This is a genomic window from Streptomyces sp. UW30 (genome assembly GCF_008042075.1).
In the GTDB taxonomy this organism is placed as follows: Bacteria; Actinomycetota; Actinomycetes; order Streptomycetales; family Streptomycetaceae; genus Streptomyces.
The window spans coordinates 896,926-950,398 of sequence record NZ_RDBN01000037.1; the positions used below are offsets into that span (position 1 = coordinate 896,926).

The 53,473-nt window shown below is 71.4% G+C and carries 45 protein-coding genes and 1 pseudogene; 22 read left to right on the forward strand and 24 right to left on the reverse strand.

Annotated features, from left to right (window positions below; translation table 11 throughout):
- Nucleotides 1-212 precede the first annotated feature (212 nt).
- The gene (locus tag EAO75_RS22745) at nucleotides 213-899 is read left to right on the forward strand and encodes a transglycosylase family protein (protein WP_147996896.1); all 687 of its coding nucleotides are present in this window, start codon (nucleotides 213-215) and stop codon (nucleotides 897-899) included.
- A gap of 104 nt (nucleotides 900-1,003) precedes the next feature.
- Nucleotides 1,004-1,540: a transglycosylase family protein gene (locus EAO75_RS22750; protein WP_147996897.1), complete on the forward strand. Its 537-nt coding sequence runs from the start codon at nucleotides 1,004-1,006 to the stop codon at nucleotides 1,538-1,540.
- Here EAO75_RS22750 and EAO75_RS22755 read toward each other — a convergent pair.
- The 3 genes from EAO75_RS22755 to EAO75_RS22765 are packed head-to-tail and all read right to left on the reverse strand — an operon-like array spanning nucleotide 1,470 to nucleotide 5,409.
- On the reverse strand, nucleotides 1,470-2,150 hold the full coding sequence (locus tag EAO75_RS22755; protein ID WP_147996898.1) for an ABC transporter ATP-binding protein: 681 nt from the start codon (nucleotides 2,148-2,150) through the stop codon (nucleotides 1,470-1,472). The two genes, EAO75_RS22750 and EAO75_RS22755, sit on opposite strands and share 71 nt — an antisense overlap.
- Nucleotides 2,147-4,921: an ABC transporter permease subunit gene (locus EAO75_RS22760; RefSeq protein ID WP_147996899.1), complete on the reverse strand. Its 2,775-nt coding sequence runs from the start codon at nucleotides 4,919-4,921 to the stop codon at nucleotides 2,147-2,149. The genes EAO75_RS22755 and EAO75_RS22760 overlap by 4 nt, the downstream gene beginning before the upstream one ends.
- An 11-nt stretch (nucleotides 4,922-4,932) precedes the next feature.
- Nucleotides 4,933-5,409: a hypothetical protein gene (locus tag EAO75_RS22765; RefSeq protein WP_147996900.1), complete on the reverse strand. Its 477-nt coding sequence runs from the start codon at nucleotides 5,407-5,409 to the stop codon at nucleotides 4,933-4,935.
- 177 nt (nucleotides 5,410-5,586) lie between these two features.
- On the opposite strand from EAO75_RS22765, the gene EAO75_RS22770 reads away from it, so the two are divergent.
- The 4 genes from EAO75_RS22770 to EAO75_RS22785 all read left to right on the forward strand — a co-directional run bounded on the left by EAO75_RS22770 (nucleotide 5,587) and on the right by EAO75_RS22785 (nucleotide 8,979).
- Nucleotides 5,587-6,138: a hypothetical protein gene (locus EAO75_RS22770; RefSeq protein ID WP_147996901.1), complete on the forward strand. Its 552-nt coding sequence runs from the start codon at nucleotides 5,587-5,589 to the stop codon at nucleotides 6,136-6,138.
- Nucleotides 6,113-7,408: an ABC transporter substrate-binding protein gene (locus EAO75_RS22775; RefSeq protein ID WP_147996902.1), complete on the forward strand. Its 1,296-nt coding sequence runs from the start codon at nucleotides 6,113-6,115 to the stop codon at nucleotides 7,406-7,408. The genes EAO75_RS22770 and EAO75_RS22775 overlap by 26 nt, the downstream gene beginning before the upstream one ends.
- Before the next feature lie 76 nt (nucleotides 7,409-7,484).
- A complete protein-coding gene (locus EAO75_RS22780; protein ID WP_147996903.1) occupies nucleotides 7,485-7,931 on the forward strand; it encodes a hypothetical protein in 447 nt (148 codons plus the stop codon).
- A gap of 7 nt (nucleotides 7,932-7,938) precedes the next feature.
- Complete coding sequence (locus EAO75_RS22785) at nucleotides 7,939-8,979, forward strand: helix-turn-helix transcriptional regulator (protein ID WP_147996904.1); 1,041 nt, start codon at nucleotides 7,939-7,941, stop codon at nucleotides 8,977-8,979.
- On the opposite strand, the pseudogene ctaD reads toward EAO75_RS22785, so the two are convergent.
- Nucleotides 8,867-10,552, reverse strand: a pseudogene (gene ctaD, locus EAO75_RS22790) (cytochrome c oxidase subunit I); the annotation flags it as partial. The gene EAO75_RS22785 and the pseudogene ctaD sit on opposite strands and share 113 nt — an antisense overlap.
- A gap of 460 nt (nucleotides 10,553-11,012) precedes the next feature.
- On the opposite strand from ctaD, the gene EAO75_RS22795 reads away from it, so the two are divergent.
- Nucleotides 11,013-11,228, forward strand: coding sequence for an I78 family peptidase inhibitor (locus tag EAO75_RS22795; protein ID WP_147996905.1), 216 nt, complete (start codon nucleotides 11,013-11,015; stop codon nucleotides 11,226-11,228).
- Between the two features lie 89 nt (nucleotides 11,229-11,317).
- On the opposite strand, the gene EAO75_RS22800 is transcribed toward EAO75_RS22795, so the two are convergent.
- Nucleotides 11,318-12,349: a phosphatase PAP2 family protein gene (locus tag EAO75_RS22800; RefSeq protein ID WP_147996906.1), complete on the reverse strand. Its 1,032-nt coding sequence runs from the start codon at nucleotides 12,347-12,349 to the stop codon at nucleotides 11,318-11,320.
- 434 nt (nucleotides 12,350-12,783) lie between these two features.
- Between EAO75_RS22800 and EAO75_RS22805 the strand changes: the two genes are divergently transcribed.
- Together EAO75_RS22805 and EAO75_RS22810 are read left to right on the forward strand one after the other, a co-directional pair.
- Nucleotides 12,784-14,385 carry an MFS transporter gene (locus EAO75_RS22805; RefSeq protein WP_147996907.1) on the forward strand — a complete coding sequence of 534 codons (1,602 nt, stop codon included), beginning with the start codon at nucleotides 12,784-12,786 and terminating at the stop codon, nucleotides 14,383-14,385.
- Nucleotides 14,386-14,508: 123 nt separating this feature from the next.
- The gene (locus EAO75_RS22810; protein WP_147996908.1) at nucleotides 14,509-15,699 is read left to right on the forward strand and encodes an acyl-CoA dehydrogenase family protein; all 1,191 of its coding nucleotides are present in this window, start codon (nucleotides 14,509-14,511) and stop codon (nucleotides 15,697-15,699) included.
- 38 nt (nucleotides 15,700-15,737) lie between these two features.
- On the opposite strand, the gene EAO75_RS22815 is transcribed toward EAO75_RS22810, so the two are convergent.
- Nucleotides 15,738-16,175: a cell division protein SepF gene (locus EAO75_RS22815; protein ID WP_147996909.1), complete on the reverse strand. Its 438-nt coding sequence runs from the start codon at nucleotides 16,173-16,175 to the stop codon at nucleotides 15,738-15,740.
- Between the two features lie 321 nt (nucleotides 16,176-16,496).
- Between EAO75_RS22815 and EAO75_RS22820 the strand changes: the two genes are divergently transcribed.
- The 4 genes from EAO75_RS22820 (at nucleotide 16,497) to EAO75_RS22835 (ending at nucleotide 21,662) form a co-directional block, all read left to right on the forward strand.
- Nucleotides 16,497-17,756, forward strand: a complete 1,260-nt coding sequence (locus EAO75_RS22820) for a DUF5685 family protein (protein ID WP_187284547.1) — start codon at nucleotides 16,497-16,499, stop codon at nucleotides 17,754-17,756.
- A gap of 571 nt (nucleotides 17,757-18,327) precedes the next feature.
- Entirely contained in the window at nucleotides 18,328-19,233 is a 906-nt protein-coding gene (locus EAO75_RS22825) for a S1 family peptidase (RefSeq protein ID WP_147996910.1), read from the forward strand.
- A gap of 170 nt (nucleotides 19,234-19,403) precedes the next feature.
- Entirely contained in the window at nucleotides 19,404-20,279 is an 876-nt protein-coding gene (locus tag EAO75_RS22830; RefSeq protein ID WP_147996911.1) for a slipin family protein, read from the forward strand.
- Nucleotides 20,280-20,579: 300 nt separating this feature from the next.
- Nucleotides 20,580-21,662 (forward strand): S1 family peptidase, encoded by a 1,083-nt coding sequence (locus EAO75_RS22835; RefSeq protein ID WP_147996912.1) that lies wholly within the window; start codon nucleotides 20,580-20,582, stop codon nucleotides 21,660-21,662.
- Between the two features lie 139 nt (nucleotides 21,663-21,801).
- On the opposite strand, the gene EAO75_RS22840 is transcribed toward EAO75_RS22835, so the two are convergent.
- The gene (locus EAO75_RS22840) at nucleotides 21,802-22,866 is read right to left on the reverse strand and encodes a DUF3533 domain-containing protein (RefSeq protein WP_147996913.1); all 1,065 of its coding nucleotides are present in this window, start codon (nucleotides 22,864-22,866) and stop codon (nucleotides 21,802-21,804) included.
- 180 nt (nucleotides 22,867-23,046) lie between these two features.
- Here EAO75_RS22840 and EAO75_RS22845 point away from each other — a divergent pair, with 180 nt between their 5' ends.
- Both EAO75_RS22845 and EAO75_RS22850 read left to right on the forward strand, forming a co-directional pair.
- A complete protein-coding gene (locus EAO75_RS22845; protein WP_261989385.1) occupies nucleotides 23,047-26,703 on the forward strand; it encodes a DNA polymerase III subunit alpha in 3,657 nt (1,218 codons plus the stop codon).
- On the forward strand, nucleotides 26,700-27,674 hold the full coding sequence (locus EAO75_RS22850) for a DNA polymerase thumb domain-containing protein (RefSeq protein WP_147996915.1): 975 nt from the start codon (nucleotides 26,700-26,702) through the stop codon (nucleotides 27,672-27,674). Before EAO75_RS22845 ends, EAO75_RS22850 begins: the two co-directional genes overlap by 4 nt.
- 17 nt (nucleotides 27,675-27,691) lie before the next feature.
- Here the strand turns inward: EAO75_RS22850 and EAO75_RS22855 are convergent, their stop codons facing one another.
- Nucleotides 27,692-28,066, reverse strand: a complete 375-nt coding sequence (locus EAO75_RS22855; protein ID WP_147996916.1) for a cupin domain-containing protein — start codon at nucleotides 28,064-28,066, stop codon at nucleotides 27,692-27,694.
- A gap of 95 nt (nucleotides 28,067-28,161) precedes the next feature.
- Here EAO75_RS22855 and EAO75_RS22860 point away from each other — a divergent pair, with 95 nt between their 5' ends.
- Nucleotides 28,162-28,608 carry a MarR family winged helix-turn-helix transcriptional regulator gene (locus EAO75_RS22860; protein ID WP_147996917.1) on the forward strand — a complete coding sequence of 149 codons (447 nt, stop codon included), beginning with the start codon at nucleotides 28,162-28,164 and terminating at the stop codon, nucleotides 28,606-28,608.
- A 173-nt stretch (nucleotides 28,609-28,781) separates the two neighbouring features.
- Nucleotides 28,782-29,651: an esterase/lipase family protein gene (locus tag EAO75_RS22865; protein ID WP_147996918.1), complete on the forward strand. Its 870-nt coding sequence runs from the start codon at nucleotides 28,782-28,784 to the stop codon at nucleotides 29,649-29,651.
- Between the two features lie 71 nt (nucleotides 29,652-29,722).
- Here the strand turns inward: EAO75_RS22865 and EAO75_RS22870 are convergent, their stop codons facing one another.
- A complete protein-coding gene (locus EAO75_RS22870) occupies nucleotides 29,723-30,754 on the reverse strand; it encodes a lytic polysaccharide monooxygenase (RefSeq protein WP_147996919.1) in 1,032 nt (343 codons plus the stop codon).
- 166 nt (nucleotides 30,755-30,920) lie between these two features.
- On the opposite strand from EAO75_RS22870, the gene EAO75_RS22875 reads away from it, so the two are divergent.
- Nucleotides 30,921-31,370, forward strand: a complete 450-nt coding sequence (locus EAO75_RS22875; RefSeq protein WP_147996920.1) for a GNAT family N-acetyltransferase — start codon at nucleotides 30,921-30,923, stop codon at nucleotides 31,368-31,370.
- A gap of 33 nt (nucleotides 31,371-31,403) precedes the next feature.
- Here the strand turns inward: EAO75_RS22875 and EAO75_RS22880 are convergent, their stop codons facing one another.
- The gene (locus EAO75_RS22880; RefSeq protein WP_147996921.1) at nucleotides 31,404-31,541 is read right to left on the reverse strand and encodes a hypothetical protein; all 138 of its coding nucleotides are present in this window, start codon (nucleotides 31,539-31,541) and stop codon (nucleotides 31,404-31,406) included.
- A gap of 142 nt (nucleotides 31,542-31,683) precedes the next feature.
- Here EAO75_RS22880 and EAO75_RS22885 point away from each other — a divergent pair, with 142 nt between their 5' ends.
- Nucleotides 31,684-32,322, forward strand: a complete 639-nt coding sequence (locus tag EAO75_RS22885; protein WP_410092468.1) for a class I SAM-dependent methyltransferase — start codon at nucleotides 31,684-31,686, stop codon at nucleotides 32,320-32,322.
- A gap of 55 nt (nucleotides 32,323-32,377) precedes the next feature.
- Here the strand turns inward: EAO75_RS22885 and EAO75_RS22890 are convergent, their stop codons facing one another.
- The gene (locus tag EAO75_RS22890; protein ID WP_147996922.1) at nucleotides 32,378-32,881 is read right to left on the reverse strand and encodes a DUF402 domain-containing protein; all 504 of its coding nucleotides are present in this window, start codon (nucleotides 32,879-32,881) and stop codon (nucleotides 32,378-32,380) included.
- The gene (locus tag EAO75_RS22895; protein ID WP_147996923.1) at nucleotides 32,862-33,791 is read right to left on the reverse strand and encodes a GNAT family N-acetyltransferase; all 930 of its coding nucleotides are present in this window, start codon (nucleotides 33,789-33,791) and stop codon (nucleotides 32,862-32,864) included. Before EAO75_RS22895 ends, EAO75_RS22890 begins: the two co-directional genes overlap by 20 nt.
- Nucleotides 33,792-33,861: 70 nt before the next feature.
- Here EAO75_RS22895 and EAO75_RS22900 point away from each other — a divergent pair, with 70 nt between their 5' ends.
- Complete coding sequence (locus tag EAO75_RS22900; RefSeq protein ID WP_187284548.1) at nucleotides 33,862-34,230, forward strand: GntR family transcriptional regulator; 369 nt, start codon at nucleotides 33,862-33,864, stop codon at nucleotides 34,228-34,230.
- Here EAO75_RS22900 and EAO75_RS22905 read toward each other — a convergent pair whose 3' ends face one another.
- Both EAO75_RS22905 and EAO75_RS22910 read right to left on the reverse strand, forming a co-directional pair.
- The gene (locus tag EAO75_RS22905; RefSeq protein WP_147996925.1) at nucleotides 34,231-35,001 is read right to left on the reverse strand and encodes a DUF72 domain-containing protein; all 771 of its coding nucleotides are present in this window, start codon (nucleotides 34,999-35,001) and stop codon (nucleotides 34,231-34,233) included.
- 23 nt (nucleotides 35,002-35,024) lie between these two features.
- A complete protein-coding gene (locus EAO75_RS22910) occupies nucleotides 35,025-36,119 on the reverse strand; it encodes a DUF5925 domain-containing protein (RefSeq protein ID WP_147996926.1) in 1,095 nt (364 codons plus the stop codon).
- Nucleotides 36,120-36,295: 176 nt separating this feature from the next.
- Between EAO75_RS22910 and EAO75_RS22915 the strand changes: the two genes are divergently transcribed.
- On the forward strand, nucleotides 36,296-37,708 hold the full coding sequence (locus tag EAO75_RS22915; protein WP_147996927.1) for a GH39 family glycosyl hydrolase: 1,413 nt from the start codon (nucleotides 36,296-36,298) through the stop codon (nucleotides 37,706-37,708).
- 18 nt (nucleotides 37,709-37,726) lie between these two features.
- Here EAO75_RS22915 and EAO75_RS22920 read toward each other — a convergent pair whose 3' ends face one another.
- The 7 genes from EAO75_RS22920 to EAO75_RS22950 all read right to left on the reverse strand — a co-directional run bounded on the left by EAO75_RS22920 (nucleotide 37,727) and on the right by EAO75_RS22950 (nucleotide 47,527).
- Nucleotides 37,727-41,569 carry a lipopolysaccharide biosynthesis protein gene (locus EAO75_RS22920; RefSeq protein WP_147996928.1) on the reverse strand — a complete coding sequence of 1,281 codons (3,843 nt, stop codon included), beginning with the start codon at nucleotides 41,567-41,569 and terminating at the stop codon, nucleotides 37,727-37,729.
- Nucleotides 41,562-42,362, reverse strand: a complete 801-nt coding sequence (locus EAO75_RS22925; protein WP_147996929.1) for a polysaccharide deacetylase family protein — start codon at nucleotides 42,360-42,362, stop codon at nucleotides 41,562-41,564. Before EAO75_RS22925 ends, EAO75_RS22920 begins: the two co-directional genes overlap by 8 nt.
- Entirely contained in the window at nucleotides 42,359-43,375 is a 1,017-nt protein-coding gene (locus tag EAO75_RS22930) for a glycosyltransferase family 2 protein (RefSeq protein ID WP_147996930.1), read from the reverse strand. Before EAO75_RS22930 ends, EAO75_RS22925 begins: the two co-directional genes overlap by 4 nt.
- Nucleotides 43,372-44,235, reverse strand: coding sequence for a glycosyltransferase family 2 protein (locus EAO75_RS22935; protein ID WP_147996931.1), 864 nt, complete (start codon nucleotides 44,233-44,235; stop codon nucleotides 43,372-43,374). Before EAO75_RS22935 ends, EAO75_RS22930 begins: the two co-directional genes overlap by 4 nt.
- A gap of 371 nt (nucleotides 44,236-44,606) precedes the next feature.
- Nucleotides 44,607-45,704 carry a GNAT family N-acetyltransferase gene (locus EAO75_RS22940; protein ID WP_147996932.1) on the reverse strand — a complete coding sequence of 366 codons (1,098 nt, stop codon included), beginning with the start codon at nucleotides 45,702-45,704 and terminating at the stop codon, nucleotides 44,607-44,609.
- A 1-nt stretch (nucleotide 45,705) separates the two neighbouring features.
- The gene (locus tag EAO75_RS22945; protein ID WP_261989386.1) at nucleotides 45,706-46,143 is read right to left on the reverse strand and encodes a hypothetical protein; all 438 of its coding nucleotides are present in this window, start codon (nucleotides 46,141-46,143) and stop codon (nucleotides 45,706-45,708) included.
- 175 nt (nucleotides 46,144-46,318) lie between these two features.
- Nucleotides 46,319-47,527: a S8 family peptidase gene (locus EAO75_RS22950; protein WP_147996933.1), complete on the reverse strand. Its 1,209-nt coding sequence runs from the start codon at nucleotides 47,525-47,527 to the stop codon at nucleotides 46,319-46,321.
- A gap of 318 nt (nucleotides 47,528-47,845) precedes the next feature.
- Here EAO75_RS22950 and EAO75_RS22955 point away from each other — a divergent pair, with 318 nt between their 5' ends.
- Complete coding sequence (locus EAO75_RS22955) at nucleotides 47,846-48,655, forward strand: SGNH/GDSL hydrolase family protein (protein WP_147996934.1); 810 nt, start codon at nucleotides 47,846-47,848, stop codon at nucleotides 48,653-48,655.
- A gap of 21 nt (nucleotides 48,656-48,676) precedes the next feature.
- On the opposite strand, the gene EAO75_RS22960 is transcribed toward EAO75_RS22955, so the two are convergent.
- The 3 genes from EAO75_RS22960 to EAO75_RS22970 all read right to left on the reverse strand — a co-directional run.
- Nucleotides 48,677-50,296, reverse strand: a complete 1,620-nt coding sequence (locus EAO75_RS22960; protein ID WP_147996935.1) for a serine/threonine-protein kinase — start codon at nucleotides 50,294-50,296, stop codon at nucleotides 48,677-48,679.
- 63 nt (nucleotides 50,297-50,359) lie between these two features.
- Nucleotides 50,360-52,090 carry a nickel transporter gene (locus EAO75_RS22965; protein WP_147996936.1) on the reverse strand — a complete coding sequence of 577 codons (1,731 nt, stop codon included), beginning with the start codon at nucleotides 52,088-52,090 and terminating at the stop codon, nucleotides 50,360-50,362.
- Nucleotides 52,087-53,473 (reverse strand): tetratricopeptide repeat protein (locus EAO75_RS22970; protein WP_147998031.1); only part of this gene is annotated, 1,387 nt, incomplete at its 5' end. The genes EAO75_RS22965 and EAO75_RS22970, both read right to left, overlap by 4 nt.

Genomic DNA, 53,473 nt, shown 5'->3' on the forward strand with positions numbered 1-53,473 from the left:
ACTGACAAGGAGTTGGTTGATGTCGACCGGTCGAAGTCCCTACATTGCTCCGCCGTGTGCAACGAGCACCGCTCGGGTACGTCCGCCGACCGCACCAGCCAGCTTCGCAGCACGACCTGTCGGCGGACGGGGCGAGCGCGGCTCACGCGCCTCATGGCGTGGTGAGCGGCGTTCCGCCTTGGGGGATCCCGAGTTCTTCGAGAGGGACCTACATGTCCGAATGTGCCGATAACACTCACGACAACGCTCGGAAGGCGCCGAAGGCTTCGAACGGAAGCCGGACTCGTACGACGGCGGTCCTCGCCGGGGCGGCACTGCTCGCCCCGCTCGGACTGCTGGCCGCTACAGGCAACGCCGCAGCGGCGGACAGCGGAGTGTGGGACCGCATCGCACAGTGCGAGAGCGGCGGCAACTGGCACATCAACACCGGCAACGGCTACTACGGCGGACTTCAGTTCTCCGCCTCCACCTGGCGCGCGTACGGCGGTACGGCCTACGCGCCGACGGCGGACCAGGCCACCAGGGCCCAGCAGATCGCCGTGGCCACCAAGGTCCAGAGCGCCCAGGGATGGGGCGCGTGGCCGACCTGTTCGGCCCGGGCCGGAGCGAACGGAAGCGCACCCGCGGCTTCCGCCACCGGCTCGGCGCCCTCCTCCGGCAAGGCGGCCCCGTCGACCGCCAAGTCGGCCCCGTCGACTCCGTCGCAGACGCCGGAGCGCTCCTCGGGGCACACGAACCGCGACGCGTCCCGCGGCGACTACACCGTCCGCGAGGGCGACACGCTGAGCGGTATCGCCGCCCGGCACGGCACCACCTGGCGGCAGCTCCACGCCGCCAACAAGTCCGTCATCGGCGCCGATCCCAACCTGATCATGCCCGGGCAGCGCCTCGAACTCTGAGCGCCGCCCTCGGGGCCCCGCCCGGTCCGCCGACCGGGTGGGGCGCCTGCGGCCGTCGGACGTGCCGCACCGGTCGGCGGCAATGAGCTGCCTAGCGTGCTCATATGAAATACGCACCGCTCACGATCGCCCTCACCGCCGCCCTGTTGACCGCCGTCACCCCGGGCGCGTCGCACGCCACGTACGCACCTCAGGTGGCGGCTCCACATCCGGCCTCCGGCCCCCCACCCAAACCTGCGTCCCTGGCCTGTGCCAAGAGTCATTGGCCATGGGGCTGTGTCGCCAAGTGCGAGAGCGGCGGCGATTGGAAAATCAACACCGGCAACGGCCACTACGGCGGACTCCAGTTCTCGCAGCCGACCTGGGAGGGCTTCGGCGGGCGGAAGTACGCCCCGCGCGCGGATCTCGCCACCCGCAAGGAGCAGATCGCCATCGCCCGGAAGGTGGTGGCCGTGCAGGGCTGGGGGGCCTGGCCGCACTGCTCCAGGCGGTACGGGCTCAAGGGCCGTATGAAACTGGAGAAGCCCCGCTCCGACGTCGCCAAGAACCGCCTGACCCCCGGCCTGCTGCTCATGCCGAGGGGCGCGAGCCGGTTGGGCGTGCCGCTTTCCGGCGCTCGTATTCGCCCGCCTCTCCGCTGAACACGACAGCGCCCCGCCACAGTTCGTGAACGACTGCCGCCCTGCCCCGCAGGACGGGCGGCAGTCGTTGCTCGGCGACGATCACGCACGCGTCGAGTCCGGCCAGCAACTCGTACGTACGGGCGGCGACCGTCGGCGACATGCCCTGCGCCGGTTCGTCGACGAGCACGACACGCGCGCGTGCCAGCAGGGCGCGGGAGAGCGCCAGCATGCGCTGTTCGCCGCCGGACAGCGTGCCGGCGCGGCGCGCGAGGAGGGACTCCAGCCGCGGGTAGGCGTCCAGGGCGTCGTCGTACGACGGGGCCGCGAGTTCGAGGTTCTCGCGGACGGTGAGGGAGCCGAAGACCGCCTGCCGCTCGGGGACCAGGCACAGTCCGCGGCGGGCCCGCTCGTCGGCGGCCACCCGGGTCACGTCGACGCCGTCCCAGACCACCGTGCCGCCGGTCAGGCGCACCGTGCCCGCCAGCGCGCGCAGGGCTGTCGTACGGCCGGATCCGTTGCGTCCCAGGAGGACGGTGAGGCCGGGGCCCGCAGCGGCGACGGTGACGCCGTGGAGGGCCTCCAAGGGGCCGTAGCGCACGCGCGCGTGGCGCAGCGAGAGGGTCGTCATGCCGGGGTCTCCTGGGTGCCTGCCGCGTCGAGTACGCGGTCGGGTGGGCCGGAGGCGACGATGCGGCCCGCCGTCATGACGTGCACCGTGTCGGCGAGGTCGGCGACCAGGTCGAGGTCGTGCTCGACGACGAGCAGGGCCATGCCGTCCGCGGCGAGGGCCTTCAGGACCCTGGTGAGCGCTCCGACTTCCGCCGTGTCGAGACCGGCGGCGGGTTCGTCGAGCAGCAGGACGCGTGGGCCGCCCGCGAGAGCCCGGGCCAACTCGACACGCCGGAGTGTGCCGGTGGGGAGACCGGCGGCGGGCAGGGAACGTACGGGGCCGTCCAGGGTGAGGAGTCTCAGGGCGCGTTCCACGGCTGACGGGTCCTGGACTCGTCCTTGCTCGGCGCCTACGCGGACGTTCTCGGCGACGGTCAGTGACGGGAAGACGGCCAGTTGTTGGAAGGTTCGGGCGATGCCGAGGCGGGTGCGGGCGTGGGCGGGGAGGTGGGTGATGTCGCGGGGGCCGAGCCTGACTTGTCCCTGTGCGGGGCGGTGAGTGCCGGCGAGGCAGTGGAACAAGGTCGTCTTTCCCGCGCCGTTGGGGCCGACGATCGCGGTGATGTGGCCGGCGGGGACGGTGAGGGTGATGTCTTCCAGGGCGGTGAAATTGTCGTAGCGGGCCTGGAGGTGGTGCGTGGTGAGGGTGGGTGCGGGTGCGGGTGCGGGTGCGAGTGCTCGTGCGCGTGCGTGGGTGGGCACGCGGCCTTCGGCCGCGTTCGGGTTCCCACCCGCACCGCCCGTGCGGGATTCGTCGTCGGGTGCGGGTGGCCCTTGTGGGGGCCGAACGCCGTCGGCGACCTCGGCGGGGTGGGGCGCGTGGGGGCCCGATGCCGTCAGGCCCGTCAGGGTCGGCCGGGGTGCGGGTTCCCGCCCCAGCGGTCGCAGTCGGCTGCGCACCCCAAGGCCCACCGGCGTCAGACTCGCCCTGCGTCGCAGACCCAGCCTCACCGCCGCCGTCCGAACCGCCTCGTACGGCCCCCCGGGGAACCGTCCCACCAGCACCGCCAGCACCCCGATCAGCGCAGCCGCCACGCCGCCCCGGGCGCCCGCGTCCAGGCCGACCAGGAGGGCCGCCGCTGCCAGGGCGCCCAGGGTGCTGTCGGCGCCCAGGACCACCACCGCGGCGAACCAGAGCAGGCCGCGGACGGGGTCGTAGGCGGCCGGGTCGAAGGCGCGCAGGCCCATGCCGAGCATGCCGCCGCCCAGGGCCGCGAGGGCGGCGCCCGAGACGAAGGCCAGGAGCTTGAGGGAGGGCACCTGCACGCCCGCCGCGGACGCCCCGGACTCGTGGTCGCGCATCGCCGCCAGGGCCCGTCCGGTGCGGCCCCGGCGCAGCAGCCAGGTCGCCAGCAGGGCCGCCGCGAGGAGGACGAGTTCCAGGACGTAGTACGCGCGGTCGCCCTCGAAGCCCGCCGGGCGGCCGAGGGACAGGCCCGAGATCGCGTACGGCTGGGTGAAGACGAAGCGGCTCACACCGACGCCGACCGCGAAGGTGGCCAGGGCCAGCGCGAGGCCGCGGCGGCGAACCGCCGGCCAGCCCGTCAGGAGGCCCAGCGGGGCCACCAGGACGACCGCCAGCGCCAGTGCGGCGAGCTCCGGCAGGCGCGGCAGGCCAGGGAAGCGGCCCGCCGCCAGCAGGGCCGTGAACAGGGCGCCCAGGCCCGCGTAGGCCCCCTGCCCGAGCGAGATCTGGCCGCCGCGGCCCGTGACCACGACCAGGGACAGCAGCACCACGCCCAGCGCCGGCACCTGCACCGACGTATGCAGGTCCGAGCCCGCGAAGCCCAGCGGGAGCAGGAAGAGCACGACCGCGACGATCCAGGCGCCCGCGGGCGTCGGCACGCGCGCGGTGGCCGAGCGGGGGAGCGCGTCGCGCGTGCCGACGCTCGGCAGGGCCAGGGCTGCGATCAGCAGGGCCACCACGAAGAGGTTCGTGCTGACGGCCTGGAGCAGCGGGGCGCCCCAGCCCGAGGGGTGCAGGCGTGTCAGCTGGCTCTGGGCCACCCCGATGGCCAGCGCCGTCACCACTGCGACCGGCAGGCTGCGCATCCGCGCGACCACCGCGACCGCGACCACCTCCATGACCAGCAGCGGCATGCCGTACGGGTCCAGGCGCACGTACGGCGCCAGCAGTACGCCCGTCAGGCCCGCCGTGAACGAGCCGAACGCCCAGCCCGCCGCCGCGACCCGGTCGGCGTCGATGCCCCCGAGGACGGCCAGCTGCCGGTCGTCGACCACGGCACGCAGCTCCCGGCCGAAGCGCGTCCAGCGGATCACCGCGCCGACCCCGGCCGCCAGCAGCAGCGCCACCGTCAGCTGGCCCCAGGGGTCCGCCGACACCAGCTCCGGCGCGTCGTCGCGCGCTCCCTGGCCCCACAGCAGCGCCGCCCCGCCCACCAGCAGCACGAACACGCCGATGGACGCCACCAGGGTCTGCGCCGGATCGCTGCCCAGGACGGACAGCGGCCGGAAGACGAACCGTTCCAGCAGCATCCCGATGCCGGGCGCCAGGATCAGCAGCGTCACCGTCGCGCCCGCCCACAGCGGCCAGCCCCACTCCACCACGCACTGGCGCAGCGCATACGCGCACACCATCGCGATCGCCCCGTGCGCGAAGTTCAGCACGCCGGTCGCGCGGTACGTCACGACCAGGCCGATCCCGGTGAGCGCGGCGGCGCTGCCGACCGACAGGCCGGCCAGCGTGAGGTCGTACGTCAGGGAGGACATCGGGGCGGACCTCAGTCGTCCGCTTCGGCGGGCTCACAGATCGGGCACGGGCCCAGCTCGCCGCTGCGGACCAGCTTCGCGTCGACGGGGACGGCCTCCACCTTCCCGGCGACCAGCGGGCAGTCCGCGCGGTGCCAGAGGGTGCCGCCGGGCACCATCAGCAGGTCCCCGCTGACCGCCAGGGGAGCCGTGGCGTCCTGCCCGGACTCATCGGCGTCGGCGGGCTCCGCGGCCACCAGAAGGCCGTACAGCTCGTCCACGCGCGCGGCGGCGAGTGCGCCCCGGCCGTGGGTCAGCAGCACCGACCCGGCGATGATCAGCGCGGCGCCGGGCACCGTGCAGGACGCGAGATACGGCAGCTGACGCTCGGCGAACCGCTCGCCGGAGACGCCGTACCAGCCGATGACGCACAGCACGGCGCCGGCCGCGAGCGCGGCCCAGCCGGCCCACAGCACGGGGTGCACGGTCCGCAGTCGGGCTGTCCGCATCGCCGGCTCCCACACGTCGGGTTCTGGTCCATGCGCATCCGGTTTCGGTGCCCGTGCACCGGCTTTCCGCGCATGTGCCTGTCCATGTCAGCCAATGGCTTGCACTATGCCTCCTGCAAGCTGACCCTGAAAGCACCGGGCGCACACGGCCCGGATCGACACCCGGTGGTGAGCCAGATGGTTCTCGGGAGCGACCTCAGGCGGCGCGGCGCACGCAGGGGACGGGGGACGGTGCTGGCGGCCGCCCTGCTCCTCTTCCTCGCCCCGGCCCTCGTGGCGTGCAGCGACGACGAGGGAGGCGGCGGCAACGAGACACCGCCGACACCGACCGTCGAGCAGACCGAGCCGTCACCGGCCGCGACGGCGCCCGCCGACGCGGGGGCGGCCGAGACGGAGATCAAGCAGAACTGGCAGAAGTTCTTCGACCCGAAGACCACGACGGAGGACAAGCAGACCGTCCTGGAGAACGGCGAGCAGATGGCGCCGGTCCTCCAGGCCTTCAGCGGTGACGAGCGCGGCGGGCAGGTCCAGGCGCAGGTCTCCAAGATCGAGTTCACCTCGCCGACCGAGGCGAACGTGACGTACGACCTGACCCTCAAGGGCGCGACCGCCCTGCCGAACGCCTCCGGAACCGCGGTCGAACAGGACGGCACCTGGAAGGTGTCCGCCAAGACCCTGTGCGCGCTGGTCCAGTTGAGCGGCAATGGGTCACCGATCCCTGGGTGCTGAGGCGGCGATCGCCGTGCTGCTGCTGACTCTGAGTACGGCGTGCGGCAGCAGGCTGCCGGAGAGCGACTTCGAGCACCGCGACCGGGGCGCACCCTCGCAGCCGGCCGCGGCGGGCACCCCGATCCGCGTCGGCGTCATCACCAGCGCCACCAGCCCCGTCGGCGGCAACGCCTTCACCGGCCCGCGCGACGGCGCCAAGGCGTACTTCGACCGCCTCAACGCGCGCGGCGGCATCGACGGCCGCCGCGTCGAGGTGCGTGAGTGCGACGACGGCGGCAGCGGCGTCGGCAACAACGAGTGCGTGCACGAGCTGATCGACGAGGACAAGGTCGTCGCGCTGGTCGCCACCACCGCCCTGGACTACGCGGGCGCCTCACGCGTCTCACGCGCGCGCGTGCCCGATATCGGCGGCCAGCCGATCGGGGCCGCCTACGACACCTGGCCGCACCTGTACGGCATCTACGGCAGCCTCGCGCCCCGCGACGGCACCACCGGCTGGGACGGCAAGCAGTACGGCGGAACGGAGGTCTACCGCTACTTCAAACGCGAGCACGGCGCCCGTACGGCCGCCGTCGTCTCCTACAACCAGCCCGCATCCGCCGCCTACGCCCGGCTCGTCGAGCGGGGATTGAAGGCCGAGGGCTACAAGGTGGTCACCGAGCAGGTCGACTTCGCGCTGCCCAACTTCCGCGCGGTGGCGGCCGACCTGAAGGAACAGGGCGCCGACCTCGTCTTCGACGCCATCGACACGCACGGCAACGCCCGGCTGTGCGAGGCGATGGACGACGTCGGCGCCGAGGTCACCGCCAAGGTCACGAACGTACAGAACTGGACGTCCACCGTCGCCGAGGACTACAAGGACTCCCCGCGCTGCCGCAACGCCCTGTGGGCGACCGGCTCGTCCCGCAACTTCGAGGACACCGACCAGGACGCCGTACGGGAGTTCCGGGACGCCGCGTCGGGCCTTCGGACCCACTCCCAGTGGCAGCTGGAGGGCTGGGCCGCGGCGATGTGGTTCACGGACGCGGCGAAGGCGTGCGCCGGACAGGGCGTCACGCGCCGTTGCGTCGACGACCACATGAACCGCAGCCAGGGATACACCGCCGACGGCCTGCTGATCCCGGTCACATTCGAGAGGCTGCCCGAGCCGCCGAAGAGCCGCCGGACCTGTCTGTCGGTGGCGCGCTGGGAGGACGGCCGGGGCTGGGTGTCGCAGGGAGACATGAACGACACGTGCTTCGAGGTGCCGCAGCTGTCGTACCAGCCGTGAGGCGCAACCAAAAGGCCGTATCGCCGGTCCAACCTCCAACCGACACAGCACAGAGCCGAGGGAGGAACCGCAGCGCATGACGCCCGTGCCGCAGGCCGCACCACTGCGCGCCGACTGCATCGCTGATTCGGCCGGTGGACTGACCTTCGACGTCACCGCCGCCGGGTCCACCGAGGCGGCTCACCTCGTCCTGCGCCACCGCGAGGGCCGCGAGGAGGTCACCCTGCCCCTGGCTCCGGCCACGACGGGCCGCCTGCGCGCCGCCCTGCCCAGCAGCGTGTCCCTGCCGGAGGGCCACTGGGACGCGTACGCAAGCGTCACGGAGGAGGAATCGGACCATCGTCTGGCGCCGGGTGCCATGGACGTGCACCCCTCCGCCTCCCGGGTGCCGTACGAGACCCGGCAAGGAAACCTGAGCGTCGAATGCCGGGTACCGGTAACCCGCTTAGGGGCGCGGGCAGCTGCGCGATCAGCCACCATGGACCCGCACCCGCCCACGAAACCCGCGTTCCCGAGCCAATAGGCGCCCCATGCTGGACACCTCCGCAAGACTCCTGCGGCTGCTCTCCCTCCTCCAGGCCCACCGCGAATGGTCCGGCCCCGAACTCGCCGGCCGCCTCGGTGTCACCCCGCGCACGATCCGCCGCGACGTCGACCGCCTGCGCGAGCTGGGCTACCCGGTCAACGCCAGCCCCGGCACCGGAGGCGGCTACCAACTGGGCGCCGGCGCCGAACTGCCACCCCTGCTGCTGGACGACGACGAGGCCGTCGCCGTGGCCGTCGGCCTGCGCACCGCTGCCGGCCAGGGCATCGAGGGCATCGGCGAGACCTCGGTGCGGGCCCTCGCCAAGCTGGAGCAGGTCCTGCCGAACCGGCTGCGCCGCCGCGTCGGCGCCCTCAACGCCTACACGGTGCCGATGCTGCGCGGCCCCCAGCCCTCCACCGTGGACCCGGCCGTCCTCACCGAGCTCGCCAACCTCTGCCGGGACGCCGAGCGGCTGCGCTTCGAGTACCGCGACCACGAGGGCGCCCCCACCCGCCGCAGCGTCGAACCGCACCGCCTCGTGTGCAGCGAGCGCCGCTGGTACCTGGTCGCCTGGGACCTCGACCGCGAGGACTGGCGGACGTTCCGCGTCGACCGCATCACCCCCAGGCCGCCGCACGGCCCGCGCTTCGCCCCGCGCACCCCGCCCGCCGAGGACCTCGCCGCGTATGTCTCCCAGGGCGTCTCCACGCGCGCGTACGCCTCACACGCCGTCATCCGGCTGCTGGTTCCCCTGGCCGAGGCCGCCGAACGCGTCTCGCCCTCCGCGGGCACGCTGGAGGCCGACGGGGAGGGCGCCTGCATCCTGCGCACCGGGGCCGCCGGCCTCGACGTGATGGTGCTGCACGTGATGATGATGGGCTTCGAGTTCGAGGTGCTGGAACCGGACGGGCTGACCGAGACGATCAGTCAGGCCCGGGACCGGCTGTCCCGGGCGCTGGAGCGCGGGACTCCTCGAGCTCCGTCTGCTCGGGGTGATGCAGGTCGAACGCCGGGGACTCCGAGCGGACCCTCGGCAGCGTCGTGAAGTTGTGCCGCGGGGGCGGGCAGGAGGTCGCCCACTCCAGGGAGCGGCCGTAGCCCCAGGGGTCGTCGACCTCGACCTTCTTGCCGTACTTGGCGGTCTTCCAGACGTTGTAGAGGAACGGCAGCGTCGACAGGCCCAGCACGAACGCGCCGATCGTCGAGACCGTGTTGAGCGTGGTGAAGCCGTCGGCCGCCAGATAGTCGGCGTACCGGCGCGGCATGCCCTCCGCGCCCAGCCAGTGCTGCACCAGGAACGTGGTGTGGAAGCCGACGAACAGCGTCCAGAAGTGGATCTTGCCGAGCCTTTCGTCGAGCATCTTCCCGGTGAACTTGGGCCACCAGAAGTGGAAGCCGGCGAAGATCGCGAAGACGACCGTGCCGAAGACGACGTAGTGGAAGTGGGCGACCACGAAGTACGAGTCGGAGACATGGAAGTCCATCGGCGGCGACGCCAGGATCACCCCGGTCAGACCGCCGAACAGGAACGTCACGAGGAAGCCGGTCGCCCACAGCATCGGGGTCTCGAAGGACAGCGAGCCCCTGATCATGGTCCCGGTCCAGTTGAAGAACTTCACGCCCGTCGGGACGGCGATCAGGAAGCTCATGAAGGAGAAGAAGGGCAGCAGCACCGCGCCCGTGACGAACATGTGGTGCGCCCACACCACGACCGACAGACCGGTGATCGCCATCGTCGCCCCGATCAGCGTCAGATAGCCGAAGATCGGCTTGCGGCTGAAGACCGGGATGATCTCCGAGATGATGCCGAAGAACGGCAGCGCGATGATGTACACCTCGGGATGGCCGAAGAACCAGAACAGGTGCTGCCAGAGCAGCGCCCCGCCGTTGGCCGCCTCGAACACCACCGAGCCGAACCGCCGGTCCGCCTCCAGCACCAGCAGGGCCGCCGCCAGCACCGGGAACGCCATCAGGATCAGGATCGACGTGAACAGCGTGTTCCAGGTGAAGATCGGCATCCGGAACATCGTCATGCCGGGGGCGCGCATCCCGATGATCGTGGTGATGAAGTTGACCGCGCCGAGGATCGTGCCGAAGCCGGCCAGCGCCAGGCCCATGATCCACAGGTCGGGGCCGATGCCGGGCGAGCGCTCCAGGCTGTTGAGCGGGGCGTAGGCGAACCAGCCGAAGGCGGCCGGCCCGTCCGGCACGATCAGCGAGCCCATCACGATCAGACCGCCGAACAGGAACAGCCAGTACGAGAACATGTTCAGCCGCGGGAAGGCGACGTCCGGGGCGCCGATCTGCAGCGGCATCAGCTCGTTGGCGAAGCCCGCGAAGGACGGGGTCGCGAACAGCAGCAGCATGATCGTGCCGTGCATGGTGAACAGCTGGTTGAACTGCTCGTTGCTCACCAACTGCATCCCGGGCCGGGCCAGTTCGGCCCGCATCAGCATCGCCATCACACCGCCGGCCAGGAAGAACACGAACGACGTGATCAGGTAGAGATGGCCGATCTTCTTGTGGTCGGTGGTGGTCAGCCAGTCGACGACCACACGGCCGCCCGGCTGGAGGCTGCGCATGGGCCGTGCCGTCGCCTGTGCGGTCTGCGTCCCCATCGCTCGCTCGCCCCTTCGCTCGTCGCGTCCCGGGCCCGCTGAAGCCCGCGTCGCACGCGCCGACGCGAGCTCACGCCATGATGCTCGCGTCGGCGGCGCTCCGACAGAGGGCGTACGGAGGTCCTGTGGTGGAACCATGTACTTTCCGTGCGGCGCCGGCTCCCGTGACCCGCGCGGAATCGGGGAGAAAAAGAGTCCGCGGGCAGTTCCTCGGGAACTTTTCCGCCGCGCTGTCGGACAGGGCGGCGCGACACGCGGGAATTACGATCGAATGCCTGCGGAAGGCCCAGAGAATCCCTCGTCCGTGTGACGGTCCGTCGATGTTGAAGGGACCGAAACGCGTGTCGTGATTCTGTGACAAAAGCGTGACCCGAGAGGGACGTGTGCCCCCGGATGGCCGCTACAAAGGATCCCGGTCGGATCTGGCCCGATCCCTCGGCGAGGCCCTAGCGTTGGCCGCATGGCACCCATTCCGAAACCCCCCGCAGAACCCCAGGACAACCCGGACGCGTACGTCGGTCTCGCCGCCGACGGGGCTGAGCGACTCGCCCGTGACCGTGGGTGGTCGACGGTGCGTTCGCTGCCGCCGGGGGCGATCATCACCATGGAGTACCGCGTGGGCCGGCTGAACTTCGAGGTGAAGGACGGCCAGGTGACGCGGGCCTGGAAGGGCTGACACACGGCGACGGCCCGGCTCCTCCACAGGAGCCGGGGCCGTCGCCATGCGGGTGGTCGTGTGTACCGAACCCGCGCTGAGGGGGCGGGTCAGCCGCCGCCGGTGAGGGGGCGGGCCGCCTGGGTCCCGCCGCCTCGGGTGATGCGGTCCGTGTGCGGCGGGCGGCGGGTGCCGGCCGGGGTGACCGGCGTGCGCTCCGCACGGGCGGTGTGGGGGCCCGGCGCCAGGTAGACGGGTGCGCGCGGGGAGCGGGCCGGGGACGACGCCTCGCGTGCCGCGGCCTCGTCGTCGACGGCCGTGGGGCGCGGCTTGAGCTGCACCGGGGCCCCGACCGGGGCGGGCGCCAGCGGAAGGGAGCCGGCCCGGCGTGCCCGCCAGTGGTCGCGCAGGTCGAAGAGCCAGGTCTCGGCGCGGGCGATCAGCGGCTCGAACCACGGCAGCGCGAGCATGATCAGCAGACCGGCGGCCCAGCCGAGCAGCACGTCGCTCAGCCAGTGCGTACCGAGGTACACGGTGGACAGACCCACGCCCAGCGAGGTCACCGCGGACAGGGCCGACAGCCAGCGGCGCGCTCTCGGGGTCGAGGCCAGATAGGCCAGGATTCCCCAGGTCACCACGGCGTTGGCGGTGTGGCCGCTGGGAAATATATCGCCGCCCAGGCCCATCTCACTCGACCCGATGGTGGTCGCGTAGTGCGGGCCGAGGCGGCCCATGCCGAGCTTGGCGGCACCGACGGTGATGTTCAGCAGCAGCAGCGAGACGCCGAGCGCGAGCAGCGGACGCAGCGTGTGCTGGCGCCAGGAGCGCCAGCCCAGCCAGGCCGCGACCATCACGGCGGTCGGGCCGCGCTGGCCGAGCACCACGTAGTAGTCGACGAACGCGTGGATCTCCGCCCACTGCTGGTACGGGCGGAAGAACATGACCTGCCAGTCGAGCCGGACCAGCCACGAGGTGATGACGACGGCCCACACGATGGCCCCGTAGAAGGCCAGGGTCGCGGAGAAGAGCACGATCCTGTGCCGGGTCATCCGCGGCACATCGATGTGGGCCGGGCGTTCCGGTTCCCGGTCCAGCCTGGCGAAGACCCGGTCCAGACGGGTCAGCTTTCGTTCGGTACACACCCAATCGACGTTACAGCGAGTGAGCGCAGTTCAAGGGCGAATCCACGGCTTTGTGATGACGATGTGATGTGGGATTCCTCTCAGGAGGGGGTTTATTTCCAAGGAATCCGTAATCATCGCGGGCTGCGCCCTTCAATTCCTTTGATCATTCTGTTCGTTCGTTTTTCACTGCTTATGAATTCGTTCACCGAATCCTTGGGTGGAATTCTCCTGGAGATCACCGGTCCGGGTCGGTGGGTGTGGCGTACGCCACACGCGTTGGTGTGGAGTCTGAGAGGTCCGCCACTCGGCGCCGACGGGGACTCGCGTACTCTGACGAGTCACTCGCCCTTAGTTGCGCGGGCCGGAGACCACCGCTCCTCTCCGGCCGAGTCGCGGGGAGTCCCCACCCCGTGTGCCCGCCGAGGGCGAGGAAACATCTGGGAGGTACGTACATGTCCGGGACGACCACGGCTGCCGCTGCGCTGCGCCGTCGGGCGGCCGGGGCCGGTGCCAACCGCTGGGTCGTCCTCGTCGTCCTCTGCGTCAGCCTGCTGCTCGTCGCCGTCGACGCGACCGTGCTCCATGTGGCGGTGCCCGCCGTCACCGAGGACCTCCGCCCCGGCGCGATAGAACTGCTCTGGATCGTCGACATCTACCCGCTCGTCTGCGCCTCGCTGCTGATCCTCTTCGGCACGCTCGGTGACCGGGTGGGCCGCAGACGCGTGCTGCTGCTCGGCTACGCCCTCTTCGGCGTCGCTTCCGGCCTTGCGGCCCTCGCGCACGATCCACAGGTGCTGATCCTGGCCCGCGCCCTGCTCGGCGTGGGCGGCGCGATGATCATGCCCGCGACTCTTTCGATCCTGCGCCAGGTCTTTCCCGACCGGCGCGAGCGGGCCCTCGCCATCGGCATCTGGAGCGCCGTGGCCGCGGTCGGCGCGGCGGTCGGACCGCTGCTCGGCGGTTTCCTCCTCGAGCACTTCTGGTGGGGCTCGGTCTTCCTCGTCAACATCCCGCTGATGCTGGTCAGCCTCCCGGTGGGCCGGCTGCTGCTGCCCGAGTCGAAGGGCGACGGCAAGGGGCCCTGGGACGTGGTCGGCGCGCTGCTCGCGGCGGGCGGGCTGTTCGGCGTCGTGCTGGGCGTGAAGCGGCTCGGCGGCGGAGAGCCGGCGGCGAGCCTGCTCACCCTGGTGCCGCTGGTGGTCGGCGCGGTGATGCTGGTCCTCTTCGTACGACGCCAGAAGCGGCGGACGTATCCGCTGGTGGACCTCAAGATGTTCGCGCGACCGGCGTTCAGTACGTCCGTCGGCTGCATCGTGCTGGCCATGCTCGCGCTGGTCGGCCTGGAGCTGATCGCGGCGCAGTACCTCCAGCTGGTGCTCGGGCTGTCGCCGCTGGAGACGGGCCTGAGGCTGCTGCCGCTGACCTTCGCGGCGATGGCGTCCGGGCTCGCGGGCGCGCGGATGCTGCGGCGGTTCGGCCCCCGGCGGATGGTGTGTGCCGGGTTCTGTCTGACGGCCCTCGCGGTGGTCGTGCTGACCGCCATGGGCGGCGAGGACAACCCCGGGCTGCTGCTGGTCGGGTTCGTGCTGCTGGGCTTCGGCCTTGAGACGACGCTCTTCGGGGCGTACGAGTCGATGCTGAGCGAGGCTCCGCAGGAGCAGGCCGGCGGGGCGGCGGCGATCGGGGAGACGTCGTACCAGCTGGGCGCCGGCATCGGCATCGCGCTGCTGGGCAGCGTGATGAACGCGGCGTACGCCCCCGGGCTGTCGGCCGTGCCGGGTGTGCCGGCGTCGGCCTCCACGGCGGCCTCGCACTCGCTGGGGGAGGCCTACGAGGTCTCCGCACAGCTGGGCGGGTCGGCGGGGGTGGCCCTGAGACACGCGGCGCGGAACTCCTTCGTGCACGGGCTGCATGTGACGTTGCTGGTGAGTGCGGGGTTGTTGCTGCTGGGCGCGGTGATGGCGTTGCGGCTGCCGCGGGTCATGCAGTGCGAGGCGCCCGCCGTGGAGTTGCCCAAGCCGAGGGAAGTCGCGGAGTCCCGCGTCTCGGCTTGACCGAGCCTTCTCCGACCCGCGGTTGCGCGGTCGCGTACTGGACGTGCGGGACGCCGAGTCGTAGCGTCGGCCGCACAGTCGTGACTAGCGGTGCTAGTTTTAGTCGTCGCCGGAGGGTCTCCCATGTCCGCGTCCTCGAAGTTGCCCCCTTTCGACCCCGCCGACCCCCTCGGTATCGACGACCTCCTGGAACCCGAGGATCTGGCCATCCGGGGCACCGTGCGGGAGTGGGCCGCGGATCGGGTCGTGCCGTATGTCGCCGACTGGTACGAGAAGGGCGAGCTGCCGGGGATTCGTGAGCTCGCCCGGGAGCTCGGGGAGATCGGCGCGCTCGGGATGTCCCTCGACGGGTACGGGTGCGCCGGGGCCTCCGCCGTGCAGTACGGGCTCGCCTGTCTGGAACTGGAGGCCGCCGACTCCGGCATCCGGTCCCTGGTCTCCGTGCAGGGATCCCTCGCCATGTACGCCATCCACCGGTTCGGCAGCGAGGAGCAGAAGCAGGCGTGGCTGCCCCGCATGGCCTCCGGCGAGGTCATCGGGTGCTTCGGGCTGACCGAGCCCGACCACGGGTCCGACCCCGGCTCCATGCGGACGTACGCCAAGCGGGACGGCTCCGACTGGGTGCTGAACGGGCGGAAGATGTGGATCACCAACGGGTCCGTCTCCGGCGTCGCCGTCGTGTGGGCGCAGACCGACGAGGGGATCCGAGGGTTCGTCGTGCTGGCCGACAGCGCCGGGTTCTCCGCACCGGAGATCAAGCACAAGCTGTCGCTGCGCGCCTCCGTCACCAGTGAGCTCGTGATGGACGACGTACGGCTGCCGGCCGATGCGGTGCTGCCGGACGTCGTCGGGCTCAAGGGGCCGCTGAGCTGTCTCTCGCACGCCCGGTACGGGATCGTGTGGGGGGCCATGGGCGCGGCGCGCTCCTGTTTCGAGGCCGCCGTCGACTACTCGAAGACCCGGGAGCAGTTCGGCCGGCCGATCGGGGGCTTCCAGCTCACCCAGGCCAAACTCGCCGACATGGCGCTCGAACTGCACAAGGGGATTCTGCTCGCCCACCATCTGGGGCGGCGCATGGACGCCGGTCGACTGCGTCCGGAACAGGTCAGCTTCGGAAAGCTGAACAACGTCCGCGAGGCCATCGACATCTGCCGTACGGCGCGGACGATTCTCGGTGCCAACGGGATCTCGCTCGAATACCCCGTGATGCGGCACGCGACCAATCTCGAATCGGTGCTCACCTACGAGGGCACCGTCGAGATGCACCAGCTCGTGCTGGGCAAGGCACTCACCGGGCTCGACGCCTTCCGCTGACCCCACCAGGTGGGGCAGGGCCGGTGAACGGCCCTGCCTCAGCTCTGGTTGTAGAAGCCGTCCTCGCGGTGAGCCGCCCGCTCGCCGCTGATGATCTCCGTGTCGGCCGGGGTCAGCAGGAACACCCGGTTGGACACCCGGTCGATCGAGCCACGCAGGCCGAAGATGAGCCCCGCCGCGAAGTCGACGACACGCTTGGCGTCGGCCGGCTCCATGGCCGTGAGGTTCATGATGACCGGGACCCCCTCCCGGAACAGCTCGCCGATGGCGCGGGCGTCCCGGAAGCTGTCCGGAGTGACCGTGCCGATCCGGCGGCCCTTCTCCTCTGCGACGTCCGTGGCCACCTTGACCCGCGGGTCGGTGACCCAGGCCTCCCCGGGCTCGGTCCCCTCGGAGTAGTCATCGTCGTAGTAACGCTCGTCATCGTTGTCGTCAACGAGGCCCAGCCAGGCACTCGCCTTGCGCACCGATCCCATGGACGCCTCCTCTCACAGCGGTCTTTTTGCTTTCCGCATCCCTATGGTCATCCATGATGCGGACGTCACGCCAAGTGGATAGACGCCGCGCGGGGGGTTTGTGACGGTACTGGTGCACAGCGAATACGTCGAGAGCCCGTGTCCCCCAAGGGGCATGCCACGTACGGCTGCTGACTGTGAGTGAAATATGATTCTTCACGGCGTTTGGGTGATGTGGGGTGCGTACGGGTGAACGAGAAGCCGTGGCGATCGAGACGCCGGCCGGTACGATGCGGCAGCTCAGCGTCGTAGTTGCGAACGTAAGAACCTCGGGGGAGCGTCATGTTCGGAATAGTCAGGCCCTGTCGTCATCGTCTCGGCGAGAGCCTTGCAGGCCAATGGATGGCGCATTTGTGCGGGCTGTGCCTCTCGTTGCGTGGGGACCATGGTCAGTTCGCGCGGATCGTGACGAACTACGACGGGCTCCTCATCTCCGTTCTGACGGAGGCTCAGGCCCAGAAGGACAGTGGACTGAGGCGTACGGCGGGACCGTGCCCGCTGCGCGGGATGCGCACCGCGTCCGTCGCGCAGGGTGAGGGCGCTCGGCTCGCCGCCGCCGTCTCGCTGGTGCTCGCCTCGGCCAAGGTGCGTGACCATGTCGCCGACGGAGACGGGCTGCTGGCCCGCAGGCCGGTGGCGCTCGCCGCGCGCCGGGTGGCCGCGGGGTGGGGTGCGGCGGGTGCCCGCAGCGGCTCGGCCGTCGGGTTCGACACCGCCCTGCTGGTCGACGCCGTGGACCGGCAGGTCGGCATCGAGGCGCTCGCCGGGATCGGGACGCCGATCCTCGCCGTGACCGAGCCGACCGAGACGGCGACCGCTGCCGCCTTCGCGCACACCGCGATCCTGGCCGGACGGCCGCACAACGCCGAACCGCTCGCCGACGCCGGGCGCCTGTTCGGACGGCTGGCGCACCTCCTGGACGCCGTGGAGGACCGGGCGGCCGACGCCGAGGCGGGTGCGTGGAACCCCCTCACCGCGACCGGGACCTCGCTCGCCGAGGCGCGACGGCTCGCCGACGACGCCGTGCACGGGGTGCGGCTGGCGCTGCGCGAGGTGGAGTTCACGGATGCCAAGCTCGCCCACCTCCTGCTCGTGCACGAGCTGCGGCGCTCGGTGGACCGGGCGTTCGGCACGGTGCCGACCTGTTCGTCGCACGCGTCGCACGCGTCCCATCAGCCCGGGCCCTATGGGCAGCAGCCGCAGCAGCCGCAGCCGGGGCCTTATGGGGCGCCGCAGAATCCGTATGCCGTTGGCGGGAATCCCTACGCCGGTGGTGGGGGAGTGCCCGGTGGTGGCGCCGGTTCAGGCGGCGGTGGCGGTGGTGACTTCGGCGGGTTCGGCGGTGGACCGGTCCCGCAGCCGCCGAAGGGGCGGCGTGGGTTCTGGGCCGGCTGCGGGATGTTCTGGCTGCTGTGCTGCACCTGCAAGCTGTGCTGCGCGAAGGAGTACGAGGGCCCGTGGTCCCGCAAGAAGCGCGAGGGCTGCTGCCGTGACTGCGACTGCGACGGGTGCGACTGCTGCTGCCCCTGCGACGGTTGCTGAGCGCTCGGCGCTGGCGCCGCGACGGGCAGTCGATCGTCCGCAGGTCCGTTGTGGCTGGTCGCTCCCCCAAGCTCTCGGCTTCGCTCTAGCGGGGGGACCCCCATCGCGGCGGAGCCGCATATCGACACGGTCCCGCGCCCCTCACGGGGCGCGGGCGCGATGCCGCGGAATTCGTCGGCGCCGGTTACTTCCGGACATCCCTGATGCGAGGACCGCGCCGTCCGTGCTCAACCGCGACATGTTGCCGCTCCGCGCCCTCGCCGGCCACCTCGTGCGTCCCTTTCCGCCACCTGGCAACATGCCGACCTCGCTGCCGTCGCGCGGGAGTGCAAGCTGCGCCGACCGGCTCTGACCGGCTCTGACCGGGGCAGGAGCGGTCAACTCGCTCAGATGGTTCAAAGATTGACGGCCGAAAGGCGCCCTTGCGCCGACCGGTCGTTCGACCGAATACTCCCCCTCAGCGCTTGTCAGGGGCACGGCATGTCCGAAATCCGGACTTTCGCCCGTCTGACTGCGCCTCACGGGCCCCGACCCCACGCGGGCCCCCAACTCCCCTTGGAGGGAACGAAAAGTGAGGATCAAGCGCACCACCCCCCGCAGTGGCATTACGAGACGGACCCGGCTGATCGCCGTATCCACCGGCCTCGTGGCCGCAGCCGCGATCGCGATCCCCAACGCGACCGCCGCGGAGACTCCCGCCACCTTCAGCGCCGCCCAGCTCAAGAGCGCCAGCGGCTCCGTGCTGAAGGCCGACATCCCCGGCACCGCCTGGGCCGTCGACAGCAAGACCAACCGTGTCACCGTGACCGTCGACTCCACGGTCTCCCAGGCGGAGATAGCGAAGATCAAGGAGCAGGCGGGCGGCAATGCCGACGCGCTCACGATCAAGCGGACCGCCGGCAAGTTCAGCAAGTTCATCCAGGGCGGCGACGCCATCTATGCGAGTAGCTGGCGCTGCTCGCTCGGCTTCAACGTCCAGGACAGCAGCGGCAACCAGTACTTCCTGACCGCCGGCCACTGCACCGACGGCGCCGGCACCTGGTGGTCCAACTCGGGCCACACCACGGTCATCGGCTCGACCGCCGGCTCCAGCTTCCCGGGCAACGACTACGGCATCGTGCGCTACTCCGGTTCCGTCAGCCGGCCCGGCACCGCGAACGGCGTGGACATCACCCGCGCGGCCACGCCCAGCGTGGGCACCACCGTCATCCGTGACGGCTCCACCACCGGCACGCACAGCGGCCGGGTCACCGCCCTGAACGCCACCGTCAACTACGGCGGCGGCGACGTCGTCGGTGGCCTGATCCAGACCACGGTCTGCGCCGAGCCCGGCGACTCCGGCGGTTCGCTCTACGGCAGCAACGGCACCGCGTACGGTCTGACCTCCGGCGGCAGCGGCAACTGCACCTCCGGTGGCACGACCTTCTTCCAGCCGGTCACCGAGGCCCTCAGCGCGTACGGCGTCAGCGTCTACTGACGTCCGGCGGACATCGGTAGCGTTACGGCCTGACCAGCAGCCAGCAGCATGTGAGCCCCCGCACGCAACTGTCGTGCGGGGGCTCGCCCTTGCTCGCTCCGCGGGGTTACCGTCGACGTACAGGCAGTACTCCCCTGTAATGCGCCCACGTCGGACCCTGGGGGTCGGTGATGGTCGAGGAGCTGGTGGCGGCGGGAGTGACGCTCGCGTCCGCCGCAGTCGTGTACGTGGCGGCGGCCGCGCGCGTCGTCAAGCAGTACGAACGGGGGGTGGTCTTCCGTCTCGGGAAGCTCCGGTCCCAAGTGCGCGGGCCCGGCTTCACGTTGATCGTTCCGGGCGTCGACAAGCTGCGCAAGGTGAACATGCAGATCGTGACGATGCCCGTGCCCGCGCAGGAGGGCATCACGCGGGACAACGTCACGGTCCGGGTCGACGCCGTCGTCTACTTCAAGGTCACCTCACCGGCCGAGGCGATCGTACGGGTGGAGGACTACCGCTTCGCGGTCTCGCAGATGGCGCAGACGTCGCTCAGGTCCATCATCGGCAAGAGCGAGCTGGACGATCTGCTGTCCAACCGCGAAAAGCTCAACCAGGGACTGGAGTTGATGATCGACAGCCCGGCGATCGAGTGGGGCGTGACGATCGACCGGGTCGACATCAAGGACGTGTCACTGCCCGAGACCATGAAGCGGTCGATGGCGCGGCAGGCGGAGGCCGATCGGGAGCGGCGGGCGCGGGTCATCAACGCCGACGCGGAGCTCCAGGCCTCGAAGAAGCTGGCGGAGGCGGCTCATCAGATGGCCGATGCGCCGGCCGCCCTTCAGTTGCGGTTGCTGCAGACGGTGATGGCGGTGGCGGCCGAGAAGAACTCCACCTTGGTGTTGCCGATTCCGGTTGAATTGCTGCGATTTCTGGAGAAAGGGGCGCAAGTTGCGCCCTCCGTGCGGGAACCGGCGAGGGGGGCACAGCGGCCGGAGTCTGTTGAATCGCGGACCGCACAGGATGAACTTCCCTCCGGCGAGGACAGCTTGGATGTGGACCTTTGAGGGTGATTTCAAGACAGGAGTAGACCTCACGCGCTGCTTATGGTTCGCTCGCTTGCGGTGTTTGCTGAGCGAAGAGAGCGGGTGTGACTGTGCACGGTCAAGGCCGTGGGGGCGTGCAACCGTGTTCTACGCGCGTCCTGAAGTCGGCCTTGTGTGCTCCCTTCGAACCTAGGAATAGTGAACCTTGTTCAACCGGCACGGGCGTGGCTTTTGTTGTGAGCCGCCTCCGTAGCCGTACGCCTTCCGGTCCGGCGAGGTCCCCACAACCTCTCGGGCCGACCCCCCACAGGAGGACGTAAGTTGAAGCACCGACGCATACCCAAGCGGCGTGCAGCCGTGGCAGGTGCGGGCATCGCCGCACTGGTTGCCGCGGGAGTTACCTTGCAGAGTGCGAACGCCAGTGAGACGCCTGAGGCGTCCGCGCCGAAGACCCTGTCGGTCGGCGCGGCCGGAAAGCTCGCCTCGACGCTGGCGAAGGACCTCGGCGGTGACGCCGCGGGCACGTACTACGACGCGCAGACCAAGAACCTTGTCGTGAACGTCCTCGACGAGGTCGCGGCCGACGCGGTCGAGGCCGCCGGCGCCAAGGCGCGGGTCGTCGAGAACTCGCTCGCCGAGCTCAAGAGCGCCCGTACGACGCTCAAGCAGGACGCGACCATTCCCGGCACCGCCTGGGTGACGGACCCTTCGACCAACAAGGTCGTCGTCACGGCTGACCGTACGGTCTCCAAGGCCGAGTGGGCCAAGCTCGGCAAGGTCGTCGACGGGCTGGGTGCCACGGTCGAACTCCAGCGGACGAAGGGGGAGTTCAAGCCCTTCGTCGCGGGTGGCGACGCCATCACCGGTGGCAGTGGCCGTTGCTCGCTCGGCTTCAACGTCGTCAAGGGCGGCGAGCCGTTCTTCCTGACCGCCGGGCACTGCACCGAGGGCATCACGGACTGGTCGGACGCGGACGGCAACGCGATCGGCACCAACGAGACGTCCAGCTTCCCGGACAACGACTTCGGGCTGGTCAAGTACACCGCCGAGGTCGGCCACCCGAGTGAGGTCAACCTCTACAACGGCTCCTCGCAGGCCATCAGCGGGGCCGCCGAGGCGACCGTCGGCATGGAGGTCACCCGCAGCGGGTCGACCACGCAGGTGCACGACGGCAAGGTCACCGGGCTCGACGCCACCGTGAACTACGGCAACGGTGACATCGTCAACGGGCTGATCCAGACCGACGTCTGCGCCGAGCCGGGTGACAGTGGTGGGTCGCTGTTCTCGGGTGACAAGGCGATCGGGCTCACCTCCGGCGGTAGCGGTGACTGCACCTCCGGTGGGGAGACGTTCTTCCAGCCGGTGACTGAGGCGCTGTCTGCCACGGGTACCGAGATCGGCTGACGCCTTCGTCGTCGCTTTGCGGAGTCCCGTCCCTCGTGTGGGGGGCGGGGCTTTCGCGTTCGCCTGCGGCGCATGTCTGCGTTGACGCCCGCCGCTGAGGGCGGACACTCCCCGGCACGTCCCCGGGAATCGGCGCTGTTCATGTGCCGGCAGGTGCGCCGGCCGGCGGCTTTGCGGGCTCCTTGCCGCGCAGGGTTCCCGCCAGGAGTGTGACCACGATCCCTGCGGCTGCCCATGCGGAGAGGACCAGTAGGGAGTCGGTCACGTCGTTGCCTCTGAAGTAGGCGATCGAGCGTGCCGCCCAGGTGCCCGCCCCCGGTGGCAGGGCGGGGCCGATGTCCCGCCAGAACGGTGGGAGCAGTGGGGGTGGCAGGGCGCCGCCCGCGCTCGGGTTGCCGAGGATCACCACGACCAGGATGGCCAGGCCGATGCCGGCCAGGCCGAAGATGGCCTGGAAGGCGAGCGTGGCCGCGCCCACCGCGAAGACGATCAGGGCGCCGAGGCCCCAGAGGGCGGCGATGCCGCCCGGCAGGCCGTTCAGGATCGGGCCGACGATCAGTGCGCCGCCCAGGCCGGTGACGATGGCGACGAGGGCCATGACGATGAGGCGGATCACCGAGCGTCTCGTGGTGGGGCGGCCGGAGCCCGAGCTGATCGTCATGATCGATGCGCAGAGATAGCCGCCCACGCACCAGCCCACGGCCAGGTAGAAGGACGTGAGGCCGTTGGCGTCCTGTGGGTCGGCCGGGGCCACGTCGATGGTGCGGAGCGTGCGGGCCTCGGATCTCTCCAGGGTGGCGACCAGGGACTCCAGGGTGGCGGCCAGCACCCTGCCGCCTCCGGTGGCGACCAGGAGGGTGTCGGTGGTGCCGGCCGGGTCGATCAGCAGGGCCCCGTCGATCTCGCGGTTCAGGATCTGGCTGCGGGCCGTCGCCGCGTCGGGCAGGGCGCGTGGGTTCAGGGGATCGTCGGGCAGGTTCTGCAGGCGGGTCACCGTCTGCTGGGCGGCGACCTGGGGGGCCACGACTCCCAGGGGCACGTTCTTGGGCTTCGGGTCGTGGAGCGCGCCCACGTAGGAGGCGATGAAGAGCAGGGCGAGGATCACCGTGCCGGTCACGAGCACCGTGGCTCGTGGAGTGACTGCGTCCTTCACCTCGGCGAGGAAGGGGCTGCGGGGGGTGTCGGCGCCGGTGGTCTGCGTCATGCCCCCACGGTCCGGGGAACGGGGTGTTTGCGCAGGTGGGAGGCGGCCGAACGGATGTCGCACGAGTGTTCGAGAAACGGTCCGGAAATGGTCTATGGTGGGGGTGGGAGAGTTGGGAACTGATGTTCGAGTGCCGGCGTTCGAGTGCCGGTCCCGGGCTCACTGATGCGGGAGGTGCGTGTGTCGGGCTTCGCGCATCTGCACACCGTCTCCGGGTTCTCCCTGCGGTACGGCGCCTCGCACCCGGAGCGGCTGGCCGAGCGTGCCTCCGAGCGGGGCATGGATGCCCTGGCTCTCACCGACCGTGACTCGCTCGGGGGCGCGGTCCGGTTCGCCAAGGCCTGTGCGAAGGCGGGCGTACGTCCGTTGTTCGGTGTGGGGCTGGCGGTGGGGGAGTTGCGTACCGGACGGCGTTGCTCAGCACGGGCCGTACCCGCTGCTCGGCGGCGAAGCCGACGGTACGGGCGGCCAGCCGCAGCGAGCCCGGACCGGTGCCCTTGCGCCCGTGCCAGACGGCCTCCAGCCGCAGGGCATCGCCGTAGACCTCCCGCCAGGGCACGAGCAGCCGGGCCGCCCGATCGGGACGGCCGGCGGCGAGCGCACGTCCGACGTCGGCGTCGGGCTCCGGTGCGCGGAGGCGCCTTTGTGGACGAGTCGACACCCCGGGTCACCTTTCTCGCCCGGGACGGGGCCCGCMGGTGGGGCGATCTGTGCCGAATCGTTTCGGCCGCGCATGCCGGGGAGGGGCCGCCGATGCTGCCCCGGGAGGACAACCGGGGGGACGGCCTGATCGTCCTGCTCGGGCCCGACTCCGACGTCGGACGTGCGCTCGCCGCCGGCCGTCCCGATCGGGCGGCCCGGCTGCTCGTGCCCTGGCGGGAGGTCTACGGCGATGCCCTGCGGCTGGAGGCCGTCTGGCACGGGCGCAAGGGCACCGGTCCGGGCTCGCTGCGGCTGGCCGCCCGTACCGTCGGCTTCGCCGCCGAGCAGCGGGTACGGCCCGTGCTGAGCAACGCCGTCCGGTACGCCGACCCCGGCCTCGGGCCGGTCGCCGATGTGCTGGACGCCGCGCGACGGCTCGTGCCCATCGACGCCACCAGGGAACTGGACTCCGGTGAGGCCTGGCTCAAGGGCGCGGGCGAGATGGCGCGGGTCGCCGAGCGGGTCGTCGAGGCCGCGGGTTTCCGGCGCGACACCGCGCACCGGCTGCTGGAGCAGACAGGGGCGGCCGCCGCCGAGTGCCTCGTCGACCCCGAGGACGATCTCGGCATCGGCACCGTCCACTTCCCCGAGCCGCATCTCGTCGGGGCCGGGGCGCGCACCGCTCAGCGGGCGCTCGCCTCGCGGGCGGTGGCGGGCATGGTGCTGCGCGGCTATGACGGGCGGCGGGCGTACTGGGAGCGGGTGCACCAGGAGCTGGACATCATCGCCCACCACGGGTTCGCCTCCTACTTCCTGACGGTCGCTCAAGTCGTCGACGACGTAAGGGAGATGGGGATCCGGGTGGCCGCGCGTGGCTCCGGCGCGGGGTCGCTCGTCAACCATCTGCTGGGCATCGCGCACGCCGACCCCGTGGAGCACGGGCTGCTGATGGAGCGCTTCCTGTCCAAGCGCCGGCCGGTGCTGCCCGACATCGACATCGACGTGGAGTCCGCCCGGCGGCTGGAGGTCTACCGCGCGATCATCGACCGGTTCGGGACGGAGCGGGTCGCCACCGTCTCCATGCCGGAGACCTATCGGGTGCGGCACGCGATCCGGGACGTGGGTGCGGCCCTGTCCATGGACCCCGCCGACATCGACCGGATCGCCAAGTCCTTCCCGCACATCCGCGCGCGGGACGCCCGGGCGGCGCTGGAGGAGCTGCCCGAGCTGCGGCAACTGGCCGGGGAGCGGGAGCGGTACGGCAAGATGTGGGAGCTGGTCGAGGCACTCGACGCCCTGCCGCGCGGCATCGCCATGCATCCGTGCGGGGTGCTTCTGTCCGACGCCTCCCTGCTCTCCCGTACGCCCGTCATGCCGACCAGCGGCGAGGGCTTCCCCATGTCGCAGTTCGACAAGGACGACGTCGAGGACCTCGGGCTGCTCAAGCTCGACGTGCTGGGCGTACGGATGCAGTCGGCGATGGCGCACGCGGTCGCGGAGGTGGAGCGGGTCACGGGGGAGCGGATCGACCTGGACGGGGTGCGGGAGGGGGATCCGGCGACCTATCGGCTCATCCGGTCCGCCGAGACCCTGGGCTGCTTCCAGATCGAGTCGCCCGGCCAGCGGGACCTGGTCGGACGGCTCCAGCCGGCCACCTTCCACGATCTCGTCGTCGACATCTCGCTCTTCCGGCCCGGGCCGGTCGCCGCCGACATGGTGCGGCCGTTCATCGAGGCCCGGCACGGGCGGGCGCCCGTCCGCTACCCGCACCCGGATCTGGAGGAGCCGCTGCGGGAGACGTACGGGGTCGTCGTCTTCCACGAGCAGATCATCGACATCGTGCACATCATGACCGGCTGTGGGCGCGACGAGGCCGACCGGGTGCGGCGCGGTCTCTCCGACCCGGAGTCGCAGGGGCGGATCCGGGTGTGGTTCGCGCAGCACGCGGCGTCGAACGGGTACGACGCGGAGACCATCCGGCGGACCTGGGAGATCGTCGAGGCCTTCGGGTCGTACGGCTTCTGCAAGGCGCACGCGGTCGCCTTCGCCGTGCCGACCTATCAGTCGGCCTGGCTGAAGGCCCATCATCCGGCCGCCTTCTACGCGGGGCTGCTCACGCACGACCCCGGGATGTACCCGAAGCGGCTGCTGCTGGCGGACGCGCGGCGGCGCGGGGTGCCGATCCTGCCGTTGGACGTGAACGCGTCCGGGATCGCACACCGTATCGAACTGGTGTCTGAATCTGAGGGGTCGGAGAGGGCCCGGAAGGGATCCGGAGGTTCGGGAAAGGCGTGGGGGCTGCGGCTCGCCCTCTGCGACGTGCACGGCATCAGCGAGGCCGAGGCGGCGCGGATCGCGGACGGGCAGCCGTACGCCTCGCTGCTCGACTTCTGGGAGCGGGCCCGGCCCAGCCGTCCGCTGGCCCAGCGGCTCGCACAGGTCGGCGCGCTGGACGCCTTCGGGGCCAACCGGCGCGATCTGCAACTGCATCTGACCGAACTGCACCGGGGCGCCCGCAGCGGTGGCGGCGGGCAACTCCCGCTGGCCGGCGGGCGGAAGACGGCCGAGGCCGGGCTGCCCGACCTCACCTCGGCGGAGCGGCTCAGCGCCGAGCTGGGAGTGCTGTCGATGGACGCCTCGCGCAATCTGATGGACGACCACCGGGCGTTCCTCGACGAGTTGGGCGTCGTCTCCGCGCGACGGCTGCGCGATGCCCGGCACGGCGAGACCGTGCTGGTAGCGGGCGCCAAGGCGGCCACCCAGACACCGCCGATCCGGTCCGGCAAGCGGGTCATCTTCAGCACGCTGGACGACGGGACGGGCCTGGTCGACCTCGCCTTCTTCGACGACTCGCACGACGCGTGCGCCCATACGGTCTTCCACTCCTGGCTGCTGCTGGTGCGGGGAGTCGTGCAGCGGCGCGGGCCGCGCAGTCTGAGCGTGGTGGGGTCCGCCGCCTGGAACCTCGCCGAGCTGATCGAGCTGCGCGCCGAGGGTGGCCTGGACGTGGTGGCGGCGCGGCTGGCGGAGCCGGTGGCGGCGCCGACGGGGGACGACGGGGATCCGGCGCGCGGCCGGCGAATCCAGATGCCCACCGGATACGAACTGAACCCGTGGGCCGATCTGCGCCCTGCGGGCCAAGAGCCTTCACAGGTACGGAAGTTGTGGCACCAGAGTCCGGGGAGTGCGGGATGACCATCCTCTGCGTACGTTTCCAGCTGCCGCCGATGTACGAGGCGGCCCTGCCCGGGCTGCTCGGACTGCTGGAGGACTTCACGCCGGTCGTCGAGGCGCTGCCACCGGACGGGGCGCTGGCCGATCTGCGCGGTGCCGAGCGGTACTTCGGGCGCGACGCCGTCGAGTTGGCGTCGGTGATCCGGGTGCGCGCCCTCGCCCACCACGGGGTCGACTGCGCGATCGGTGCCGGGCCCGGGCCGATGCTGGCCCGCGTGGCGCTGCGGGACGCGCGGCCCGGGGCGACGTGTGCCGTGCCCGAGGAGCCGGACGCCGTCGCGGACTTCCTCGCCGACAAGCCCGTCGCCGCGCTGCCCGGCATCGGCGCCGCGACCGCCCGCACCCTGTGCGAGTACGGCCTCGACACCCTCGGCCTGGTCGCCGCCGCACCGCTGTCCACGCTCCAGCGGCTGATCGGCGCGAAGGCAGGGCGTGAGCTGCGCGAGAAGGCGAGCGGAGTCGACCGGGGCCGGGTCGTCCCGAACGGCGTGTCGCGGTCGCTGGCCACCGAACGTCCCTTCACCCGCGACGAACTGGACCCCGACCGGCACCGCCGCGCCCTGCTCTCGGCCGCCGAGGAACTGGGCGCCCGGCTGCGCGCCCTCGACAAGGTCTGCCGCACCCTGACCCTCACCGCCCGCTACGCCGACCGCTCCTCGACGACCCGCACCCGCACCCTGAAGGAGCCGACGGCCCACTCGGCGGCGCTGACCGGCGCGGCGTACGGCATGTACGAGGCACTCGGCCTCCAGCGCGCCCGGGTGCGCGCCCTCGCCCTGCGCGCCGAGGGGCTCGACCCCGCCGAGCAGGCCTCCTACCAGCTCACCTTCGACCCACTGGACGAAAAGGCCCGCCGTATCGAGGAGGTCGCGGACCGCGCGCGAGCGAAGTTCGGGCCGCGTGCGGTGATGCCGGGGTCGCTCGCCGCGTAGTCCCTCCTGCGCGCGGGTCAGTTGGCCCACGGCGGCGTGATGAGCGTGCCGTCGGCCAGCTCCGCCGTCAGGCCGATGGAGGTGGTGACCCAGGTGACGGCGGTCCGCTCGGTCGGGTTCTCGACGGTCAGGGTCGCGCCGGGGTTGATGATCAGGGTGTCGCCCGCGGTGATCCGGTCGGTGCGGTCGTCCAGCGTGATCAGCAGCTCGCCGTCGAGCAGGTGCAGGATCTCCTCCCGGTTGACGGTGTGGGCGGGCGCCTTGGTCCCCGCCGGGATCTCGCCGCGCCAGGCGCACAGCTCCTTGCTGCCGGTGCCGGGGGTGGCGTACGAGACGAAACGGGCGCCGTGGATCTCGTGGGTGACGGCTTCGGACGATCGGATCACGGGCATGGATGCCTCCAGTGGGAAGATGGTCAAGCAGCTTGACTATATGCACCTATGGTCAAGCTGCTTGACCGATCCGTCAAGGGTGTTTCAATGCCTGCGTGCAGAACTCCGAAGCCATGGCCCTGTCCGCCGCCCTGCTCGCCGTCGCCGGTGAGCTCACGCAGCGCATCAATGACGGCGTGGTCGCCCGGGGCTTCGAGGGGGTCAGGCCCGCGCACGGTTTCGCCTTCGCCCGGCTCGCCCCGGGCGGCGCCACCGCCACGGACCTCGCCGTCCACCTCGGCGTCACCAAGCAGGCCGCGAGTCAGCTCGTGGACGAGATCGTGCGCAAGGGGTACGCCGAGCGCCGGCCGCACCCCGATGACGCGCGGGCCCGGCTGGTCGTGCTGACCGAGCGGGGGTGGGCCTGTACGCGTGCTGCCGAGGAGGCCGCCGCCGATGTCGTCCGGGCCTGGGCCGCGGTGCTGGGTGAAAGGGAAGTGGGGGCGCTGTCGCGTCAATTGGTGCGCATCGCGCCCAATGGCCCCATCAAGCCTGCCTGGTGATGGTTCATCAGTGGATGTGACCCACCTCTGACTATCACTGGAAGTTTTTACTGACGCGTAACTTCACACGTGTGCTACTCGCCCGTAACTTGACGAGTGAACAGCATCCTCGTGATCCGGATCACAGGGCGTAAGGCCGTCGCAACTCCCTTGAGCCGCAAGGAGATCACACGATGCTGCCCTGGAAACGAGTGCTCAGACCTCTTGCCGCGCTGCTGCTGACCGCCGCGGTCGCCGTCGTCCCCGCCACCACCGCCCAGGCGGCCGAAACGGCGGCGACCTCCAGCACCGGCTGGAACGACTACTCCTGCAAGCCGTCCGCCGCCCACCCCCGCCCCGTCGTCCTCGTGCACGGCACCTTCGCGAACTCCGTCGACAACTGGCTGGGACTCGCGCCCTACTTGAAGGACCGCGGTTACTGCGTCTTCTCCCTCGACTACGGCCAGCTGCCGGGCGTGCCGTTCTTCCACGCCCTCGGCCCCATCGACAAGTCGGCCGAGCAACTGTCCGCCTATGTCGACAAGGTGCTCGCCGCGACCGGCGCTGCCGAGGCCGACCTGGTGGGCCACTCGCAGGGCGGCATGATGCCCCGCTACTACCTCAAGTTCCTCGGCGGTGCGGGCAAGGTGAACGCCCTGGTCGGCATCGCGCCCAACAACCACGGCACCACCCTGTCGGGGTTCACCAACCTGCTGCCGTACTTCCCCGGCGCGCAGGACCTGCTCACCGCGGCCACCCCCGCCCTCGCCCAGCAGGTCGTCGGATCCGAGTTCATGACCAAGCTCAACGCGGGCGGCGACACCGTCCCCGGAGTGCGCTACACGGTCATCGCCACCAAGTACGACGAGGTGGTCACGCCGCATCGGACCCAGTTCCTGACCGGGCCCGACGTGAAGAACGTGCTGATCCAGGACCTGTGCGCGGTCGACATCTCCGAGCACGCGCTTCTGGGCCTGACCGACCGCATCGCCTTCCACGAGGTGGCCAACGCGCTCGACCCGGCCCACGCCAGCCCCACCACCTGCCTGTCCGCGATCAGTTGAGCGCCTGACCGCGGGGCACACCGCCGGGGCCTGACCGGCCTGAGCCGCCGTTCAGGCCCCGGAGCTTTTCGTCAGCGGCTGTGGCGACCGCCGGCCGCCCGCCTGCGCACCGACGCGAACAGGACCGCGGAACCCAGCGCCAGCGTCGCCGCACCGCCCATCGCGACATACGCCGTGCTGCTGTCCCCGCCGGTCTCGGCGAGGTTCTCGGTGGCACCGGCCGCCTTCGGCTCGTTGGCCGGGGTGGCGGACTGCTCCTCCTCGGCCGCCGCGGCCGGCTCCGCCGACGTACCGGCGTCCTGGTCACCGTGGCCGTGGTGCTCGATCGTCGACTGGTCGGCTCCGGCCTCGATCTGCTCCTCGGAGGGCGCGGAGGCGCTCGGGGCCGCCGAGGCCTCGCCGCCGGCGCCGGTGTCGCTGCCGGAGCTGCCGTTGTCGGTGCTGCCACCGCCCGAGCTGCCGCTGCCGCCGCCGAAGGTGACGTCCGAGCAGGAGTAGAACGCCTCCGGGCTGTCCGAGCGCTGCCAGACCGCGTACAGCAGCTGCTTGCCGGAGCGCTGGGGCAGGGTGCCGGAGAACGTGTAGAAGCCGCCCGAGGCCGCCGGGTCGGTGACCGTCGCCACCGGGTTCGCCAGGTCCAGGTCGCCCCAGGCCAACGGCTTCGCGGCGTCGTAGCCGGCCTTGGTGATGTACACCTTGAAGGTGCCCTTGTGCGGGGCGGTCACACGGTACTTGAAGGTGTACGACCCGCTGCTCACGCTCGTCGCCGGCCAGTCGGCGCGGGCCAGGTCGAGGCCCTTGAACTCCTCGCTGTTCGCGCTGCACAGCTTGCCGTCCGGGATCAACTCCTGGTGGCGGCCGGCCGCGTCGCCTATGCGGATGCCGTTCCAGTCGTAGAGGGCCTGAGTGCCGCCCGCCGCGACCGCCGCCTTGCACGCGTCGGACTTCGGGCTCTCCGGACCCTCCGCGTAGCACTGCGAGACCCGGCTGACCGGGTCACCCATCGAGCCGTGCGCCGAGGCGGGCGCGGCGGCGAGGGCGGTCAGCGCGAGCGGGGTCAGGCCGAGAGCGGCGACGGCGGCGGCCTTGCGGCGTGCGGACATGGAAGATCTCCTCAAGGGGCCTGATGCATGGGGTGAATCCCGTGGGGGCGATCAGAAACTAGCCCGAGGAAGCCGCGAAATCGCCTGCTGGAGGCGGGTGACGGCGATCTTTAGGGCCGCCTTAAGGGAGTGCTCAGACTGAGCTCAGGTAGGTAGCGTGCACACCATGACCAACGACGAGATCCGGTCCGCCACGGCCGCCGACGTACCCGCCGTGAAGGCGGTGACGGACGCGGCCTACACGCGCTACATCGAGCGCATCGGGCGGGTTCCGTTGCCCATGGAGGCGGACCACACGGCGAACGTGTCCGCGGGGCGGGTGTTCGTGACGGGGGATCCCGTGATCGGGCTCGTCGTGCTGGAGACGTACGCGGACCATCTGTACGTCGACAACATCGCCGTCACCCCCGACGCCCAGGGGCAGGGCGTGGGACGACGGCTGCTGCACTTCGTGGACGCCCGCGCGCGGGCGCTCGGCCTGCCCGAGGTCAGGCTTTACACGAACGCCCTGATGTGGGAGAACCAGAAGATCTACCCGAAGTACGGCTATGAGGTCGTCGAGCGGCGGGTGGAGGGCCCGTACGACCGGGTCCACTACCGCAAGCGGCTCGCCTGACGCGTCTCCGCTTTTTACGACCGGCAGGGCGTCTCAGCCTTCCGGCCACCAGGTTCGTGCGATGTCCTTGCGGACCTCCGGTCGTCCCGAGGGGCGCTCTTCGGCCTCCTCCTGGACGCGGCGGGCGTCGGACTGCCTCTTCAGGGGCTTCTGCACGGTTACACGGCGCATGGCTGCCTCCTTCAGTGCCTACCGAGCTCCGCGTTGTTCACGGAGGTAGACGCTTTCGGGGAGAGTTCCTCATCGGCGTCGAGGCTGTCAGTGGCGGCTGTCACGATTCGACTTGTCAGTGGCGGGTGTCACTCTTGGCCGCATGACCGACATGACGAACGGCGAGCACGCCGTCACAGGAACAACCTCAGACACGGCCCCGGACTGGGACGCGGCCGCCGCCACCTTCGACGACGAGCCGGATCACGGCCTGCGCGACCCCGAGGTGCGCCAGGCATGGGCCTCCCGGCTGCGGTCCTGGCTGCCCGAGCGCGCCTGCGACGTCCTCGACCTGGGCTGCGGCACCGGCAGCCTGTCGCTCCTCGCGGCCGAGCAGGGACACCGGGTCACGGGCGTGGACCGGTCCCCGGCGATGGTGGACCTCGCCCGCGCCAAGCTCGCCGGGCGTGACGCGGCGTTCCTCGTCGGCGACGCGGCGGCGCCACCGGTGGGGGAGGAGCGGTTCGACGTACTGCTCGTCCGGCATGTCCTGTGGGCGCTGCCCGACCCGGGCCGGGTCCTGCGGCACTGGCGCGGGCTGCTGCGCCCAGGAGGCCGGTTCGTGCTGGTCGAGGGCGTGTGGGGGACGGCCGCTCCCTCGGTCGGGATTCCGGCGGACCGGCTCACCGATCTCCTCGCACCGCTCGTCGGGGACGTGCGCGTGGAGCCTCTGTCGGACGACCAGCCGCTGTGGGGGAAGGCGGTCGACGACGAGCGGTACGCCGTGGTGGCGACGGCGTGACCGAGTGGCTGTGGCCGGCAGCTCCACGGCGGGCGGCGCCCCTCTCCCGGTGGGCCTAGGCCAGCAGTGACTCCAGGGCGCCCTCGACGGTGGCGAACGCCTCCAGCTCGTCGAGCGCCGCCATCGCCGCGGCAGCCGCCTCGGGATCCGACTCCGCCAGGCCGCTCTCGGCGAACTCGTCCTCGTCCAGGCGGCGTACGTCCGTGCCGTCGGCCGAGCGCCACAGGTCCAGGTCGAGGTCCTCGACGACCAGCTCGCCGCCCGACAGCGTGGCCGGGCGGGTGATGTCGCAGTACCAGCCCTTGAGGGCGCCCGTGGCGGCGCGGACCTCCTTCACGGCGTACCAGCGGTCCCGCCAGTAGTACTCGGTGAAGACATCGCCCGGCTCGAACCGCACGAAGCCGAAGTCGCGGACGCCGGCGCCGGACCAGGGGGCGCGCACGGCGATCCGGGTGCCGTCGTCGCCGACCAGTTCGGCCGCGTAACGGATCTTGGTGCGGCCGGCCTTGACGAGGACCACGTCGAGTGAGCGTGGCCGCTCAGCCGAGTTCGCGGACATGGCGGACCTCCGTCGCGCAGATCTTGTACCCGAACCAGAAGTTGATCGCCAGCATGGGCTCATTGTCGGTGTCGTTGCCGGTGAGCGCCTCCTGGTAGCCGGCCGCGCGGGCACGGTGCAGGGAGGCGTTCTTGGCGAGCTTGGCCAGGCCCCGGCCGCGGAAGGCGCGGGCGGTGCCGGTCATCGCCGTGGAGTAGCGGGTGGCGCGGTCGGTGAAGGCGGAGCTGAAGGCGGCGGGACGGCCGTCGACGAGCGCGACCGTCGCCAGGTCCCGGTCGAGCAGCGGATGCTTCCAGGTCTCCTCGACCCAGGTCTCGTACTCGGTGAACTCGGCGGCGACGTCGCTCGGTTCGTCCGACACGGTCTCCGCGTCCAGCTCGAACAGCGGGCGCGGGTCGTCCGCGAAGTCGGCGAAGGTGCGCAGCTCGACGCCGGGCTGGGGGTCCTGGAGCGGTGGCAGGGCGCCGTTCACCAGGTCCAGGCGCAGGAAGTGGGCGGAGCGGCTGGCGCGATAGCCGCGGCGCTCGGCGAAGGTGCGGTTGCCCGGCTCGTCGAGGACCCACGAGAACAGCTTGGCCGCGCCCAGCGAGGCCAGGTGCTCCTCGGCGGCGCGGACGAGGAGCTCGCCGGCGCCGCGGCGCGTGCGGTCCGGCCGCACATAGACGTTGAGGTAGCCCTGGCCGGGCTCCGGGCTGTCGTACGCCATGCCGACCTGGGCCGTGCCGATCGTCTCGCCGTCCTCCTCCGCGACCAGGGAGCGGTAGTGGGCGTCGGGGTGGGTGTGGGCCTGGCGGTGTCGGATGCCGTCCGGGGTCCACAGGACGTAGGGGAGAGCGAGGTGGCGGCTGTGGGCGAAGCGCTCGACGTCGGCGGGTACTTCGGGGCGCAGGTCGCGCACGGTCACGGTCATGAGGGCGCACGCTACGGGGGGATGCGCGCGGATGCCTCTCATTTTCCGTCGGGTACGGGACAATCGGCCTGTGACCTTGAAGATCCACATCGACGACAGTGCCGCGCCCTACGAGCAGGTGCGGGCGCAGATCTCCGAGCAGGCGCGGTCGGGGGTGCTGCCGGTGGGGTACCGGCTGCCGACCGTGCGGGGGCTGGCGGAGTCGCTGGGCCTGGCGGCCAACACGGTCGCCAAGGCCTACCGGGCGCTGGAGAGCGACGGGGTGATCGAGACGCGCGGGCGCAACGGCACGTTCGTGGCTGCCGCCGGCTCGGCCGCGGAGCGTGAGCTCGCGTCGGCCGCTCAGGCCTACGTGGAGCGGGCCCGGCGACTGGGGTCGGACGAGAAGGCGGCGCTGGCCGCGGTGCGCGATGCCCTGCGGGCGGCCTACGAGGGGTAGTCAGCGGCGTACGGCGAACTGAGGGGTGCGGGTCACGGTGAGGCCCGCTCGCGTCGCCGTCCTCCCGAAGGCCGTCGCGTCCGCCACCGCCGCCCCGCCGGGGTCGTTGTTGAAGTACGCGTACATGTCCTCGGCGTCGGACCAGGTGGTCGCGATGCGGTCGACCCAGGTCTCCACGGAGCGCCGGCCGTAGCGGGGCCAGGGGTGGGCGCGGCCCTCGTGGAAGCGGACGTAGCCCCAGTCGGTGGTGCGCCACAGCGGGCTCACCGGGTGGGCCTGGACGTCGGCCCAGCACAGGGCGGCGCCCCGGGACTCCAGCACCTCGCGGATCTCGCGTGTCCACCAGGACGCGTGGCGGGGCTCGACCGCGATCCGCGTCCCGGACGGGAAGCAGGCCAGGCAGGCGTCCAGGAGGGCGGGGTCGGCGGGCAGGGTCGGCGGGAGTTGGAGGAGGACCGGCCCCAGGCGGTCGCCCAGGCCCGCCGCGTGGGACACCAGCCGGTGCACCGGCTCCTCGGGATCCCTGAGCCGCTTGATGTGGGTGAGATAGCGGCTCGCCTTCACCGCGACCACGAAGTCCCGCGGCACCCGCTCACGCCAGGCCTCGAAGTTCTCCCGCGTGGGCAACCGGTAGAAGGCGTTGTTGATCTCCACCGTGGCGAAGTGCTCCGTGTACTCCTCCAGCCACAGCCGCACGGGCACATCGGCGGGGTAGAGGGCACCCCGCCAGTCCCGGTACTGCCACCCCGACGTCCCGACGAACAGGGTCATACGACCATGAAAGCACCGGACGGCTAGAGGTACAGCCCCGCGTCCGCCTCGTCCCGCGGATCGGGTACCGACGTCGGGGACGTGCCCCGCTTCAGTGCGTACAGCTCCGCCAGCGTGGCGCCCTCCCGGCCGACGCCGTCCTCCGCGCCCAGCCAGTTCACCGCCTCGCGGCGGGTCAGCGGCCCCACCTCGATACGGGCCAGACAGCGGCCGGGGCGGACGACGGCGGGATGGAGGCGCTCCAGGTCCTCGTTGGTGGTGACACCGACCAGGACATTGCGGCCCTGGCCCAGCAGGCCGTCCGTCAGGTTCAGCAGCCGCGACAGCGCCTGGCCCGCGGTGTGCTTCGCCTCGCCGCGGATCAGCTCGTCGCAGTCCTCCAGGAGCAGCAGCCGCCAGCGGCCCTTGCCCGTCGAGTCGTCCTCGCCGATCGCGATGTCCATCAGATAGCCGACGTCACTGAACAGCCGCTCCGGGTCCAGGACGCAGTCCACCTGGCACCAGTCCCGCCAGGAGCGGGCCAGCGTCCGCAGCGCCGACGTCTTGCCGGTGCCCGGCGGGCCGTGCAGCAGGAGCAGACGGCCCGCGATGTCCTCCGGGGTCGTCTTCATCAGGCGGTCCATCGCGTCCGACACCGGCGCGGTGTAGTTGGCCCGCACCTCGTCCCAGGTGCCCGCCGAGATCTGCCGGGTCGTGCGGTGCGGGCCGCGCCTGGGGGAGACGTACCAAAAGCCCATGGTCACGTTCTCCGGCTGCGGCTCGGGCTCGTCCGCCGCGCCGTCCGTCGCCTCGCCCAGGACGCGCTCCGCCAGTTCCTCGCTGGTCGCCGTCACGGTGACGTCGGCGCCCCGGTTCCAGCGGGAGATCAGCACGGTCCAGCCGTCGCCCTCCGCGAGCGTCGCGCTGCGGTCGTCGTCGCGGGCGGTGCGCAGCACACGGGCGCCCGGCGGCAGGAGCGTCACCCCGGACCGCACGCGGTCGATGTTCGCCGCGTGCGAGTACGGCTGCTCGCCCGTCGCGAAGCGGCCGAGGAACAGCGCGTCGACGACGTCGGACGGCGAGTCGCTGTCGTCGACGTTGAGCCGGATCGGCAGAGCGTCGTGTGGGTTCGCAGACATGCGGCCATGATCCGGCACACGGCGCCCCCGTGCACCCGGTTTCCCCGCCACGTCCCGCCAACGGTGCACGTCCGGTGCGTGCGTCGTATTCCCCGCGCGTCCCCGCCGGCCGTTACAGGACCGTGTGGAGCCGAAACCTGCCCGAGCGCCCATAACCCCCGTTACCGTTGTCCTTGATGGGACGTCATGGGTGGAATTCGGGGGCACGGCGGTGGCGGCTCACCGCGCTGCTCGGCGTGGGCGCGGTGGCTCTGGCCCTGGTCGTGACCCTCCTCAACACGCTTCCGGGGAACGGCGTGAACACCGACGGCACCTCACAGGACGGCGACCGGCCGCACGGCACCCCGACCGCCACCCCGAACGCGACGAATCCGGAGGTGGGCTGGGGCTTCACCCATACCCAGCACAGCGCCGACGAGGGCGCCTCCGCCGCCGTCAAGCGCGTCGAGGGACGCCTCGCGGACGCCGGGGGACTGCCGCAGATCCAGCACATCATGGGCTGGGGCGCCGACAACCCCGAGCCGGTCGAAGGGCGTTACGACTTCGAGGCGATGGACCGCCGCATCGACTTCGTCCGCGCCTCCGGCAGCACCCCGGTCGTCACCCTGTGCTGCGCCCCCGACTGGATGAAGGGCGGCGAGGCCGGCGTCGACAACACGAACTGGAACCAGGCCGCCCTGGAGACGGCACCCGATCCCGAGCACTTCGAGGACTTCGCCGCGCTCGCCGTGACCGTCGCCAAGCGCTACCCGGACGTACGCCACTTCATCGTCTGGAACGAGTTCAAGGGCTTCTGGAACGACGCCGAGGCCCGCTGGGACTACGAGGGCTACACCAAGCTGTACAACCTCGTCTACCGGGCACTGAAGAAGGTCAACCCGGAGATCATGGTCGGCGGACCGTACCTCGTGATGGACAGCGTCGACCCGCGCGCGGAGGAGGCATCGGCGGCGCTGAAGGGCCCCTGGGGCGCCCTGGACCAGCGCATCGTCGACGCCTTCGGGTACTGGAACGAGCACAAGGCCGGCGCCGACTTCGTCGTCGTGGACGGCTCCAGCTACACCCGGGACGACGAGCTCCTGCCCGACGAGTTCACGGCCACCGACAAGTTCACGGCCGTGGGCCGGTGGGTGCGCAGGCAGACCGGTGATCTTCCACTGTGGTGGGCGGAGTACTACGTCGAGCCCGCCGACGGCAACGACGACCGTAAGGGCTGGTCCGAGGCCCGCCGCGTCGCCGTCCAGGCCGCCGGGATGATGGCGCTCGCCAAGGGCGGTGCCACGTCCGCCTTCTACTGGAACCCGGAGGAGGAGAAGGGCACCGAATGCGCCGGCTGTCTGTGGACACCGACCGACACCGCGGGCGGCGGCGAGAAGCTGCCCATGTACGACCTGGTCTCCCGCTTCGGCAAGGAGTTCCGGCCGGGGACCGCGTACAGGTCGGTGTCCGTGGATGAGCCCGACGTCCGGGTCCTGGCCACGGACGAGGTGATCCTCGTCGTGAACACCCGCGACCGGCAGACCGGCGCGCAGATCGACGGCGAGAAGGTGGAACTACAGGCGTACGAGGTCAGGTGGCTCAAGCGCTGAGCCACCTGACCTGCGCCCCTACTTGATCGTCAGGAACCGCTGCACCAACGAGGCCAGCAACACCGCCAGCAGCGGCAGCGAGAACCAGAAGCTGCTCTGCAGCCACCGCAGCTGCCGCACGCTCGGAGCCAGCGCCACCCGGACGATCTCGCGGGCCATCAGGAGCACGATCAGCGCGATCGCCGCGAGCCCCCCGACCACCGACCACGGCGTCCACGTCACCTGCGGTCCGATGGGCCCGGGATCGGCCTTCGGCACCCCGCCCGCCGGCTGTTTGCGCAGCGCGTACATCGTCACGTCGGCGTTGACGAAGACCTTCCTCAACTCCTGCCGCTTGTCCAGGTTCTGCAGCAGCCGCGTCTCCCAGGTCGCCGAATAGCCCACGTCCAGCCGGAGATAGGTGACCTGACCCCGGTTGATCATCAGGTACGAGTTCGGGCCCGCGTCCTTCAGCGCCTTCACCAGGCCCGACACCAGCACCGGGTCGGCCGGCGCCTGCGTCGGCACGTACGCGACCTTCTCCATGTCCCGCGAGCCCCACGGCATCGCCGGCGTCACGTCGTTGACCGGGTCGCTGCTCAGCCACAGCAGTCTGAGGCTCGGATCGTCATGGGCGTACACGTACTCCATGGCGGCGACCTCGCCGGGCCGGACCCGCTCGAACGGCTCGTTGCCCCAGCGGGCCACCAGGAAGCCGCCCATGAGGACCAGGCCCGCCATCAGCGCGGCCAGCGGGGCGAGGCTCACCCGGTCCTTGTCGCGCTCCTTGGCGGTGACGCCGGTGCGCGGGAAGAAGGCGAGACCCGTCAGCAGGGCCGCGCCGGGCAGGGCGAACATGAAGACCCGCAGGGCCATCTCACCGCCGTACGACTGCATGCCGAAGCCCAGGAACGGCACGAAGGTGAGGACGAGCAGCGAGCGCTCCCGGTAGTGGTGGAAGCGCCGGCGCCACCAGCCCCAGCAGGCGAACGCCATCACACCGCCGGCCAGCAGCACACGCACGTACAGCACCAGCTTGTGGGTCGAACTGCCGCCTTCGATACGACCGGACACCGACGACGACACATTGGAGCCGACGCCGCCGACCCCGCCGAAGAGTTCGTCGAAGTGCCCGGACCAGTACGGCTCGGCCATGAAGCCGATCCACACCGTCACGATGACGCCGAACAGGATGGGCAGGCCGCGCAGTTCGGACCTGCCGATCAGGACGAGCGCGGTCAGCACGCCCAGCATCACGAACGGCGTGAGCTGGTGCGCCGGGACGCTCGCCGCGAACAGGCCGGTCACGACCAGCAGCAGGACGGCCCGCTGGCGCCGGTCCGTCGGCTCGACCTCCAGCTCGCCGGGCCGCCGCTTCGTCCAGATCACCCGCGGCGCGCGGAACCAGACCAGCAGGATCGCCGCGAAGACGAGATACAGCAGATAGGTGAAGCCCTGCGGCGAGAAGTAGTCCTGGCCCACCCAGCCACTGAGCACGAAGACCCAGATGCCGGTCCACTTGGCCCGCCAGCTCGCCCGCATCGAGCGCACCAGCAGGAACATCGGGACCAGATAGAGCAGTTGCATGGCCAGCGGCCACCAGCGGATGACCTCGGTCAGGTCACCGACCCCGCACGCCTTCGCGGCGAACGCGGCCACCGCGAAGAAGCCCGGCCAGCTCCAGCGCGCGTCCAGGTCGGGCACCGCCGACCCGGTGCGGTCGATGTAGTCGAGGAAGCCGAGGTGCTGCCAGGCCGTCGCGAACCGCGGCTCGGTCTCGATCAGCGCGGGCAGGGCGTGCAGTGATACGACCGTCGCGAGCAGGGTGACAAGCAGCAGCGCCCGGTGCTCGCGGCCCAGCCACAGCAGCGAGGCGAACGTCACCGCCAGCAGAGCGGCCCCGAGCAGCGTCGGCGGCGGCAGCACCGAGATCAGCCCGAGCCCGCCCATGCCGTCCAGGTCGCTCTCGCCGAGCCGCAGCGCGGGCACCCAGTACAGCAGCAGCGCGGCGATCAGCAGACAGCCGAGGATCACCCCGAGACGGGTCGGCTGCACCCGCTCGCGCCAGGTCGGCTCGGGTGCGACGGGCTGCCGTACGGGCTCCTCGTGCATGGGCGGCTCTTCCCGTACGGCGGCCTCCTGCCGTACGACGGCCTCCTCGGGTACGGCAGCCTCCTCGCGCTCCTCCGGTTCGGCCGTCTCGGCCTTGCCCGCGTCGAACTCGTCCTCGAACGGGGCGTCCACCTCGGCGGGCCCCGTCGACGCCCGGCTCTCCTCCACCGGCAGACCGAACTCCGGCGTGCGGGCCCAGGTAGGGCGGTGCTCCGGCCGGACCCGCGACGTGCCCGTGGGCGGCGTCCCCGGTCCCGGGCGGACGTCGGGCCGGCGTTCCAGGTGGTCGAAGTCGACATGGATGCCGAGCGCGAGGGTGTCGGTGTCCAGCGCCCAGGCGGGCCCCCGCTTGCGCGCCCCCTCCGGCACCTCGCGTGCCCCCAGGTCGGCGAGATCACCGTCGGGAGCCGCGTCCTCGGGCACCTCGGCCGAGGACGCCCGCACCGTCCGGTACAGCTTGGGCGCGGCGATCGCGACGATCACCGACAGGGACGCGATCTCGGCGACGCCGGCGCCGGTCAGACCCATGCGCGGGAGCAGCAGCAGCGTCAGGCCGAGCACCAGGGCGCACAGCACGCCCTGGAGCCACGCCAGTCCGGCGGTGCGGCTCTGCGCGCGCAGGACCGCGAAGTACGTCTCCATGACGACCCGCAGCAGCCCGCCGATCGCGAACCAGCGCAGCAGCGGGGTCGCGGCGTCCGCGTAGCCCGGGCCGAAGACGCCGAGGATCCAGGGCGCCCCGAAGAACAGCACCGCGGAGACCGGCAGCATGATCCGCGCCATGCGCTTGAGCGCCGCACGGGTGTTGGCGGCCAGCCGGCTGGGATCGTGCGCGCCCTCGACCGTGAGGGAGGCGCCCATGTTGATGGCCAGCAGATTGACCGTGCCGCCGATGGTGGCCGTGATGTAGAAGTACGCGTTGTCCTCGGAGGAGACCTGCGCGGCCACGATCACGGGGATCAGGTAGACCACGGCCAGCGAGAACAGCGAGCCGGTGTAGTCACCCGCCAGGAACCGCCCGATCTCCTTCAGCGACGGCGGGTCGGTGCGGTTCTCGGTCGCCTCGACATGGCGCGGCACGAGCCGCCGGAACACCAGCCAGCCCAGCGGCAGCACCGACACCGCGATCGCCGCGACCCACGAGACGAAGACACCGGCGGTCGGGATCGCCACCGCGAAGGCCACCAGCAGACCCAGCTTGACCGCGGAGAACACGGTGTTGCCGACCGGCACCCACACCGCCCTGCGCAGCCCGGTCAGCACCCCGTCCTGGAGCGTGAGCAGGTTCCAGGCGATGACGGCCACGACGAAGAACAGCCCGTTCAGCGGCCCGCTCAGGAACCGGTACGACGGCCCCCACAGGTCCAGCGTCAGCAGGAAGACGCCCGCGGCCAGCGCCACGATCACACAACTGCCCGCGTACGTCCGGAAGATCAGCCGGCCGCTCCTGCGACCCGCGACCGGGATGAAGCGGGCCAGCGCGCCCGTCAGCGTCACCGCGGTGAGCCCCGCGAGGAACTTCATCGCGGCGATCGCGGCGGACCCCTGACCGACCGCGGACTCGGAGTAGTAGCGGGCGGCGGCCAGCCAGTAACCGAGCCCCAGCACCGCGGAGACGCCGGTGTTGATCATCAGGGCGTAGGCGTTGCGGAACAGCTGGCTGCCCCCGGAGGACCTGCCCAGGCCGGGCAGGCGAAGGCGGCGCCCCGACTGCTCGGGCGCCGTCGCGTCGGTCGATGCGGGCTCGGTCGTGGTCGTCGTGTCAGACACGGGAACGGATGGCCTTCCGGCGGACCTGTCGGGCTCTGCGGACCACTGCGTACCCCTTGGTGAGGGCGCGGTCCCTGGCGAAGGTGCGGGCGATCGCGCGGCCCTCGACCATCCGCCGGAACTCCTCGATGCCGGTGGTGCGGCGCACGGTCAGCCGGGTCAGGGCGTACGGCCCCTGCCGGCGCCGTGCGAGCCCGTTGTTGACGGCGAGCGCCTGGGCGTACCCGGTCTCGCGCACCGCCTCGCGCACCCGGCGGCTGGAGTAGCCGTACGGATAGGCGAACGAGGCCGGGACGGTGCCCAGCCGGTCCGAGATGATCTCCTTGCACAGGATCAGCTCGGAGCGCAGCCTGCCGTCCGGGAGCTGGTCGAGCTGCGGGTGCGTGTGGCTGTGGCCGCCGATCTCGACGTCCGCCTCGGCGAGTTCACGGACCTGGTCCCAGTCGAGCATGGTGTCCAGACCGCCGCCCATGTCGTGCGGGCCCCTCAGCCAGCCCGTGGAGACGAACACCGTGGCCGCGAAGCCGTGCTTGGCGAGCACGGGCAGCGCGTGCCGGTGCACGCCCTCGTAGCCGTCGTCGAAGGTGACCAGCACCGGCCGCTCGGGCAGCGGCTTGCCGGAGCGCCAGCGTGCCGCGAGATCGGCCGTCCGCACGGGCGTGAGACCGAGATCGCCGATCAGCGCCATCTGCTCCGCGAACGCCTCCGGCGCCACCGACAGCTCGCGGGTGGCGTCGTTCGGCGAGGTGGAGACGGCGTGGTACATCAGGATCGGCACACGCGCGTCGGTCATCTGCTGCCCCCCTCGACTCCCGGTGCGACGACCGCTTCCCCCTCGATCCCCGCCACCGAGTACGTAACGCCGCCCCGGCGCACGCGGACACTGCCGACCACGTACCCACCGGCCGCCGTCAGCACCCCCGCGACGATCGCGCCGGCCCGTCCCGCACCGCCCCGCCGGGCCAGTACGGCATCCCGCAGTCCGCGCGCCACCCCGGCCGGCAGGACCCGGGTGGTGTACCGGCGCTCGGACTCAAGTCCCTTGTCGGCGCCGACACTTCGGGCCACCAGCGCCTTCGACAGGCCCTCGGCGTAGGTGCGCGTGCGGAAGTACCGGAAGTGCTCGCGCGGTCCGGGCACCCGGTGGTGGATCACCGCGCGGTCGTCGATCAGCAGGACCGCGTCGGGCTTGGCCCGGGTGAGCCGGATGCACAGCTCCGTCTCCTCGCAGCCCAGCGGCAGCCGGTCGCCGTCGCGCCCGATGCCGGTGGCGAAGCCGCCCGCGAAGTCGAACGCCGTACGCCGGAAGGAGGCGTTGCCGCCCAGGACGTTGCGCACCTTGACCCGGCCGCGCGGCAGGCCCCGGTAGGTGCAGCCGACGACCCAGTCGAACTCCTCCGGGAACCAGTCCGGCCGGCGCCCCGACGCCCAGATCGGCTCGGTGCGCCCGCCGACGGCCATGACGCGCGGGTCGGCGTACCCGGCCGCGAAGTGCCGCAGCCAGTCGCGCTCGGCCACGGCGTCGTCGTCGAGGAACGCGATCACCTCGCCGTACGACGCCGCGATGCCGGTGTTGCGGCCGGCGGACAGGCCGCGGGGGCCCGCGTTGGCGAGCACCCGCACATCGGTCGCTTCCTTGTACTCCTTGGCCAGCCGGTCCAGGAGCGCCGCGTTGTGGTCGACGACCAGCAGCGTCTCCAGGGCCGGACACGACTGCGCACGCACCGAGGAGACCGCCGCGAGGATGTCCTCCCAGCGGTCCTCGGTGTACACGCAGATCACGACGGAGATGTCGGGACCGCTCAAGACGCCTCTCCCCGCACCGAGTGAACCGGGCGAGCCGGCTGAACCGACGGCACCGAGTCGAGCATCGGGGAGTGCGCCGCGGCGGTGCGGCGGCGCAGGTCACGCCGGTTGGAGCGCTCCTGGAGGATCACCTTGAGCACCCTCAGCCCGTCCCGCACGGCCCGCAGATTGCTCGTGCCGTGGATCCGGAGGTACTCGTGGCTGGGTATCTCCTGCACCTTCAGCCCCGCCTTGACGACCCGGATGTTCATCAGGGTCTCCACCTCGAAGCCGGTGCAGTCGAGCTCGATCTTGTCCAGGCAGTGCCGCCAGAACGCGTTGTATCCGTAGCAGAGATCGGTGTAGCGGGCGCCGAACTTGCGGTTGACGGCCGTGCACAGTGCCCAGTTGCCGAGCTTGCGGATGAAGGTCATGTCGTCGGTGCCGCCGCCGTTGGCGAAGCGGGACCCCTTGGCGAAGTCCGCGCCCGAGACCAGGGCGGAGACGTAACTGACGATCTCCTGGCCGTCGGCCGAGCCGTCCGCGTCCACCATCACGATGATGTCGCCGGTGGCCGCCTCGAACCCGGTGATCAGGGCATCCCCCTTGCCCCTGCCGTGCTGGCGCACGACCTTCACGTCCGGCCACAGCTCACGGGCCACTTCGACGGTGTTGTCGGTGGAGTTGCCGTCGACCAGGACCACTTCGTGTATCCAGTCCGGCAGTGTCTTGAAGACGTACGGCAGATTCTCTGCCTCGTTCATGGCCGGGATCACCACGCTGACCGGTGGCGCGATGGCCAGGTGCGTGGAGATGGGCCGGTATTTGCCGACCGGTGACGGATCTTGATCCGCGACAGCCGGGCGCAGAACAGAACTCATGAGTCGGGTCCCTCTCGTCCGGTGGACCGCCCGCCCCTGGGCGGCCCGGTTATGTATCCGGTTCGAAAGGGGGGTTCTCACTCACGGCACGGCGGAACGGATCACCGTACGTGTGAAGTGAGCTGGCATTTCTGGCCGACCACCCGAAGAGCGGCAGCCGGTCGCGCGGCACGACTCGGTCGCAAGTGCGGACACCTTCACCGAGCACCCCCCTACCGCGCCCCGCGCCGGGACCGTCGCGGTCCTTGAGCCCTCCCCTAGAGCCGCTGCCGACCGTCCGATGCGGGTGAGATGTACGACGGTATTGACGATTGAGCCTGTATGGCAAGAGCTGGAACGAGCCCTCACGTTTTTGTTGGTTTTGACCGGAGTTAGCCACGTACCGAACGGATCTTCCCCATGCGTTTGAGGAGCCGGTCCGCCGGCTCGAACAGTTCCGGCCGTGTCTGCACGGTGTTGCGCAGCGCCCGGAGCGGGGCACGCCGTGCCCGGTGTCCGAACGCGACCGGGTGACGCCTGGTCACCCACCCCTCCGACACCATCAGCTCGCGTGTCTTCAGGGAGTCCTTGTACTCCTTCTGGCCCCGGCCGAGATCGAGATACGCGATGCCGTCGGCGGCGGCGGCCTCGGCCATGCGCAGATGCAGGACCAGGCCCGGCGAGTACTTCGAGAACGCCGGGTCGTACGCCGGGAACCAGCAGGCCAGCACCCGCTCGGTGCGCAGCCCGAAGTGCGCGGCTATCGGCTTGCCGTCCGCGTACAGCACCGACAGGATCCCCGCGAACGGCTCGGAGCGGGTGTGGAACAGCTGGTCCACCAGCAGGGTGATCCACGCGTGCGCGAACCGGTCGCTGCGCCCGGTCCTGCGGTACTGCGCCGACTTCCAGGCCATCAGCGTGCGCAGCGCCGCCGGATCGCGCTCGTCGTGCACATACCGCACGCCGTCGTGGTCCCGGCTGAGCTTGCGCTCCTTGGCGAGTGTCGTCCTGGTGAACTTCGGTGACTCGGCCCGGAGTTGGGCGAGATACGCCTCGTACCCCTGGTCGACGTCCATGACCGGGGACGGGAACGTGCCGGAGGTATCCGCGTCGAACGCCGCCTGGCCCTCCACCAGGTGGTCGAACTCCCATACGGCGAGCCCGCACGCCTTCAGCAGCTCCCGGGCGTCCCAGCCGAACCCGGGCCGGTGCACGACGCCCTGGGCGTCGGAGACACCGAGCCCGATGGCCCGGCCGACGCCGGACGCAGTCCGCTGGAACGGGAAGAACGCGGCCGGCTCGCCGCCCTCCCGTACGACCGCTATCCGCACCCCGCGCCGGCAGCGGCCGACCGCGAGCGCGAACTCGGGTGACAGGAACGGGTTGCCCAGCTCGGGTGAGCCCTGGAGATGCGCCTTGGACTGCATCGATGTCCATGCCGCCCGGTCGGCGGAGCTGAGCTCCCCGGGGCGGTACACACTGATGTCCACGTCAGTCAGTCCGCCTTCGCGTCGTACGGCCGCGCAGCCGCCGCAGCAGAACCAGCAGGAGAATCAGGGCGCTGATCGAGGTCACGGCCACGATCCCGCCGGGTACGGACCACCGGTGCACGGCGAGCATGCCCTGGGCCACCAGCATGTTGACGACGACCGCGCCCGCAACCGAGGCCACGGTCCGGCCGAAGGGTTCCAGCCCGCGCAGTGCGGCGGCGATGGCCCCGGCCGGCGCGGCGAGCAGGAAGAACAGCGTGAAGGGACCGCGCAGCGGCGAGCCCGAGTCGACGAGCGCGAGGACCGCGCCGATTCCCCCCACGGCCGTCGCCGCGCCGGCGAGCAGCGGCGTCAGGTCCCTCCCCGGTCCTGGTCGCGCGCTCTCGCCGTCCTGAGCCTCGGCTCTGGATGAAGCTGTCTTGATACGTAAGGTCTGCATTGGCGACTTTGCCCCCTGAAGCGCCGGATGCCGGGCTTCAATGTGGCTCAGTGCCGCGTCGGTCGTCAAGATGCGAACGGCCTCTTGACATCTGTTCGTTTCACGCCCGCGCGCACGCGGTCCCCGCAGGTGTGGGGCCTGCGGGGACCACTGGTTCAGGTGGTGCGGTGGTGGGTCACGGCACGAGCTTCAGCAGCCGGTTCGGGGAGCCGCTGCCGGGGCTGGTGACCACGTTGGAGGTGGCGCCGGACGTCAGGGCCGAGGCGACCGCGGCCGGGGTGGCCGAGGTGTGGCTCGCCAGGTAGACGGCGGCCGCGCCCGCTACGTGCGGGGTGGCCATCGACGTACCGGAGATGGTGTTCGTCGCGGTGTCGCTGGTGTACCAGCCGGCCGTGATCGAGGAGCCGGGCGCGAAGATGTCCAGCACCGAGCCGTAGTTCGAGTAGCTGGCCCGCGCGTCCGAGCTGGTGGTGGCGCCGACGGTGATCGCCTCGGTGACCCGGGCCGGGGAGTACGAGGAGGCGTTGGCGCTGCTGTTGCCGGCCGCGACGGCGTAGGTCACGCCGCTGGCGATGGAGTTGCGCACGGCCGTGTCCAGCGTGGTGGAAGCGCCGCCGCCGAGCGACAGGTTGGCGACCGAGGGACCGGAGTGGTTGTTGGTCACCCAGTCGATGCCCGCGATGACGCCCGCGGTGGTGCCGGAGCCCGCGTTGTCGAGCACGCGGACCGCCACGATCTTCGCCTTCTTGGCGACACCGTAGGTCGAGCCCGCGATGGTGGTGGCCACATGGGTGCCGTGGCCGTTGCCGTCGGAGGCGGTGGTGTCGCCGTCGACCGCGTCGTAGCCGTACGAGGCACGGCCGCTGATCTGCTGGTGGGTGATGCGTACGCCGGTGTCGATGACGTACGCCGTCACACCGCTGCCCGCGCTGTCCGGGTAGGTGTAGGTGCCCGAGAGCGGGAGGGCGGCCTGGTCGATGCGGTCCAGGCCCCAAGGGGCGCTGGTCTGCGTGGTGTCGGCCACCTGGACGCGCTGGTTCTGCTCGACGGAGGCCACGGCCGGGTCGGCGGCGAGCTGTCTGGCCTCGGTCGCCGAGAGGGTGGCGGTGTAGCCGTTCAGCGCCTTGGTGAACGTCTTCTTCACCGTGCCGCCGTACTCCTCGACCAGGTCCTTGCCGGCGGCCGAGGAGGCCTTCAGGCCCGCGCTCTTGTCGAGCGTGACGATGTAGCTGTCCTTGACCGCCGTGGGGGAGCCGGCGGCCAGGACCTTGCCCTCGGCCGGGGCGGCGTGGGCGGGGAGGGACGTGAGGCCACCGACCAGGGCGGCGGTCGCCAGGCTGGTTATCGCGGCGAGCCGGAGCTTGTTGCTACGCAGTTGTGCCATTACGAGGGAGTCCTCCTCTAGGCGGCGCGCGCCCTGGTGGGGCGCGCGTCTGTGGGGGGTGCGCGCGTGATCGCGGGCACGGCCTCGGAACGTCGCGTTCCCGTTCCCAAGCCGAGGTAAAGGATCTGTGGTCCGAAGGTGACGGACAAGGGAGTTGACGGTCTGTCAACAAGCCTGTCATGAACACGAAATCAATCTCATGGTGAACCCATAGGGAGAGCGTCGCGATGCCCGGAAAAGTCTTGGCATGGACACTTCCCGTCAACACGCGTAGTTGGTACGACGGTTATGGCAGTGATCCTGCTATAGGGAGGTTCCATGAGACGTTCCCGACTTTCCGTATACGTCGCCTCACTCCTCCTCGCCGTCGGCTCCGCCCTCACCGGGGCAGCCACCGCGCAGGCCGCCGACACCGCCGCGATCGGCGGGTACGTGGCCCTCGGCGACTCCTACTCCTCGGGCCTAGGCTCGGGCAGCTACATCGGCTCCAGCGGCGACTGCAAGCGCAGCACGAAGGCGTACCCGTACCTGTGGGCCGCCGCGAATTCACCCTCGTCGTTCGACTTCACGGCTTGCTCGGGCGCTCAAACGGGTGATGTGACCGCCAGTCAGCTCGGTCCGCTCAACTCCGCCACCGCACTGGTGTCCATCTCGATCGGCGGCAACGACGCCGGTTTCGCCGACATCATGACGACCTGTGTGCTCCAGTCCGACAGCGCCTGCGTCTCCCGCATCAACACCGCCAAGGCGTTCGTCGACTCGGCGCTGCCCGGCCGGCTCGACACCGTCTACTCGGCCATCCGGTCCAAGGCCCCGTCCGCCCACGTGGTCGTGCTCGGCTATCCCCGCTTCTACAAGCTGGGTGCGTCGGGGTGCCTCGGCCTGTCCGAGACCAAGCGCAGGGCGCTCAACGAAGCCGCCGACCACATCGACGCCGCGACCGAGAAGCGCGCCCTGAACCACGGGTTCACCTTCGCCGACGTGCGTCCCGCCTTCACCGGGCACGAGCTCTGCTCCGGCAGCTCGTGGATGCACTCCGTCAACTGGCTCAACATCCCCGAGTCGTACCACCCGACGGCCGCGGGCCAGTCGGGTGGATATCTCCCGGTACTGAACAGCGCGGCCTGAGACCCCGCCGGGCCGGCTCTCCTACGAGGTCGGCGAAGCGGTTGGCGTCTGCGAGACCCCGCCCGTCGGGGTCTCCGTCGCACATGTCACCGAGAACGGCACCGAGTTGGACTTCGTCTCCACCGGGTCGCGGACCTCGACACTGATCTCGTTCTCGAAGGTCCCGCTGTTCGAATCCCCGGCGGATGTCGTCACGAACGCCCGGTCCTGCTTGGTCCGCCCCCCGCCCTCCGGGAACGACAGGGTCTTCCAGCCCTGGTCCATGACGTCGCCGTCCTGGGACACCCAGCGATAGCTGACCTCGGCCGGCAGCCGCCCCACCGTGAACGTCGCCGTGAAGGCGGGAGCCTCACCGTTCGGCGGCGGACACGGCCCGGAGTACTCCAGATTCGAGCCCGTCAGCGTCACCTTCACGGACTGCGGCGCGGGAGCGCTCGTTCTGCTCGCACTCGGTGTCGGGCTCTCGGCCCCGCCGGAGGTGTTCTGGTCCTCCGAGCTGGTCGGTGAAGTCCCGCCACCGGTCTGGCTGGTGGTCTCCTCGCCGCCCGCCTCGCCGCCGCCGTCCTCGCGGTTGAGGAGGGCGTACGTCAGCCCTGCCACCGCCAGCGCGAGGACCGTGACCCCGGCGATCAGGGTGAGGGCGGCGCGGCGGTTGCGGTCGGGGCGCACGGGGGCCGTCGACGGGCCCGGGGCGACGGGCCGGGTCGGCCCCGGTGAGGGGACCGGGGCCGTCGGGGCGGTCTGCGACGGCGTCGGGAACCCCGCGACGGTCGGGGTGTACGGGGTCGCCCGCGGGGCGTCCGCGCGCAGCGTCCCGCCCGCGCCGATGATCCGCAGGTCCTGCTCCGCCTGCTGGGCCGGCAGCCGCTCGGCCGGGTCCTTGCGCAGCAGCCCCTCGATGACGGGGGCGAGCGGACCGGCCCGGTGGGGCGGGGGCAGCTCGTCGTCGACGATCGCGCGCAGGGTGCTCAGCGGAGTGTCCTGACGGAACGGCGAATTGCCCTCCACGGCCGCGTACAGGAGCACGCCGAGGGACCACAGGTCGGACTCCGGGCCGGGCGTGCGGCCCAGCGCGCGCTCCGGCGCGAGGAACTCCGGGGAGCCGATGACCTCGCCGGTCATGGTCAGCGCCGAGCTGCCCTCGACCATCGCGATACCGAAGTCGGTCAGGACGACCCGGCCGTCGTTCGACAGCAGCACGTTGGCCGGTTTCACGTCCCGGTGCAGCACCCCGGCCTCATGCGCGGCCCGCAGCGCGGACAGCACCTCGGCGCCGATGTGCGCGGCGCGCTGCGCAGTGAGCGGGCCCTCGGCGTCCAGCAGCTCGGCCAGCGAGATGCCGCGGACCAGCTCCATGACGATCCAGGGCCGGCCGTCCTGCGTGGCCACGTCGTACACCGTGACGACATTGCGGTTGGCGACCCGCGCCGCCGCCCATGCCTCCCGCTCCAGCCGGGCGTACATCCGCTCGACCTCCGGGGCCGGCAGCCCGTGCGGCGCGCGCACCTCCTTGACGGCGACCTCGCGGTGCAGCACCTCGTCGCGGGCCCGCCACACGGTGCCCATGCCGCCCTCGCCGAGCGGGGACAGGAGGCGGTAGCGGCCCGCGATCACACGTTCACTGCCGTGTTCTTCGGACACGGGCGTCCCCCATTCGCATCCGTGCGATATCTCCACTCCGTGCTGTTTCTTCCCAAAAGTAGCTCAGCCGAGTACGGATGCCGCCCCCTGGAACACCAATCCCGCCCCGAGCAGCACGACCAGGAGTGCGGAGGCGAGCGGGGCGGTCCTGCGCAGGAAGGTCGTGGCCGGGTGGGCGGTCCAGCGGGGGCGTTTGTCCAGTACCCGCGTGACCCCCGTACCCAGCTTGACGACCGCGAACCCGGCCGCGGTGAGGGTCAGGGCGAGCCCGACGCCGTACGCCACGACGAGCAGCAGCCCGAACCACGCCTTGCCGAGCGCCGCCGCGCCGACGAGCACGACGACCGCGGAGGGGCTGGGCACGAGCCCACCGGCGAAGCCCAGGAGGATCGTGCCGCGCAGGGTGGGGGCGGTGGAGTGGGTGTGGGTGAAGCCGCCGTGGGTGTGGGTGAGCAGGCCGTGCTTGTGGGTGTGCCCTTGCGGGGCGTGGGGGTGCGTGTGCTCGCGTGTGGGGGCGTGCGAGTGGGTGTGGGCACGTGTGGGCGCCGGAGCCTGCGCGGGGGTGTGGGTGTGTGCGGCGACGAGGACCGGTTGGCGGTCGTGAGCGTGGTCCGTCTCGTGGGTGTGTTCGTGAGCGTGGTCGCCGTGGTCGTGCGAGTGGCTGTGTCCGGGGCCGCCGTGCGGATGGTCGTGGTCGTGCGGGTGGGTGTGTTCGTCGTCGTGCGCATGGTCGGGTGCGGGCCCGTGCCCGTAGCCGTGCCGGTGGATGTGCCAGGCCCGGCGTACGAGGGTGGCGCCCGCCGCGATCACCAGGGCGCCGCTCGCCATGCCCAGCCAGGTGATCACCGAGGGCGCCGCCGCCGAGCCGGCCGTGATCAGCAGGCCCAGGGCGACCACGCCCAGGGTGTGGGTGACCGTCACCGAGGCGGCCAGGGGCATGACGTCCTTCAGGCGTGCCCGGCCGCCGCGTGCCGTCGCGACCGCGGCCATGATGGTCTTGCCGTGGCCCGGCGCGAGCGCGTGCATCGCGCCCAGGAAGACCGCGATGAGCAGGGCGAGCGCGCCGAAGCCGAAGGTGAGGTCGTGCTGGGAGACCAGGCCGTCCAGGGCCCGCGTCCAGCGGTCGGCGCCGCGCGGCAGGACCGAGGCGGCGGGGGCGTCCTGCTCGGACTCGGCGAGGGCCGGGCCGCCGGGGCGCACGCGCAGGGAGGCGGCCGAGGTGTCGGCCGGGGAGGAGAGCAGCTCCTGCGGGTACGTGGTCAGTTCGCCGGAGACCGACTCCTTCGGCACGTCCGACGCGGTGAGCGTCATACGGTCGCCGCGAGCCGTGATCTCCCGCCATCCGGGGCCGGATTCCGCGCCCGCGCTCCGGAAGCCGAGGCCGGCCGTGGCGTCCTCGGAAAGCGGCGCCGAGAGCCGGCACTCCACCCGGAGCGTGTCGAGCCCTGCCTGACCGGGCCGCACGCGCGCGTGGCTGCTCCGCAGCGCCAGATCGACCCCACGGCCGTCCACGGTGACCTCGCTGCCCCGCGCCGCGCTCTCGCAGCGCTGCCGGGCCCACGCCGCCATGCCCGCCTTCTCGATGTCGGGCTTGGCCTGCGTCGCCGGGATCTCGGCGAGGTCCTCGACGTGGAGGACGCGCAGTTCGCCGGGGGCGACGACCAGGCCGTCGTAGCGGTTGACCGTGAAGTTGCCGAGGGGGTGCGCGCTCGCGGGAGGGGAGGCGAACAGCGCGAGCGCGCAGGCCGCCGTCAAGGCGGCGGCGCCGGAGGCGAACAGTCGACGGGGAGTCACTTGGCCGCCTCCAGGTCCTTGAGTGCCGTGCGGGCGTCCCGGGCGCCCAGCGGGGAGAAGCCGGGGTTCAGCCGGAGCGCGGCGCGCAGGTGCTCGCGGGCGTCCTCGGCGTGGCCCGTGGCGCGCTCGATGACGCCGCGGTGGTAGAGGAACGCGGCGTTGCGGTAGCCGGTGGCCGTGGCCTTGCGGGTGTAGGGGAGGGCTTCGGCGTCCTTACCGTTGACGTGCAGCGCCCAGGCGAGGGCGTCCGCGGTGTGCACGGTCTGCCGGCGGTCCCATTCGGCGCGGGCGGCCCGCAGCGCGGACGCCTTGTCGCCGTGGTCGGCCGCCGCGAGGGCCGTGTCGAGGTCGGCGTTGACGCCGTTGGCGCGGGCCAGGGCCGTCCAGGCGTCGACGAGGGCGTACTGGTCGTCGGCCTTGACCTGGTCGCCGGCCGACTCATACAGCTCGCCGAGTTCGACGAGCGGGCCGGGCAGCGGGTAGCGGGAGACGACGTCCTTCAGGCCCTTGAGCGCGCCGGCCTTGTCGCCGTTCGCGGCCTGTGCGCGGGCACGGCCCTCCAGCGCCGGGACGTAGTTCTCGTCGGCGGCGAGGGCGCGGGCGAAGTGGGTGAGGGCCGTGTCGTAGTCGCCCTGGTTCCAGGCGAGCTGGCCCAGCTGGGTGGCGACGTACGCGAGGTCGCCGGGGGAGACGGCGGAGGAGAGTGCCTGCTCCAGCACGCGCTCGGCCGTGCGGACGTCGCCGCGCAGTTCGCGCACGTACGCGTACCGGGTGAAGACCGGGATGCCCGGGCGGCGGTCGTCGGCGGTGTCGGCGGCCTTGGCGGCGTCGGCGTAGCGGCCGAGCTCGACCAGGGCGTCAACCCGCGTGCACAGGGCTCGTTCGCTGTACGGGTTCACCTTCAGGGCCTGGTCGGCGTACTTCAGGGCGTCCTCGAAGTCGTGCCGGGCGGCGGCGAGGGCGGCGCGGCCGGCGAGGGCCTGGTCGTTGTCGGGGGAGAGGGTGAGTGAGCGCTTGAAAGCCTGCTCGGCCTGGGGGTAGCGGGAGGGGTCGCCCTTGGTGCGGGCCTGTTCGACGTAGGCGAGGCCGAGGGTCGACCAGCCGCCGAAGTCCCTTGGCTGGTCGCGGAGGTGGGCCTGGAGGGAGACGATGCCGGCGTCCAGGTCGCCGGTTGCGAGGAGGCCGGGGGAGACGGCGGCGGAGGCAGGAGCAACGCTCTGGCCGGCGTTGTCGCGGGCCGCGCCGAGGGCGATGGAGCCGGCGGTGAGGGCCACGGCCAGCAGGGCGGCGCATCCGGCGAGATGCAGCGCCCGGTGACGCCGCCCGGCCGCGGCGAAACGCCGCAGCGCGGCGACCCGGGGTTCGCCCCCGCCGCCCCTACCC

Coding starts and splice junctions, on each gene's coding strand:
- EAO75_RS22775 (WP_147996902.1), top strand. CDS start 6,113: ATGGGTCACCGATCCCTGGGTGCTGAGGCGGCGATCGCCGTGCTGCTG.
- EAO75_RS22745 (WP_147996896.1), top strand. CDS start 213: ATGTCCGAATGTGCCGATAACACTCACGACAACGCTCGGAAGGCGCCG.
- EAO75_RS22795 (WP_147996905.1), top strand. CDS start 11,013: ATGGCACCCATTCCGAAACCCCCCGCAGAACCCCAGGACAACCCGGAC.
- EAO75_RS22805 (WP_147996907.1), top strand. CDS start 12,784: ATGTCCGGGACGACCACGGCTGCCGCTGCGCTGCGCCGTCGGGCGGCC.
- EAO75_RS22785 (WP_147996904.1), top strand. CDS start 7,939: ATGCTGGACACCTCCGCAAGACTCCTGCGGCTGCTCTCCCTCCTCCAG.
- EAO75_RS22890 (WP_147996922.1), bottom strand. CDS start 32,881: ATGTCCGCGAACTCGGCTGAGCGGCCACGCTCACTCGACGTGGTCCTC.
- EAO75_RS22755 (WP_147996898.1), bottom strand. CDS start 2,150: ATGACGACCCTCTCGCTGCGCCACGCGCGCGTGCGCTACGGCCCCTTG.
- EAO75_RS22950 (WP_147996933.1), bottom strand. CDS start 47,527: ATGGCACAACTGCGTAGCAACAAGCTCCGGCTCGCCGCGATAACCAGC.
- EAO75_RS22925 (WP_147996929.1), bottom strand. CDS start 42,362: ATGACCGACGCGCGTGTGCCGATCCTGATGTACCACGCCGTCTCCACC.
- EAO75_RS22935 (WP_147996931.1), bottom strand. CDS start 44,235: ATGAGTTCTGTTCTGCGCCCGGCTGTCGCGGATCAAGATCCGTCACCG.
- EAO75_RS22770 (WP_147996901.1), top strand. CDS start 5,587: ATGGTTCTCGGGAGCGACCTCAGGCGGCGCGGCGCACGCAGGGGACGG.
- EAO75_RS22855 (WP_147996916.1), bottom strand. CDS start 28,066: ATGCCCGTGATCCGATCGTCCGAAGCCGTCACCCACGAGATCCACGGC.
- EAO75_RS22875 (WP_147996920.1), top strand. CDS start 30,921: ATGACCAACGACGAGATCCGGTCCGCCACGGCCGCCGACGTACCCGCC.
- EAO75_RS22905 (WP_147996925.1), bottom strand. CDS start 35,001: ATGACCCTGTTCGTCGGGACGTCGGGGTGGCAGTACCGGGACTGGCGG.
- EAO75_RS22880 (WP_147996921.1), bottom strand. CDS start 31,541: ATGCGCCGTGTAACCGTGCAGAAGCCCCTGAAGAGGCAGTCCGACGCC.
- EAO75_RS22750 (WP_147996897.1), top strand. CDS start 1,004: ATGAAATACGCACCGCTCACGATCGCCCTCACCGCCGCCCTGTTGACC.
- EAO75_RS22885 (WP_410092468.1), top strand. CDS start 31,684: ATGACCGACATGACGAACGGCGAGCACGCCGTCACAGGAACAACCTCA.
- EAO75_RS22840 (WP_147996913.1), bottom strand. CDS start 22,866: ATGACGCAGACCACCGGCGCCGACACCCCCCGCAGCCCCTTCCTCGCC.
- EAO75_RS22955 (WP_147996934.1), top strand. CDS start 47,846: ATGAGACGTTCCCGACTTTCCGTATACGTCGCCTCACTCCTCCTCGCC.
- EAO75_RS22765 (WP_147996900.1), bottom strand. CDS start 5,409: ATGCGGACAGCCCGACTGCGGACCGTGCACCCCGTGCTGTGGGCCGGC.
- EAO75_RS22870 (WP_147996919.1), bottom strand. CDS start 30,754: ATGTCCGCACGCCGCAAGGCCGCCGCCGTCGCCGCTCTCGGCCTGACC.
- EAO75_RS22865 (WP_147996918.1), top strand. CDS start 28,782: ATGCTGCCCTGGAAACGAGTGCTCAGACCTCTTGCCGCGCTGCTGCTG.
- EAO75_RS22815 (WP_147996909.1), bottom strand. CDS start 16,175: ATGGGATCGGTGCGCAAGGCGAGTGCCTGGCTGGGCCTCGTTGACGAC.
- EAO75_RS22850 (WP_147996915.1), top strand. CDS start 26,700: ATGACCATCCTCTGCGTACGTTTCCAGCTGCCGCCGATGTACGAGGCG.
- EAO75_RS22910 (WP_147996926.1), bottom strand. CDS start 36,119: ATGTCTGCGAACCCACACGACGCTCTGCCGATCCGGCTCAACGTCGAC.
- EAO75_RS22760 (WP_147996899.1), bottom strand. CDS start 4,921: ATGTCCTCCCTGACGTACGACCTCACGCTGGCCGGCCTGTCGGTCGGC.
- EAO75_RS22945 (WP_261989386.1), bottom strand. CDS start 46,143: ATGCAGACCTTACGTATCAAGACAGCTTCATCCAGAGCCGAGGCTCAG.
- EAO75_RS22820 (WP_187284547.1), top strand. CDS start 16,497: ATGTTCGGAATAGTCAGGCCCTGTCGTCATCGTCTCGGCGAGAGCCTT.
- EAO75_RS22830 (WP_147996911.1), top strand. CDS start 19,404: ATGGTCGAGGAGCTGGTGGCGGCGGGAGTGACGCTCGCGTCCGCCGCA.
- EAO75_RS22895 (WP_147996923.1), bottom strand. CDS start 33,791: ATGACCGTGACCGTGCGCGACCTGCGCCCCGAAGTACCCGCCGACGTC.
- EAO75_RS22810 (WP_147996908.1), top strand. CDS start 14,509: ATGTCCGCGTCCTCGAAGTTGCCCCCTTTCGACCCCGCCGACCCCCTC.
- EAO75_RS22780 (WP_147996903.1), top strand. CDS start 7,485: ATGACGCCCGTGCCGCAGGCCGCACCACTGCGCGCCGACTGCATCGCT.
- EAO75_RS22915 (WP_147996927.1), top strand. CDS start 36,296: ATGGGACGTCATGGGTGGAATTCGGGGGCACGGCGGTGGCGGCTCACC.